Here is a 56,213-nt window from a genome sequence, read left to right on the forward strand (position 1 = left end):
ATGGGAAAACGAATTCAATCTGGTTTTCACGAATGACCTCGGGCGACCTCTGAACCGCAGGACCGTATATAAGCATCTCAAAAAGATACTTGCCAGCATTGGCATGAATGATTGTTATTTCCATACGCTCCGACATACGTTCGCCACCCTCTCCCTGCAAAACGGTGACGATGTTCTGACCGTAAAGGAGAACCTTGGGCATCATTCTGCGGCATTTACACTGAATACCTACGGTCATCTGACACAGGCTATGCGCCGCGACAGCGCAGAGCGCATGGAGAAGTTGATTCAAACCACTGTGATTTCCAAAAATGCGTGATTGTCGTCAGAATCGTCGTCAAAGAAAGCAATAACCTCAACATAATTTCGTTTTCTTTGCGATAATAGCAAAAACCGCACTTTATCTTTCGATAAAGTGCGGTAATCTGGCGGAGAGTCAGGGATTTGAACCCTGGAGACGCTCATCACGCCTACACGATTTCCAATCGTGCGCCTTCGACCACTCAGCCAACTCTCCAGATATTGAATTGTTCCCACAAAGGACAAGAAATATTATACTCGACAAACCACGGTTCGTCAAGGGCTTTTTCAATTTTTCTTTCTTTTTTCTATCAAATTTTTCTCCTTGAAAATACGCCCTGCACCACTGGCGCAGGGCGTATCGCTTTTACTTCTGGAATTGTGACCGCACTTCCATATACTGTATGATTTCCTCAACCACGCCGTCAAAGCCCAGCACACCGCTGTTGAGCGACAGGTCATAGTTGCGCGCATCATACCAATCATGGCCGGTGTGATGCTTATAGTACTTTGCACGGTATTCGTCGATCTCCGCAATCTTGCGAACGACCTCGTCCTTTGGCAGAGAATCTACTTTCATCGCCTGCTCCAGACAGAAGTCCGCATCTGCATGCACAAACACGCGCACCACATCCGGACGGCCTTTGAGCACATAGTCCGCACAGCGTCCAATCAACACGCACGGTCCCTGATCGGCCAGCTGGCGAATGATCTTTGCCTGATAGTCAAACAGCGCGTCATCCCGCAGGTATACCTTGGACGAATCGTTCGGCAGCGGCAGGTTGCCTTTGTAACGGCTCTTCAGTCGGGTAATCAGATCGGGCTTGAGGCGCTCGTCCGTGAACAGTACGGCATTGATGCCGCTGTCCTCGGAGGCCATCGTGATGATCTCGCGGTTGTAAAACGGGATATGCAGCCGGTCGGACAGCATTTTGCCAACCGTCTTTCCGCCCGAGCCATATTGACGGGCGATGGTGATAATATACGGCTTCATATGTTTTCCCCCTTATTCACCCAGATATGCCTTTTTGATTGCATCATCGTTCAGCAGGTCGGACGCTTTGCCCGTTTTGACGATCTTACCAGTCTCCAGTACATAGGCACGGTCGGAAATGGAAAGCGCCTTCTTTGCGTTCTGCTCGACCAGCAGCACGGTCGTGCCCGCTGCCGAAACCTCCTGAATGATCTTGAATACCTCGCCGACAAACAGTGGAGACAGACCCATCGACGGCTCATCCAGCAGTAAAATGCGCGGCTTTGCCATCAGCGCACGGCCCATCGCCAGCATCTGCTGCTCACCGCCGGACAGCGTGCCCGCGGGCTGGTTTTTGCGCTCTTCCAAGCGTGGAAAACGCTTGTAAACCTCTGCCAAAGAGGACTCGACCTCACTTTTCGGACGGGTATAGGCACCCATCTTCAGGTTTTCGCGCACGGTCAGCCCGGAAAATACGCGGCGGCCTTCCGGCACATGACTCATACCCAGACGAACAATCTCATGTCCGGGCTTTTTTGTGATATCCTTGCCCTCAAAGGTCACCGTGCCGCCCTTGGACGGCAGCAGTCCGGTGATCGTGTGCAGCGTTGTGGTCTTACCTGCGCCGTTCGCGCCGATCAGCGCAACGACCTCTCCCTCGTTTACCTCGAAGGAAACGTCGCGCAGCGCGTGAATCAGGCCGTAATATACGTTAATACCCTTGACTTCCAGCATTGCCATTGGTTGGTTTCCTCCTTTCTTATTCGCCGAGGTAGGCCGTAACGACCTCCGGATTGCTCAGCACTTCGCTCGGCGTGCCCTCTGCCAGCAAGCGGCCGAAATTGAGCACATACAGATATTCGCAGATACCCGAAACCAGCTTCATATCGTGCTCAATCAGCAGCACGGTCACGCCGAACTTTTTGCGCACCAGCTCAATCGTCTCCATCAGTTCTTCGGTCTCGTTCGGGTTCATGCCTGCCGCCGGCTCATCGAGCAGCAACAGCTTAGGATCAGTCGCCAGTGCGCGCGCGATCTCCAGCTTGCGCTGCTTGCCGTAAGGCAGATTGGCCGCCTTATAATCCACAACACTTTCCAGACCAAACACTTCCAGCAGTTCCATCGCACGCCCATCCATCGCGCGCTCCTTCTTACGATAGGAGCCAAGGTGCAGCAAACTTTCCGCGAGCGTATAGGTGATCTCATTATGCAAACCGGTCTTGACATTATCCAGCACAGACAGGTTGGAGAACAAGCGGATGTTCTGGAACGTACGCGCCACACCCATTTTGCAAATGTCGTGCGGCTTTTTGCCGATCAGGTTCTGACCGTCCAGACGGACACCGCCGTCAGTCGGACGGTACACACCGGTCAGCATGTTGAACACGGTTGTTTTGCCCGCGCCGTTCGGCCCGATCAAGCCGACCAGACCGCCCTCTTCGATTTTCATGCTCAGTTCATCAACGGCGCGCAGGCCGCCGAAGGAAATGCCCAGCGAGGTAACTTCCAGCATCGCCATGGTTACGCGCCCTCCTTTTCATTTTTCTGCATTTTTTCCATCTGCTTCATACTGCGCTTTTCAAGCAAGCGCGCCTTGAGCGAGGAGTTGTTGAACAGCATCATCGCAATCAGCAGGATCGCGTAAATGAGCATACGGTAGGTGTTCACCGCGCGCAGCAGCTCAGGCAGCAGCGTCAGCAGAGTTGCAGCAATGATCGAGCCCCAGATGTTGCCCAGACCGCCCAGTACAACGAATACCAGAATCAGAATGGAGGTGTTAAAGTCAAACTTTGCCGCCGTGATGGTCGAGTAGTTCATTGCATACAGTGCGCCCGCCATGCCCGCAAATGCCGCGGAGATGACAAACGCCATCAGCTTATAGTGGGTGGTGGAAATACCAATGGAATCGGCTGCGATCTTGTTATCACGCACCGCCATGATCGCGCGGCCCGAACGGCTGTTGATCAGGTTGAGGATAATAAACAGCGTAATCAGGATGAGCACAAAGCCCGAAGTAAAGCTGGACAGCTTGTCAACACCCGACACGCCCATCGGCCCGTTGATGATCATTTCGCCGCCCTCGGACAACTCAAACTTCTGCTCCAAGATGCTGAAATGCAGGCCGGAGGCGTCCTTGCCGACATACAGCACATTGATGATATTCTTGATGATCTCACCAAACGCCAGCGTCACGATCGCCAGATAGTCACCCTTGAGACGCAGCACCGGAACACCGACAATCACGCCCGCAATCGCGGCACAGATCGCGCCGACAATAATGGCAAGGATCAGACGCACGACGCCGGACGGAACCGCATCCGCGAGGCTGGTGGTCACAACGATACCGGAAAACGCGCCGACCGACATAAAGCCGGCATGACCAAGCGACAGCTCGCCCAGAATACCGACCGTCAGGTTGAGCGATACCGCCATGATGATATACGCACAGATCGGCACCAACAGGCCCTTCATCGAGCTGGAAAGGCTGCCCGTAAGCACCAGTGCCTGCACCACAATAAATGCGATAATGACAATGCCGAAAGACAGCAGCGTATCGCGTCCGCTGCGGGAGGCGGCATACTTTTTCAGTTTGTTCATGTTTTCCGCCCCCTTATACCTTTTCACTGACGCGCTTACCGAGCAGGCCGTCCGGCTTGACCAGCAGCACGATAATCAGCACCGCGAACACGATCGCATCCGAAAGCTGCGTCGAGATATATGCCTTGGCGAAAATCTCAATCACGCCCAACAGGATACCGCCCAGCAGTGCGCCCGGAATCGAGCCGATGCCGCCAAATACCGCTGCGGTGAATGCCTTGATACCAGGCATCGAGCCGGTCGTCGGCAGCAGGGTCGGATAAGCCGAGCAGAGCAGCACGCCCGCGATTGCGGCAAGGCCGGAACCGATGGCAAAGGTCAGCGAGATCGTCGTGTTGACGTTAATACCCATCAGCTGCGCCGCACCCTTATCCTCGGACACCGCACGCATCGCTGTGCCCATCTTGGTTTTGCCGGTGAACAGCGTCAGCGCGATCATGATGACAACACATGCCACAATCGTGACGATCGTCACGCGCGTAATGGTCAGCTGTCCGCCAAACAGCTGGATCGGGTCACCGCCGACCACCGAGGTAAAGCTCTTCGTGCTCGAACCCCAGATGAGCAGCGCCGCATTCTGCAAAAAGTAGGAAACGCCGATGGCTGTAATCAGCACCGCCAGCGACGGCGCCATGCGCAGCGGCTTATAGGCCAAGCGCTCGATGACCACACCCAGCGCCGTGCAGACCACAACCGCCAGCAGTACGCCTGCAATCGGCGGCCAGCCCAGATAAGTCGTGGCACAGAAGCACATATAGCCGCCGACCATGATAACATCGCCATGCGCAAAGTTCAGCATTTTAGCAATGCCGTAAACCATCGTGTATCCCAGTGCGATGATTGCGTAAATGCTTCCCAGACTGATGCCGTTGATCAGATGGTTGAGAAAGCTCATGGTTTCATACACCTCAAATCTTTTTCATTTCTCTTATCCGTTTGTGGGATGGGGCGGTGGCTTGGCTGCTTCGGTCAAGCCGTCGCCCCACCCCATAATACCGGTAAACGGGAAAAATAGACAAAGGAGGGCCGTCGCGAAATGCGGCGCCCTCCCTTGCTTCTCACTTGCGTCTTGTGTGCGCCGCGCGCACCAGTTGTGTTTCCGAGTGAAACGGTGTTTCCCTCAGACCTGTTTTACATGCCGACGTATGCGCCGTTTTCAATAACCATGCCCTTCGGGCTCTTGGAAACCGCACCGGTGGAATCCCAAGTCATGTTCTCGCCGGTCAGGCCGTTGAAGGTCATAGAGGTGAACTGCTCGATCATCACGTCGCACAGTTCTTCCGCAGACATGTCGGGCGTAGCGCCGGCAGCCTCAAGTGCCTGTGCATATGCGTAAACGCAGTCATATGCGTCTGCTGCGAACTGGTTCGGTACTTCGCCGTACAGCTCCTTGTACTTCTCTACGAAAGCAACGGTCTTTTCATCGGTCGCGTCCGCGTTGAACGGGGTCAGCAGCATAACGCCTTCCGCCAATGCAAGGTCAAAGTTCTCCACGGTCAGGATACCGTCCATGCCGTCCACGCCGAAGAACTTGGGCGCATAGCCCATTGCATTCGCCTGCGTCAGAATGAGGGATGCCGGGGTGTAGTAAATCGGCAGGAATACCAGATCCGCGCCCTTGCTCTTGGCATCGTTCAGCTGCACCGAGAAATCGGTTGCGGAAGCATCGGTGAAGGTGGTGTCGGAAACAACTTCCAGACCCTTTGTCTTAGCCTCTGCAACGAACTTGTCGTGAATACCGGTGGAATAAACGTCGTCATTCTTCCAGATGATCGCGATCTTCGTGCCGAGCTTCTGATCTGCGATATATTCCGCGGAAGCGGTACCCTGGTTCGGGTCAGCAAAGCACATCTGGAATACGTTGTCCTTGCCCTCGGTGGTCGCCACAGAGGAAGCAGACGGGGTCAGCGCAAAGATACGATCCGCGTTGAGGTCGGTCGAGATCGCCTCGCAGGGCTTGGAGGTAACCGAACCCAGAGACAGCTGCATGCCCCAGTCCTTCAGGGTGTTGTATGCGTTGACAGCCTTCTCGGTGTTGTTCTCGTCATCCTCGAATTTCAGCTCGATCTGGACGCCGCCCTTAGCGTTGATCTCCTCCGCTGCGATCTCCGCACCGCGCTTTACCGCGTTGCCGTAAATCGCTGCGTCACCGGTCAGCGGAGAGGTGCCGCCGATCTTAAATGCATTAGCATCGCTCTGTTCGCCGCTGTCGCTGCCGCCGCCGCAGCCAGCCAGCGTACCAACCAGCATCAAGCCGGCCAGCATCATGCTGAGACTTTTCTTCATGGTAATCTTCTCCTTTACGATATAATCTCCCCCGCCCCGCAGAATTTATTTCTGTAAAGCGTTCAGATTATTTTTTATTATACTACGGTTTCACGAAATCGGCATTGTTTTTTTCCATTTCCGTGCAATTTCAGGAATACTACCGATTATCATTTGAACAAAAATGCAAAATTTGTGCTTTCTTCCGAAAAACATTTGTCCGTCGTGCAAGGAATCATGCAACCGGTTTCAGTGCTGCGCAGGTTTTTATGCATCCGTTATCTACACCGGCACGCTCCCGCCGTACCGCGTGTAAAAAAACAGACCCGGACTGTTCCGGGTCTGCCGATAGCTGCCGTCCGGCAGCGTCTTATTCCGCCCGCTCGAGCAGGCAAACGCAATGCGCCGCAATGCCCTGCTTTGCCCCCGTGAATCCGAGCTTTTCCTCGGTCGTCGCCTTGACCGACACGCGCGACACTTCGCAGCCAAGCGCCCCGGCAATGTTCTCACGCATCTGCATGATGTGCGGCGCGAGCTTAGGCGCCTGCGCGAGCACGGTCGCATCCAGATTGCCCAACCGATACCCCTCTTTTGCAATCAGGTCAGCGACATGCCGCAGCAGCGCCATGCTGTCCGCGCCCTTATAGCGCGGGTCGGTATCCGGAAAATGCTTGCCGATATCCCCCAGCGCCAGTGCACCGAGCAGTGCATCCATCACCGCATGCACCAGCACGTCCGCGTCCGAGTGCCCGTCCAGCCCAGTTTCGTGCGGAATATCCACCCCGCCGATGATACATTTACGGCCTTCTACCAACCGGTGTACGTCATATCCGTGTCCGATGCGCATAGTCAGTCGTCCTCCCTGTTCAAAAACGCCTCAGCAGCCGGAATGTCCTCAGGCGTAGTGATCTTGATGTTTTCGTAGCTGCCATGCGTGGCGCGCACGGTCTGTCCCAGCGCTTCGACCGCCGCACAGTCATCGGTAAACGACTGGTTGTGACGCTGTGCATCGGTCAGTGCGCGCAGCAATACTTCCCGCCGGAACACCTGCGGCGTTTGTACTGCCGACAGCGTGTCGCGCGGCACATCCGCCACGATGCAGCCGTTTTCAATGCGCTTGATGCTGTCCTTAACCGGCACGACCGGTGCCGCCGCGCCGCATTCTGCCGCCGCGTGCACCGCCTCTGTGATGACTGCCTCGCTTACCAGCGGCCGTGCGCCGTCATGCACGGCAACCAGCACGGTATCCTCAGGCGCAGCCGTGATGCCAGCCAGCACGGATGCCGTGCGGCTGTCCCCGCCGCGCGTGACCGTGCGCAGCTTCGTGATGCCGAACGAACGCGCCAAATCGGTATAGGGCATGATATCCTGTTCGCGGCAGACCAGCACAATGTCACGCACGACCGCGCATTTTTCAAACGCATTCAGCGTATGCGCCAGCACGGGCGCACCAGCAAGCGGCAGCAGCAGCTTGTTCTCTCCCCCCATGCGGCGCGACGAACCCGCTGCTACAATCACCGCGCACACCGCCGCGGGTGCGGATTTTTTCTTTCTTCTTTCCTGCATATGCATACTCCTTCGAAAAAAGGCTTTGCTCCGTCGCAAAGCCTTGTAAATTATGTTCCCAAATGCTGATCGATCACCTGTGCGATCTCTTGCGGGCTGCAATCCAACGCAAAGCACAGCTCGGACTCCAGAATCTGCCGCGCCGAAAGCAACATTTTCTTCTCCCCCGTGGATAAGCCGCGTTCCCTGTCGCGTGCAGCAAGGCTCTTGACCACCTGCGCCACCTCGTCCAGATCCCCCGAACGGATGTGCAGCATATTCTCCCGATACCGCTGGTTCCAGCCCTTGTTCTCGCTGCCGGCGATATCGTCCAGCCGCTGCAAAAACGCCTGCGCCTGCGCACGGGAGCAGACCGGACGGACTCCCAGCTTTTCGCACGCATCAATCGGGATGAACAACTGTGTATCGTCCAGCGCAAGCCTAAGGGCATAATACGCCGCGGGCGCACCGTCGATCGTGCGCTCGACAATGTCCGCAATCACACCTGCGCCGTGCAATGGATGAACGACCTGATCGCCGATTTGATACATAATGCCTCCGTTCCAGCAAGCCTCTGTGATCTCCTTTATCTTACATCATATTGACGCTATTGGCAAGGTTTTTCGCGCTTTTCGCCCCGATCAGCGTACCGATCAGCAGCAGCCAGCAGCCGCCGCCCACGCGCAGCAGCCAAAGCCCGCAAAACAGCAGACCCGCAGCGCTGAGCGCAGCAAACGTCATCCTTACGGTTTCCGCACCGCCCGCGCACAAATGCTCCAGCGCCATCCCGCCGTCGAGCGGCGGCATAGGCAGCAGATTAAAAGCACCCAGCAGCACACTCGCGCCCGCGAGCCGGTACCAGCCGCATGCCTGTGCCAGCGCAGTCAGGGCAAAGCTTGCCGCCGGCCCCGCCAGACACACCGCCGCTCGTGCAAAACGCCCTTCCGGCAGCGTGCAGTGCAGCACGGCGCCGCAGCAGGTCAGCGTCAGGCGGTGCAGCCATCCGCCGGACAGGCACAGCACCAGCAGATGCCCTCCCTCGTGCATGGCAGCCGCCAGCAGTACCAGCGGAAGCACGTTTGTCCGGTCTGCGCACCATAGCGCGGCCAGCAGCACAACAAACCCATCCCGTATCTCGATCCTGCCGTGCGTCACGCCAGCTCCAGATAATCCGATGGGTCGAGCGCCATACCATCCTTCCACAGCTCCAAATGCAGGTGCGGGCCGGTCGTGTTGCCCGTCTGCCCGACAAGCGCGATCTCACCGCCGCACTGCACCTGATCGCCCACACCTGCCAGAATGCTGCTGCAATGCGCATATAACGTGGAAAAACCATCCGCATGATCGACGATCAGATACTTTCCATAGTCGGATTCTCCTACCTCACGCACCGTGCCGTCGGCAAACGCTGCAATCGGCGTCCCCTCATCGGCGGCAATATCCAAGCCGTAATGGAAAGCAGGCTCGCCCGTGGTCGGGCTTAGCCGACTGCCAAACCCGGAGGTCAGCGTGCCCTCTGTGGGCAGGACATGCTCAAACGACATGGCATGCACGGTCTCATCCACGGTATCCGGAAACAGGCTCAGTTCGCGGCCAAGAACATCCTCTGCGCCGCCGGACGAAGCCGCATAGCCCCCTTCCTCTCCGGACTGTTCTCCAAACACTGCATCCGCGTCCTCCCCGCCGAATACCGCGAGCATCTGATCCACGCCGGGCGCGCCCGCGAGCACCTGCGCCGCTTTTTCCCGCGCGGCGACTGCAAAAGGCGTATCTGAATATTTGACGATCCCCGCGGCAAGCACCAGCGCCACCACCAGCAGCAAGCCCTTGCCGCTGCCAGCGCGCTTGCGCACCGGACGTTTTCCTGTCATTCCGCCGCCTCCTTTCACTTGGTATAGCGTATGCAGGAACAGGACAGGAATATGCCGCCGCGCTTTGCGCACATGTTATCAGCCGCTCTGTGAGCGGCATCGAAAAGTCGAGCTTTGCCCGACTTTTCGATACAAACAGAAAAAGAGCTTCGGAAAATCCGAAGCTCTTTGTTCTGCAATAGGCATTCCCAGCCATCGGCTGGCGATGCCGTTTCTCATTTGCGGCTGTACGCCGCAAATGAAGTTTTTAGCAAACGCCCTGTGCCAGCATTGCGTCGGCAATCTTCTCGAAGCCGCCGATGTTCGCGCCCATAACCAGATTGTCCTTGTGGCCGTACTTCTCAGCCGCGGTGATGCAGGTCTTGAAGATGTTGACCATGATGTCGTGCAGACGCTGGTCAACCTCCTCAAAGGTCCAGGACAGACGCAGCGAGTTCTGGCTCATCTCGAGGCCGGAGGTAGCAACGCCGCCTGCGTTAGCAGCCTTAGCGGGGCCGAAGAATACGTCGTTTGCCTGGAACGCAGCAACTGCCTCCGGAGTGGACGGCATGTTTGCACCCTCAGCCACGAACTTGCAGCCGTTTGCAATCAGTGCCTTTGCGTCGTTCTCATCCAGCTCGTTCTGGGTTGCGCAGGGCAGCGCGATATCGCACTTGACGCTCCACGGACGCTGACCCTCGGTGTAGGTGCTGCCCGCAACGCGCTCTGCATACTCCTTGATGCGGCCGCGCTTGGCTTCCTTGATGTCCTTGACCACATCGAGGTTGATGCCGTTGGGATCGTAAATGAAGCCGTTGGAGTCGGACAGGGTCACAACCTTTGCGCCCAGCTCGGTCGCCTTCTGGCAAGCATAGATAGCAACGTTGCCCGAACCGGAGATTGCAACCGTCTTACCCTCGAACGAAGTGCCCTTGTATGCGAGCATTTCCTTCATATAGTAGCACAGACCGTAGCCGGTCGCCTCGGTACGCGCCAGAGAGCCGCCGTAGGACAGGCCCTTACCGGTCAGCACGCCGGTGAACTCGTTGCGCAGGCGCTTGTACTGGCCATACATAAAGCCGATCTCACGGCCGCCAACGCCGATATCGCCCGCCGGTACGTCGGTAAACTGACCGATGTGCTTGGAAAGCTCGGTGATGAAAGACTGGCAGAAACGCATAACCTCTGCATCCGACTTGCCCTTCGGGTCGAAGTCCGAGCCGCCCTTGCCGCCGCCCATGGGCAGGCTGGTCAGGCTGTTCTTGAAGCACTGCTCGAAGCCGAGGAACTTGATAACCGAAGCGTTAACAGACGGATGGAAGCGCAGGCCGCCCTTGTAGGGGCCGATCGCGGAGTTGAACTGTACGCGGAAGCCACGGTTGACCTGTACCTTGCCCTCGTCGTCCACCCACGGAACGCGGAACATAATCATGCGCTCCGGCTCAACGATGCGGTCGATGATACCGTTCTTCTCCAGCTCAGGACGAGCCTCCACGACAGGCTCGAAGCTCTCGAGCACCTCGAGAACCGCCTGCTGAAATTCCGGCTCGTTCGGGTTGCGCTTTTGTACGGTTTCATACACGCGCTTGAGGTAAGAGTTGGTAAGTGCCATTTTGTTTGTCCTCCTTACATTTCTGCCGCAGTCTCTTTCCAATTTTCAGGAAAAAGTGCGGAATCGCTTACATACTCACGGTAGTGTGTAACTATTATATAGTATTTCGCAGCAGAGTGCAATACTTTAGCATGTTAAAAATATACATTTTTTCTTGTAGAAAGGGGATAGAAATTGTGACATTTCGCTGATATAATGAAATAGCAAAAGGAGAATCTTGCAAAATGACGGTTTTTGAAAAAATTTATGCCGTGGTGCGACGCATTCCGCGCGGCACGGTGGCAACGTATGGACAGGTGGCTTTCCTGGCGGGCAATCCGCGCTGGGCGCGGGTGGTCGGCTACGCGCTGCACGCAAACCCTGACCCGGACGGCATCCCCTGCTATCGCGTCGTCACGAAGGACGGACGCACCTCGCCCGCCTTTGCCTTCGGCGGGGCGGACGTACAGCGCGCCATGCTGGAAGCCGACGGAATCGAATTTACGTCGGACGGCCGCGTGGATATGCAGAAATATCAATGGGAGGGCTTATCGGATGATTGACATCGCCAAGCTGACAGAACTGGCCATCGCTTATGATGCCGGCGATCCGCGCCGCGTACAGCATTTTATGAAGGTGTATGCGTTCTGCCGCATCATCGGGCAGCGAGAAGGACTGGATGCACAAACACAGAACACCCTCGAAGCCGCCGCCGTCCTTCACGACATCGGTATCCATGAGGCCGAGCACAAGCACGCCTCTTCCGCCGGCAAGTGGCAGGAGGTCGAAGGCCCAGCAGTTGCCGCACCGCTGCTGGAACAGGTGGGCGCAGATCCAGCGACGTGCGAGCGCATCCTATGGCTGATTGCACACCACCATACATATGCCGCATCCGAGGATATTGATTTCCGCATCCTGCTCGAAGCAGATTTTCTGGTGAATGCCTACGAAGACGCGCTGCCGCCAAACGCCTGCCAAACCGCAGGCGACAAGATATTCCGCACCCGCACCGGCCAAACGCTTTTACAGCATTTGTTTCTTGCGTCTCCATACCAGCCGTAAACCTGCACAAAATTCACCCGGATATTGCCTGCCGTATTGTCATGCGGCAGGCTTTTTTTGAACATTCTGTGAAGATGGTTGACATTGCCTTGCAAGTGATTATAATGTGTTAGTAAGCTAATAGTAAGGAGGCTAACAAAGTGTGTGACAAGCGAATCGGCACGGAGCTTGGCATGCTCAATAACCTGATCAAGCGGCAGATGGTCTGTACCACAGGTAAATCAGAAATGGCGAACATCACCGGGATGCAAGCCATGATTCTATGGTTTCTGATGCAGACCACGGAAGAACGCTTTCAGCGGGATATTGAAACACATTTCCGCATCCGGCGTTCCACCGCAACCGGTATCCTGAATCTGATGGAGGAGCACGGTCTGCTGCGGCGCGAGCCAGTGGAGCAGGACCGGCGGCTCAAGCGTCTGGTGCTGACCGACCGCGCCAAAGCGCTGTATGAGCGCATCCATCAGGCAATGGAGCAGACCGAAGCGCTCATGGAAGAGGGCATTGATCCGGAGGAGCTTGCCGTCTGGTTTCGTGTCTGCGAAAAAATCCGTGCCAATTTGGAAAACTATCAACGAAAAGCTTCGGAGGGACAAGGATGATTAAGAGGCTGCTAAAAAGCGTGCGTGAGTTCAAAAAAGAAGCGCTGCTCACGCCGTTTTTCGTTGTGCTGGAGGTTGTGATGGAGGTCGTCATCCCCGCGGTGATGGCACTGCTGATCGACCGCGGCATTGATGCGCAAAATATGGGGGAAGTCTGGAAATATGGCATCATTCTGATCGTCTGCGCCATGCTTGCACTGATTTTCGGCGCAGCAGCAGGCACTTATGCGGCGCGTGCGTCTACAGGCTTCGCCCGCAACCTGCGCCATGATATGTATTATGCTGTGCAGGATTTTTCCTTTTCCAACATTGATAAGTTCTCCACCGGCTCGATCGTCACCCGCTTGACGACCGACGTCACCAACGTGCAGAACTCCTTCCAGATGTGCACGCGTATCGCCGTGCGCTGCCCGGTCATGCTGGTGTTCGCACTGGTCATGGCCTTCCAGATCAACAGCCAGCTTGCGCTGATTTTCCTGTGTGTGCTGCCTGTGCTGGCAATCGGTATGGGGCTTCTTATGAAGCGCGTCGCGCCGGTATTCGAGCGCGTGTTCAAAACCTATGACCGCATGAACACAGTCGTGCAGGAAAACGTGCGCGGTATCCGCGTGGTCAAGGCATATGTGCGCGAGGACTATGAGACCGAGAAGTTCAAAGGCGTATCCGGCCTGCTGTACCGTCAGTTCTCCAAGGCACAAAAGACCTTGGCAGGCGTTATGCCGTTGATGCAGTTCTGTATGTACACCTGCATGCTGTTGATTTCCTGGTTCGGCGCGCGTCTGATCGTTGGCGGCACCATGACAACTGGCGAGCTGACCAGCCTGTTCTCCTATGCCATGCAGATCCTGATGAGCCTGATGATGGTCGCCATGGTATTTGTAATGATTACCATGTCCAAAGCCAGCGCAGAGCGTATCGTCGAGCTGCTGGAGGAAAAATCCGACCTGCACAACCCAGAAAACCCGATCACCGAGGTCAAGAGCGGCGATATAGACTTTGAAAACGTCAACTTCAGCTACAAGGGCGACGCAAACAAACTTGCCCTTCGAGATGTCAACCTGCATATCAAAGCCGGTCAGACCATCGGCATTCTGGGCGGCACCGGTTCGGCCAAGTCCTCGCTCGTGCAGCTGATCCCGCGCCTGTATGACGTGACCACTGGTTCGGTCAAGGTCGGCGGCGTGGATGTGCGCGACTACGATATCGAATCCCTGCGCGAACAGGTTGCCATGGTATTGCAGAAGAACGTGCTGTTCTCGGGCACGATCAAGGAAAACCTACGCTGGGGCGATGAGCACGCCACGGACGAAGAACTCCAGCGCGTCTGCCGTCTGGCGCAGGCCGATGAATTCATCGAGCAGATGCCCGACAAATACGATACCTATATTGAACAGGGCGGCACGAACGTGTCCGGCGGCCAGAAGCAGCGTCTGTGTATTGCCCGCGCGCTGCTGAAAAAGCCCAAGGTGCTGATCCTGGACGACTCGACCAGTGCGGTCGACACCAAGACCGACGCGCTCATCCGCAAAGCATTCGCGGAAGAGATCCCGGATACGACCAAGCTGATTATCGCGCAGCGTATCTCCTCCGTGCAAGATGCCGACCAGATCGTCATTTTGGATGGCGGCGCGATTCAGGCAGTTGGCACGCATGACGAGCTGCTGGCCAACAATACCATCTATCAGGAAATCTACAACCAGCAGATGAAGAAAGGAGGCGAGGAATAATGGCAGGACCCGGAATGAGAGGGCCAATGGGTGGCCCTGGCGGCCCCGGCGGTCCCGGCCGTCACGGTCAGATGGGCGGCGGCAAGCGCAGCAAAAACCCAAGGAAAACCCTCGCGCGTTTGCTTCGTTACTTCAGAGGCGGCTACGCCGTGCAGTTCACTGTGGTACTGGTCTGCATCCTGTTTTCCGCGGTAGCAAACGTCGCAGGCTCGATGTTCCTGCGCGTACTCATCGACGATTATATCGCGCCGCTGCTTTTGCAGGCCTCGCCTGTGTTCACCGGTCTGGTTCATGCGATCTCGCTGATGGCGCTGGTGTATCTGGTAGGTATCATCTCAACCTTCCTGTATAACCGCATCATGGTTTCGATCTCGCAGGGCATTCTCAAGCAGGTGCGCGATGAAATGTTCGAGCGCATGCAGAAGCTGCCCATCCGTTATTTTGATACGCATACGCACGGCGACCTGATGAGCCATTTCACCAATGATACCGACACGCTGCAGCAAATGCTCAGCCAGTCCGTACCGCAGATGTTCTCCTCGCTGATGACCATCATTGCAGTGTTTATCGCCATGCTGGTGACCAACGTCTGGCTGACGCTGTTCGTATTGCTCGGCATCTTCGTGATGCTGGTGGTCGTCAAGCGCATCGGCGGCCAGTCCGCCCGCTTCTTCCTCGAGCAGCAGACCGCACTGGGCAAGGTCAACGGCTGTATCGAAGAAATGATTGGCGGCCAGAAAGTTGTCAAGGTATTCTGCCACGAGGAAAAGTGCAAGGAACAGTTTGACGTACTCAACGACGCGCTGCGTGAAAGCGCCAAGAACGCCAATACTTTTGCCAACATCCTCATGCCGATCATGATGAACATCGGCAACCTGCTGTATGTACTGGTCGCGGTGGTCGGCGGCACGCTGGCACTGTCCGGCGTCGTCGGTAGCAGCATCACGATCGGCGTCATTGCCTCCTTCCTGCAGCTGACCAAGTCGTTCACCCAGCCGGTGACGCAGATCTCGCAGCAGTTCAACTCCATCATCATGGCGCTGGCTGGTGCGGAGCGTATCTTCGTGCTGATGGACGAGGAGCCCGAACAGGACAACGGCTATGTCACGCTGGTCAACGCCAAGTACGACAAGGCAGGCAACCTGACCGAGACCCCGGAAAAGACCAACATCTGGGCGTGGAAGCACCCGCATGAGGACGGTACGATCACCTACGAGCAGGTTCGTGGCGACGTCCGGTTCTATGACGTTGACTTTGGCTACAATCCGGATAAGATCGTGCTGCATAACATTACGCTGTACGCCGAACCCGGCCAGAAGGTCGCTTTCGTCGGCGCGACCGGCGCAGGCAAGACCACGATCACCAACCTCATCAACCGCTTTTACGACATTGCGGACGGCAAAATCCGCTATGATGGCATCAACATCAACAAAATCAAAAAGTCCGATCTGCGCCGTTCGCTCGGCATCGTTTTGCAGGATACCGACCTGTTCACTGGTACGATCCGCGATAACATCCGTTACGGCAATCTGGATGCGACCGATCAGGAGATCGAAGCAGCTGCACAGTTGGCCAATGCCGACGACTTTATCCGCCGCCTGCCGGATGGTTATGACACCATCATTGACGGCGAGGGCGGCAGCCTGTCGCAGGGACAGCGCCAGCTGATTTCGATCGCGCGCGCAGCCGTTGCCGACCCGCCGGTCATGATCCTCGACGAGGCGACGAGCAGCATCGACACACGCACCGAATCCATCGTACAGGCTGGCATGGACAGCCTGATGTACGGCCGCACGGTCTTTGTCATCGCGCACCGTCTATCCACCGTACAGAACGCGGATGTGATTATGGTGCTTGAGCTCGGCCATATCATCGAGCGCGGCAATCACGAGCAGCTGATCGCCGCGCACGGCAAATATTATCAACTGTACACCGGCGCATTCGAGCTCGAGTAAGCGCAATTATAAAACAGGCTCCCGACTGGGAGCCTGTTTTTTTGTTATATGCACTTTACGGCGTTGCTTTTGTTTGTCCCTCCGATACTTTGCACAGTATCTGTCGGAAACGGATGATAAACAGCGTCGTCGTGGTCGCGGCGGCAAGCAAATCTGCCACCGGCTCAGCGAAAAACACCGCAAACAGCTTATCCTCGAAGAAATGCGGCAGGATAAGGATCAGCGGGATCAGCAGAATGATCTTGCGCTCCAGCGCGAGAAACAGTGAGATTTTCGCCTCTCCCAATGCAACGAAGCATTGCTGGAAGGTATTCTGGAACGCTGACACAAAGCCCACGGCAAAATAGATGCGCAACGCCCATGCAGTTTCATCAATCAACGCACTGTCATGCGTGAACAGGCGCGCCAGCGTATGCGGCGCAATCATGGACAATGCCCACACGCCGAACGCAAAGATGCATGCACCCAATAGGTTATACTGCACGGTCTGCTTCATGCGGTCAGGCCGTCCAGCACCATAGTTAAAGCTCAAAATCGGCTGCGCGCCCTGCGTCAAGCCCATCAACGGCATCTGCACCATCTGCGCCACAGAGGTCAGAATGGTCATCGCGCCGACCGCCAAATCGCCGCCGTACTTCTGCAAGGACACATTAAACGTTACAGTCAGCAGGCTTTCGGTCGACTGCATGACGAACGGCGCTGCGCCCAGTGCAATTGCGGGCATGAGCAAACGCCTATCCAGACGGAAAAACGCCTTTTTCAGCCGCAGCGTACTGGTTTTGCCGGTCAGAAACCGTACCACCCACACTGCAGAAACCGCCTGCGAAATGACAGTCGCAATCGCTGCACCGCGCACACCCAGTCCGAACACGAAAATAAACACCGGGTCGAGCACAACATTGAGTACTGCGCCGATCAGCACGGTTTTCATCGCAACGCTGGATTTGCCTTGCGCAGTGATGAAGCCGTTGAGCCCCAGCGCCGTCATCACAAAGATCGTGCCAAGCACATAGATATTCAGATACTGCATCGCATACGGCAGGGTGTCCTGCGATGCGCCGAACAGCACCAGCAGCGGCTCCTGAAACAGCAGGAACAGCACGGTCATCCCGATCGCCAGTCCCCACAGCGCGGCGGTGCAGGTGCCAAGCGTGCGCTCAGCCTTTTCGTGATCCCCTGCCCCCATCGCGATCGAAGCGCGCGGCGTGCCGCCCATACCGATGAGCGCGGCGAAAGCTGAAATCAGTGTAATGACCGGAAAGGTGACGCCCATACCGGTCAGCGCCAGCTTGCCCTCGACCGGAATTTGTCCGATGTAGATGCGGTCCACGATGTTGTATAACAAGTTGACCACCTGCGCGCAAATGGTAGGCAGCGCAAGACGCAGCAACAGTGGGCCGACCGGATCATTTCCGAGATCGACCGCCCGTTTTTGTTTGATTTGCTTTTCCATGTCAGTGCGCTCTATCCTCCCGAATCAGGACGCGCAGCGCTTCCACTGCCGTTCGCACACCGCGTTCCGCAGCGTCGGGCGGGATGTTGGGTGCCTCGTCATTATCCGCGTTCCACAGCACATTGAGCACCGCGCCGCAGCGCACATGCAGCACCTGCGCGACAATGAAAAGTGCTGCTGTCTCCATTTCGCTCGTCAGCGCGCCCGCTGCCTTCCACGCCTTCCACTTTGCAAGCAACTCATCCGCGATCGGCTGCTGCGCCGGACGGATCTCGCCGTAAAAGCTGTCCTTAGACTGAATAACTCCGATATGATGGGTCAACCCCAGCGCTACCGCCGCGTCCCGCAGTGCGCTGACGACCTCGAAATTCGCCGCCGCCGGAAATTCGACCGGCAGATATTCGCGGCTCGTGCCCTCCTGCCGGATGGCTGCGGTCGCAATGACGATATCGCCGCCGCAGACCTCGTCTACAATACCGCCCGAGGTGCCCACACGGATAAAGGTATCCGCGCCGCACTCGACCAGCTCCTCCAGCGCGATCGCGGCCGACGGGCCACCGATACCGGTCGAACACACCGCGACCGGCTCGCCGTCCAGCGTACCGGTCCAGATCGTGTATTCGCGGTTGTGCGCGATCTGCTTGGGGTCATCGAAATAGCGCGCGATCTTTTCACACCGACCGGGGTCGCCCGGCAGGATCACATACCGTCCCACATCGCCCTTGGTAATCTGCAAATGCATCTGTTTTCCGTCAATCAACATACCGATTTTCCCTCCCGTTCGATCACTCGGATGTTCTTTTCCGCCTTCACGCGCGGCAGCATGACCTCATGCCCGCAGCCCATGCATTTGAGCTTGAAATCCATGCCTGTACGCAACACCTTCCACTGCTTAGAGCCGCAGGGATGCGGCTTTTTCATCGTCAGCAGATCGCCGACCTGCACATCCATTTCCATTTCCCCTTTCCAAACCGAATTTTATTCGCCTTCATCATATCACATTTGCAGTGCTAATCCCAGCCATTTTTTCATATAGTATGGCAGACCCCAAAGGAGGCTCTGCTATATTATGAAAACAAGCGAATGCTATCTGCCCGAGGGCAGTTACACCGCGCTGCCTGAGGTGCGGCAGGCGCTCGCGTCCCTCGACGGGCTGCGGCGCGCACAGGACGAAAACAGAATCCTCGAAGCAGTCGCGCAGCGATGCACCCCCGCACACGACCTGCTGTTCGATCTCGGCTGTGCACACGGCATCATGCCGCGCTCCTGCTGTGCGCTGGGTGTAGCCGAGGGCGACACGCGCGAAATCGCCATTCTGTCCCGTGTGGGCAAACCCACCTGCTTTACCATCACTGATATAGATGGAAGCGGAGAGACACCACTCGTCTGGCTGTCCCGCACCATCCCCCAGCAGCGCGCACAGGATCATTTGCTCGAAACCTTGCGTCCGGGCGATGTTATCCCCGCTGCCGTTACCCATCTGGAAAACTTCGGTGCGTTTGTCGATATCGGCTGCGGCGTAGCGTCGCTCATCGGCATTGAAAACCTGTCCGTCTCGCGCATTTTCCACCCGTCCGACCGCCTGCGCGTCGGCCAGCGCATCTGTGCGGTCGTACGCTCGGTCGACCCAGATGCACGCCGCATCTCCCTGACCCACCGCGAGCTGCTCGGCACTTGGGCGCAAAATGCCGCAATGTTTTCACCGGGTGAAACCGTGCGCGGGGTGGTGCGTTCGGTCGAGCCGTACGGTGTGTTTATCGAGCTTGCCCCGAATCTGTCCGGCCTTGCCGAAGCGCGCGATGATCTTGCCCCCGGAATGGTTGTTTCGGTTTACATCAAATCCATCCTGCCGCAGCGCATGAAAATCAAGCTGACCATCATCGACGTGCTTGCCCCGTCAGGCGAACCAGAGCCGCCGCAGTATTTTGTCACGGACGGACATATCGACGAGTGGGTATACACCCCCGCCTGCTGCGACCGAAAATACATTGCGACGGTATTTGAATAGCCCTATTTTGCGCCTTTGATTCGCTCCCAGTAGACTTTTGCGGCCTGTTCGGTCTTGTTCGGGCCATAATCATAGTAATGCGCGTTTTTGATCTCGTCCGGCAGATACTGCTGCCGCACCCAATGATTGGGGAACGCATGCGGATACTGATAGGTCAGCCCACGCCCAAGCTTCTGTGCGCCGCCATAGTGTGCATCCTTGATGTGCGCCGGAATATCCCCCGTGCGCCCGGCGCGCACATCGGCCATCGCCGCGTCGATCGCTGCGGCGGCACTGTTGGACTTGGGGGCGGTCGCCATGAGGATGACCGCCTCCGCGAGCGGAATACGTGCCTCGGGCAAACCAAGCTGGAACGCACTGTCCACGCATGCTTTGACAATTGCCGCGCACTGTGGGTACGCAAGGCCGATATCCTCGCTTGCAATGACCAGCATGCGCCGTGCCGCCGAGATCATATCGCCCGCTTCTAGCAGACGCGCGAGATAGTGCAGCGCGGCGTCCGGGGCAGAGCCGCGGATGGACTTTTGCAGCGCGGACAGGATATCGTAATGGCTGTCGCCGTCGCGGTCGTAGCGCATGTTGGAGCGCTGCGCTGCTTGCTGCGCATCCGCAAGGGTCACGCCCTCTTCCCCCGCGCCCAGCACGAGCAGCTCGACCGCGCCCAGCGCCTTGCGCACGTCTCCACCAACCGCCTGCGCGATGTAAGCCGCGACGCCGTCCTCGACGGACGTGCCCTTGTCGCCGATGGCAAGGGAAAACGCCCGCTCGACCGCGTGCTGCATGTCTTCCACTTCAATCGGCCTGAACTCAAAGACCGTGCTTCGGCTCAAAATCGCGTTGTACACATAAAAATACGGATTTTCGGTTGTGGACGCGATCAGCGTCATCTTGCCCGTCTCGATGAACTCCAACAGGCTTTGCTGCTGCTTTTTGTTGAAATATTGGATCTCGTCCAGATACACCAGTGCGCCGTTCGGCGCAAGGAAGGTGTCCAGTTCGTCGATGATCGCCTTAATGTCCGCAATGCCTGCGGTCGTGGCGTTAAGATGGTACAACTTGCGCTCGGTCTGCTTTGCAATGATGGACGCGACCGTGGTCTTGCCCACACCAGATGGACCATAAAAAATCATATTCGGAATCGTGCCCGATTCGATCACGCGGCGCAGCAGGCCGGTTTTGCCCAGCAGATGCCGCTGACCGACCACATCATCCAAGGTTTTCGGGCGAATCTTATCCGCCAAGGGTTGGTACATACCCTGCACCCTTTCTCTGCTTCTTTTAGATAAAAAATATTATACCACGCTTTTGCAGCATGCACAAACAGGGCTTGACTTTCTCGCTTTACTGTGATAAACTATCCGCAGTTAGTAAAACAAAAAAGGAGAGTTTTCCCGATGGACAAGCCCTTTCTTGCAAAGCTGCGCCGCATTGACCCTTATGTGCCGGGCGAGCAGCCGCAGAGCAACGATATCATTAAGCTAAACGCCAACGAAAACCCGTATCCCCCCGCGCCGGGCGTTGCCGAAGCGCTGCGCACATTTGACGCGTCCCGCCTTGCGCTCTATCCGGACGCAAACGGCCAAGCGCTCAAAATCGCGCTTGCAGGCCGCTTTGGCGTGAAGCCGACGCAGGTGTTCCTCGGCAACGGCTCGGACGACGTGCTCGCGCTTGCGTTCCAGTCGTTCTTCTGCTCGGAGCAGCCGATTCTCTATCCGGATATCACCTATTCGTTCTATCCGGTCTGGTGCGACCTGTTCCGTATCCCATATGAGACCCTGCCGCTGGACGAGGACTTCTGCGTGAATGTCCGTGACTACGACAAGCCGAACGGCGGCATTGTCCTGCCCAACCCGAACGCACCGACCGGGCGCGGTGTATCGCTCGACTTCATCGAGGATTTGCTCCAGCACAACGCGGACTGCGTGGTCATCATCGACGAAGCATACGTTGACTTCGGCGCACAAAGCGCGGTGCCGCTCCTTTCCAAATACGAAAACCTGCTCGTTGTGCAGACGATGAGCAAGTCGCGCTCGCTAGCCGGCCTGCGCATCGGCTACGCGCTCGGCTCGGAAACGCTGATTGCGACGCTTGAAGCGGTCAAGAACTCGTATAACTCCTACACGATGGACGCGATTGCGCTTGCCGCGGGCGAAGCCGCAGTCAAGGACGAAGTGTATTTTCAGGAGACCTGCCGCAAGGTCATCGCCACACGCGATCGCACCGCTGGCGAGCTGCGCAAACTGGGTTTTACCGTTTCCCCCTCGCTGACCAACTTCCTGTTTGTCACCCACCCGACCAAAAAAGCGCCGGAGATTTTCGAATATCTGCGGCAGAAAAACATCTTTATCCGGTATTTCAAACTGCCGCGCATCGACAACTACCTGCGCATCACCGTCGGCACGGACGAGCAGATGGATCGGCTGATCGAGGAGTTGCGCGCTTTCCTGTAAGAATATACTCAATCAAAAAGAGCGGAAGATATCTTCCGCTCTTTTGTTATGCCTTGATGACGATTCCCAGCCGTTTTGCGAGCATGGCTGCCTGCTCCATAGTCACAACTGCGCCGCGCAATTCCGCATTTGTATCCGACACCGCAAGACCGTCCAGCTCGCAATCGGTCAAATCCAGTCCCATCAGCGGCGTATGCAGAAAGCGCGCCGACCGCAGGGCTGTGCGCACCAGTGTCCAGTTTTTCCACTGGCAGTCGCAGAACGACGCACCCATCAGGTCGCAGCCCGAAACCATCACCCGGCGCAGCCGCGCCCGGTCGAACACCGCGTCGGACAAGCGGCAGTCCTGCATGTCCACATCACGCCAGCCAGTTTCGGCAAAATCCGCGCCCACGGCCTTACAGCCGTTCAACTCGACTCGCTCGAAAAATGCATCCCGCCAGCCGCTGCCCGAAAGCTCGCAGCCGTCCAGCACCACGTCCGCAAAATCCGCGCGTTCCCAGCGGCAGCCGGTCAGACGGCAGCCCTCCAGACACACGCCGCGCAGCCGCAAGCCCTCATAGAGCGTACCGGACAGGTCTGCCCCGCGGATGCAAACGTTTTCCACGGTTTCCTCATCACGCGCGGCGCGTGCCAGCAGCATATCCGCGTCTTGCACCGGTTGCAGCGACGCGGGCAAATGCGCGCTCATGCCTTATCGAGCAGTTTGATGATCTCGTCTACCTTGCCCTCGCGAGCCTGCTCGTCGCCCGTTTCAAAGGCATCCTGCACGCAGCCCGCCAGATGCGCGCGCAGCACCTCGCGCTGTGCTTTATGCACCAACGACTCGATCGCCTGCAGCTGCGTGACGATTTCCATACAATAGCGGTCGTCCTCAATCATTTTGAGCACGCCGTCAAGCTGCCCTCGCGCGGTACGCAGCAGCGGCTCAACTTTTTTCCGATCCGCCCTCATTTCAGGCCGACCACCTTGTATCCCGCCTGCTCGACCGCCTCAGTCAACTTGGCGTCATCCGGCAGGGCGCTGCCCGTGACCTTTGCTGTACCGCTTTGCAGGTCTACCTCCACGCGCACGCCCGCAAAGGCCTCGAGCGCCTTTTTCACATGCGCCACACAGTGCTCACACATCATGCCTTCGATTTGAATGACCTTGGTCTGTTCCATTTTCTTTTCTTCCTCCTTCGGCAGTACTACACACTGGCTGCTCTCCTGCTTGGGAGAGGCCTTGAAAAACTTTAAACGCAATGCGTTGGAAACCACACAAACCGAGCTCAGGCTCATTGCGGCGGCGCCAATCATCGGGCTGAGCTTCAGTCCCAGCGGCAGCCACAGCACGCCCGCCGCAATCGGAATACCAATGCAGTTATAGAAGAACGCCCAGAACAGGTTCTGACGGATGTTGCGCATGGTCTGCCGCGACAGACGAATCGCGTCCACCGCGTCCATCAAATCGCTCTTCATCAGCACCACATCCGCCGACGCGATTGCCACATCCGTGCCCGCGCCGATGGCAATGCCCACATCCGCACGCGCCAGCGCGGGCGCGTCATTGATACCGTCGCCGATCATGGCAACTTTACGCCCTTGTTCCTGCTTCTCGCGCACAACACGCTCCTTGTCCTGCGGCAGCACCTCGGCCACCACGTCCTGCACACCCAGCTCGGCAGCAATAGACTGTGCAGTGGCCTTATTGTCGCCGGTCAGCAGCGTGACCTGTACGCCCAGCTTTTGCAATTCATCGACCGCCGCGCAGCTGCTCGGCTTGAGCACATCCGCGACCGCAAAGATGCCAACCACCTGCCGGTTTGCCGCGAAATACAGCGGCGTTTTGCCCGCAGCAGCAAGGTTTTCGCCCATCTGCTGCGCCGAGCGCGACAGCGCAAGACCGTTTGCCAGCAGCATGCGGCGGTTACCCGCCATGCAGCGCACGCCGTCGATTACCGCGCGCACGCCCTGCCCCTCGACCATTTCAAACGAATCGGTTTTGCGCTCCTTGACATGCTTGGCGCGCGCATAGCGCACGATCGCATCCGCCAGCGGATGGTCGCTGTGCACCTCGAGAGATAGCGCCAGCGAAAGCAGGTCTTCCGGCTCCACACCGAACGACTTGACATCGGTAACGACCGGACGGCCCTCGGTGACCGTGCCCGTTTTATCCAGCACAACGCAGTCCACGTTATGCAGATTTTCCAGTGCCTCAGCCGACTGGAACAGCACACCGTTTTTCGCGCCCACACCCGTGCCGACCATGATAGCGACCGGCGTTGCCAGCCCCAACGCACACGGGCAGGAAATGACCAGCACCGCGATCGCGCGGGTCAGCGCAAAGCCGGGCGTTTCGCCGTAAACCAGCCAAACGATTGCGGTCACCAGTGCAATGAGCATGACAACCGGCACAAACACCCCCGCAACCTTGTCGGCAAGCTTGGCGATCGGCGCTTTGGATGCGCCCGCCTCCTCGACCAGCCGAATGATCTGGGAGAGCGTTGTATCATCGCCCACACGGGACGCTTTCATCGCAAAATAGCCGTTTTTCGTCACGGTAGCGCCAATTACCGTGTCGCCCTTATGCTTTTCTACCGGCATGGACTCACCCGTGATGGCGCTTTCATCCAAATAGGCGTGCCCCTCGACGATCTGACCGTCCACCGGCACAGATTGTCCCGCACGCACGATCACATAATCGCCCACGCGCACCTCTTCGATCGGTACGGTGACCTCCTGCTCACCACGGATGACCGACGCGGTCTGTGGACGCAGATCCATGAGCGCAGCAATGGCCTCGCCAGTCTTGCGCTTGGCGCGCGCCTCGAAGAACTTGCCGAGTGTGACCAACGTCAGGATCATACCCGCGGACTCGAAATACAAATCATGCGCATATTCATGCACGCGCGCCATATCGCCCGCAGCGCCCGCGTAACCGATCTGGAACAGCGCATAAATGCCGTACACCACGGACGCACCCGAACCGACCGCGATCAGCGCATCCATCGTCGGCGCGCGGTGCCAGAGCGTGCGGAATCCATTGATAAAATACTTGCGGTTGACGATCAGGATAGGCAGCGTCAGCAGCAGCTGCACCAGCGCAAGCGCAAAGGCGTGCGCCTCGCCGCTGACAAAGCCCGGCAATGGCAGACCGATCATCGGCCCCATAGAAAAATACATCAGGATGATGAGAAACACCGCAGAAATCAGGATGCGGTTTTTCATCTCATGCAGATCATCCTCCGGCGCGCTATCCTTTGCAGATGCCGCCGCGCGCGTGCCGCTGTCCACGGCAGCGGTGTAGCCGCCCTCTTCGACCGCGCGGATGATTTGTGCGTCGCTGCATGCACCCTCGTCATATTCCACCACCATACTGCCCGCGAGCAGATTGACCTGCACCTCGCGCACGCCAGGCACAGCGGAAACGCTCTTTTCCACATGGGCCGAGCACGCCGCGCAGCTCATCCCGCCGACGCGAAATCGTTGTTTCATACTGGGATCTCCTTTTCCTATCTTTCACCCCTCCCCCGGGGAGGGGGTCTGTTGCATGGTCAGTATACGCCAATTCCCGGCCTTTGTCAAGCGGCAGACAGCAAACAGCCGCGCGAAAAGGCGCGGCTGTTTCTTTTCATTCTGTCCAGCTGGTTATTCCTCGATCGTGGTGGAAAAAGACAGGCATTCCTCCTGTCCTGGGCACAGCACCCGCACGCCGACCTTGTTTTCGATCGCATGGTCAAGGTAGCCGCCGTCCGGCAATGTGCTCCATGGCTCCAGACACACATAGGGCACATCGAAATCTTTATAGGCACTCCAAACCGCAAAATACGGAAAATCGGTAAATTCCATGGTCACGGTACGGTCATTGCGCGTACTGCCGATAGTGGCACGGCGCACCGGAAGATCATCGGAAATGATTGCGTCATTGCGGAAGGTCTGGCGCGTAATCGGCAGGCGACCGTCTTGCAGCGGCAAATCTCCATGGTCGCGGCTGAGCATCACATTTTCATCCGTCAGGATCGGATGCAGTACCGCGGTGCCCTCAAATGCCACAAAATAATCCGTAATCGACTCATCCGGCAGCCAGCACAGCGTATACGCATCGTGACCGCCAACCTCATAATACATATCCGTATCGCTGCGGTTAAACACGATGTGCTCCTTTTTCAGGGTAGCACCGGTCAACGTATAACGAACGGTGCAAACAAAGTTCCACGGGTACATTTTTTTGGTAAAGTCATTCGCTTCCAGCACAAACTCCACATAGTTTTCACCCGCAGCACCAACCTGCCATTCCAGATCGCGGCCAAAGCCGTGCTGAGTGATCTCATAGGATGTACCGTTCACGGTATAGGTCTTATCCTTGAGCCGTCCGACAATCGGGAACAGAATCGGCGCATGCCGCTTCCACACCGCGGGATCAGCCTGCCAAACGTATTCCGTGCCCGTCTTTTTGCTCCGAAAGCTGCTCAGTTCTGCTCCAAACGGATTGATCTCCACCCGGAAGAGTTCGTTTTCCAATACCTGCATGGGTATCCGCCTCCCTTTCTCTTTGCTTTCAGCATAGCTTTTTTCGCCCGCAAAGTCAATCCGCCGCCCGTTTTTTAGCATTTCAACCGGATTTCACAGCCTGATTTTGTCAGTTTCGCTAGATTCATGCTGCGCGGCAGTTAACTTTAGAACAAAAAAGCCCTGCCGATGGCAGGGCTTTCTCTTTATCATTTGCGTTACAGCAGATGCATTTTGGAATCCGCTTCGGTGATTTCCCGCAGCGGCCGGCACGGCACGCCGACCGCGAGGTGATTCGCCGGAATGTCCCGCGTCACGACGCTGCCCGCGCCGATGACCGCGCCGTCCCCAATTGTCACGCCGCCGAGCACGACGGCATTCGCCGCGATCCAGACATTATTCCCGATGTGGATGTCCTTGGCAAACTCAGACATGGACACATGCCCATCCGGATAGCGCATACTGGTGCGCTCGGACGCGATGAGCGGATGGTCGGTCGCCATGAGAGACACGTTCGGGCCGAACATCACGTTATCTCCAATGAAAATACGCGCGTCATCCATGACAGTCAGATTGAAATTGCAGAAGAAATTCTCCCCGATGAAGGTATGCGAGCCATAGTTGAACTGAATTGGCCCCTGAAAATAGTATTTTTCCCCGATCTGTCCGATAAACTCGCGCACAATGGGCAGCCGTGCAGGGTCATATTCATCCATCGCGTTGAATTTCTGGCACAGGATATGCGCCTTGTGCTTAATGTCGCGCAGCTCCTTGGTGCGCGCGTCAAACAGCCTGCCCGCAAAGATTTTTTCTTCCTCCGTCATGGTTTGCCGCCTCCCGCAATCTTTCTTGCCGTGCGCTTACGCGAGCGCAGCCTTGAGCTCCTCTACCTTATCGGTGTTCTCCCACTTGACGCCCAGTTCCTCGCGGCCCATGTGACCGTAAGCCGCAAGCTGCTTGTAAATCGGCTTGCGCAGGTCGAGCGTCTCGATGATCGCCGCCGGACGCAGATCAAACACCTTGCGCACCGCTTCCGCCAGCTTGCCCTCGTCCACCGTGCCGGTGCCGAAGGTCTCAACCATGATGGAAACCGGTTCCGCTACGCCGATGGCATAAGCCAGCTGCAGCTCGCAGCGCTTTGCCAGACCCGCTGCAACGATATTCTTTGCCACCCAGCGCGCCGCATATGCTGCCGAGCGGTCCACCTTGGTCGGATCCTTGCCCGAGAACGCGCCGCCGCCGTGACGGCCGATGCCGCCATAGGTATCGACAATGATCTTACGGCCAGTCAGACCGGAGTCACCCTGCGGGCCACCAATGACAAAGCGGCCGGTCGGGTTGATAAAGTACTTTGTGTTCTCATCCAGCAGGTGGGACGGGATCACCGCCTTGACAACCTGCTCGATCATATCCTTACGGATCTGCTGGAGCGAAACCTCCGGGCTGTGCTGAGTGGACAGCACGACTGTATCCACACGCACGGGGAGGTTGTCCTCATCATATTCGATGGTCACTTGGCTCTTGCCGTCCGGGCGCAGATAGTCGAACATGCCGTTCTTGCGCACCTCGGTCAGGCGCTTCGCCAGCTTGTGCGCCAGCGAAATCGGCAGCGGCATCAATTCGGGCGTTTCGTCGCACGCATAACCGAACATCATGCCCTGATCGCCCGCGCCGATGGCCAGGTCGGCGTCGGACGCGCCTTCCTTGCGCTCAAGAGAGTTGTCAACACCCAGCGCAATGTCGGCGGACTGCTCGTCGATCGCAGTCAGCACCGCGCAGGTGTCGCAGTCAAAGCCGTACTTGGCGCGGTCGTAGCCAATTTCCCGAATGGTGTCGCGCACGACTTTCGGGATATCGACATAACAGGTGGTCGAGATCTCGCCCATCACCTGCACCATACCGGTCGTGCAGGTCGTTTCGCACGCAACGCGCGCATACGGATCGTTCGTTAAGATTTCGTTAAGAATTGCATCCGAGATCTGATCGCAGATCTTGTCGGGATGCCCCTCCGTTACGGATTCCGAAGTAAAAAAATGATGTGCCATACTATGTTCCTTCCTTTCTGATGTATGTCGGGACATAACAAAAAACGCTCCCATTCGGGAGCGAAAAAGCCGTTTTGCCCCCTCATCTTTCGTGTTCCTACGCCGGATTTGGCACCTTACGCATGGTTTTGCGCAGGTTGCCGGGTTTCATTGGGCCGTTCCCTCCACCGCTCTGGATAAGGTCGTATATTCACTTACGCGGTCTATTTTATATAAAAACAGGATATTTGTCAAGGGAAAATTTCAGCAAATTCGGATATTGTATGCGGATTGACATTTTCTTTGTACACCGTTATATTAAATAAGTAAGAATGTGCCCTGCCGCCGTTCAGTTCACGCGGCTTTCCGGCATATTCTTATTCGCATTCACCATGCGTCCGATGGACGCATTGTTTTTATCATGGGAGAGAATAAGGATATATGAACGTAAATGTAGGAATCGACATCGGCTCAACGACGGTCAAAATCGTCGTTACGCGTGCCGGAGAGATCATCCACAAGCACTATGAGCGCCACTTTTCCAAGGTACGCGAAAAGGCGGTCGAGCTGGTGCGCAATGCCCGCGCGCTCATCGGCGAAGATACCACGCTGCGCTGCGCGATCACCGGTTCAGCGGGTCTGGGTGTCGCTAAGGCGGCGGACATCGACTTCGTGCAAGAGGTTTTCGCCACGCGCAAGGCGGTCGGCGTTCATGTGCCGCAGGCCGATGTAGTCATCGAACTGGGCGGCGAGGACGCAAAGATCGTATTCCTGTCCGGACAGCTGGAAGAGCGCATGAACGGTTCATGCGCGGGCGGCACCGGCGCTTTCATCGACCAGATGGCCGTGCTGCTGGACGTAACCCCGACCGAACTGGATCAGCTGGCACAGGGCGCGGAGCGTATCTACACCATTGCGTCCCGCTGCGGTGTGTTTGCCAAGTCGGATATCCAGCCGCTCCTCAACGAGGGCGCGCGCAAGGAGGACGTTGCCGCGTCCATCTTCCAGGCGGTCGTCAATCAGACGGTCGCAGGTCTGGCGCAGGGCCGCGAAATCAAGGGCGACGTACTGTTCCTGGGCGGGCCGCTGTTCTTCTTCAAGGGCTTGCAGCACCGTTTTCAGAAAACACTCGGTCTGGACGACGCACACGCCCATTTCCCCGCCCTTGCCCCCTATGCGATCGCGGCGGGCGCAGCAGAGTACGCGGGCGACACTCAGAAAACCTATACTGTCTTATCGCTGCTTGACGCACTGGAGCACGCAGCAGGCGCACCGGTGGTAGCGAACTATCTGCCGCCGCTGTTTGAAAATGAAGCACAGTATGCGGAATTCCAGCGCCGCCACGGCGTGCATGATGTCATGACGCAGAACGTCACCATGTACGAGGGCGATGCCTATCTCGGCATAGACTGCGGCTCGACCACGACCAAGCTGGTGCTGATCGGTGACGATCACCAGATCCTCTACCATCACTACCAGTCCAATAAGGGCAATCCGGCGGATGTTATCCGCGAGCAGCTGACCCAGCTCTATGAGCTGTGCGGCGACCGGGTACATATTGTGTCCAGCGCAGTCACTGGCTACGGCGAAGCGCTTATCCAGAATGCCTTCGGCGTGGACTTCGGTCTGGTCGAAACGGTCGCGCACTTCCGCGCGGCGCGCCACTTCTGCCCTGACGTTGATTTCATTATCGATATCGGCGGACAGGATATCAAGTGCTTCAAGATCCGCAACAAGTGCATCGACAATATTTCGCTGAACGAGGCGTGCTCGTCCGGCTGCGGCTCGTTTATCGAGACCTTTGCCCGTTCGATGGGCTACTCAATCGAGGAATTCTGCAAGCTTGGCCTGTTCGCGGAGCATCCGATCGACCTCGGCTCGCGCTGCACGGTGTTCATGAACTCTTCGGTCAAGCAGGCGCAGAAGGACGGCGCCGGCATCGACGCCATCTCGGCCGGTCTGTCGGTTTCGGTCGTCAAGAACGCGTTGTATAAGGTTATCCGCGCGCACTCGCCGGACGACCTCGGCCAGCACATCGTCGTGCAGGGCGGCACGTTCTTAAACGATGCGATCCTGCGCTCGTTCGAGCAGGAGATCGGTCGCGACGTCACCCGTCCGGCGATTTCCGGCCTGATGGGCGCGTACGGCGCAGCGCTGCACGCCAAGGACAACCGTCCCGAAAAGACCAACCTAATCGGCCCGGACGTGCTCGCGGGTTTTGCACACACCGTGCGCACGACGCGCTGCGGCCTGTGCGAAAACCATTGCAACCTGACCATCAACGACTTTGGCGGCGGCCGCCGCTTTATCTCGGGCAACCGCTGCGAGCGTCCGCTCGGCGGCGTGAAAAAAACCGAGCTGCCCAACCTGTATAAATGGAAGCTGGAGAAGCTCAAAAGCTATGGCGAACCGTCCGGCAATCCCGCGCCGCTCGCCACGATTGGCCTGCCGTTCGGCCTGAATTACTACGAACTGCTGCCATTCTGGACGACTTTCCTACGTTCGCTCGGCTTTGAAACCGTCCTTTCCGATGTATCCACCCGCGACATGTATATGCAGGGTCAGCACTCTATCCCGTCGGACACGGTCTGCTACCCGGCAAAGCTGATGCATGGACACATCGAAAACCTGCTCGAAAAGGGCGTGGACGCGATCTTCTATCCGTGCATGACCTACAATCTGGACGAGGGCCGCGCAACCAACTGCTATAACTGCCCGGTCGTGGCGTACTACCCCGAGCTTTTGAAGGCCAATGTCGCAGCGCTCGCGGACTTCGACTTTATGATGCCGTATTTCGAGCTAGCCGATCCCAAGCGGTTCGGACAGCACGCGGCAAAATATTTCTGCGGCAAATACCCGCAGCTGAAGAAAAAGCAGGTGCTTGCGGCAGCCGACGCTGCCTATCAGGAGCTGGGCAACTACTACGCCGAAGTGCGCGCGGAGGGACAAAAGGCCATTGCTTACGCCGACACGCACGGACTGGATATCGCGGTCATTGCAGGCCGTCCGTACCATGTCGATCCGGAGATCAATCACGGCATCGACCAACTGATCGCCTCGTTCGGACTGGTCATCGTGTCCGAGGATGCGGTCTGGCAGCTGACCGAAGCGCCGCAGGTGCATGTACTCAACCAGTGGACGTATCATTCGCGCATGTACGGCGCAGCCAAATATGTCACCAAGAAGGAAAATGCGCAGCTGATCCAGCTGGTGTCCTTCGGCTGCGGTATCGACGCTATCACCACCGACGAAATGCGCGCCATCTGTGAAAATGGCGGCAAACTCTATACACAGCTCAAGATTGACGAGATCAGCAACCTCGGCGCGGCAAAAATCCGTATCCGCAGTATGCTGGCCGCCGTAGAGGAGGGCAGAAAACTTGCAAAACAACAACGCGACGCCTAAAACCTATGCATACGCGCAGTTCACAGAGGAAATGCGCAAGGATTACACCATTCTGGTGCCCAATATGCTGCCTGTGCAGCTTGGCCTCATGTGCCGCCTGATGAAGAACTTCGGCTATAACATGGAGCTTCTCAACACCTACGGGCCGAATATCGCGGAACAAGGCCTGCGCAACGTGCACAACGACACCTGCTACCCCGCGCTGCTGGTCATCGGCCAACTGCTGGATGCCATTGAGTCCGGCAAGTACGATATCCACAAAATCGCGCTCATCCTGCCGCAGACCGGCGGCGGCTGCCGCGCCTCCAACTACATTCACCTGATGCGCAAGGCGCTGGAAAAGAACGGCTATGGCTTTATTCCGGTCATTTCGCTCAACTTTGCCGGTCTGGAAGAGGACGCCAATCCCGGCTTCAAGCTGACCAAGACCATGCTCATCCAGATCGCTTACGCGCTGCTGATTGGCGATTTGATTATGCTGGTGGCCAACCAGTGCCGCCCGTACGAGGTCGTGCCCGGCTCGACCGACAAGGCCATTGAAATCTGCATGAACGCGGTCACCGCGCGCTTTACGGGCGACCGGATGGTGCGCTACAGCGAAGTCAAGCACCTGTACCAATATGTTCTGACCGCGTTTGGCAAGCTGCGTCTGGACAAGACGCAGAAAAAGAAGATGGTCGGCATCGTAGGCGAGATCTACGTCAAGTTCTCCCCGCTCGGCAACAACCGGCTGGAGGAGTTCCTGCTTTCGGAAGGCTGCGAGCCGGTGCTGCCGGGTCTGGTCGATTTTTGCCTGTATTCTATCTACAACTCGGTCATCGACCACAATCTGTACGGCCGCTCGGCCAAGCGCGCCGCCATTTACAAATTCGTCTATCAGTTCCTGCTCGGCAAGCAGGCGGACATCATCAAGCTGATGAAAAAGGACGGCAACTTCCGTCCCCCGATGCCGTTTGACGAGGTACGCAAAAAGTCGCACGCCATCATCGGCGAGGGCGTCAAGATGGGCGAGGGCTGGCTGCTGCCGGCCGAAATGGTCGAACTCATCAGCGAAGGCGTGACCAACATCGTCTGCACCCAGCCGTTCGGCTGCCTGCCTAACCATATCGCGGGCAAGGGCATGATCCGCAGAATCCGCGAGGTCTACCCGCAGGCAAACATTGTCGCGGTCGATTACGACCCCGGCGCTTCCAAAATCAATCAGGAAAACCGCATCAAACTGATGCTGTCGAGTGCGGAATAACACCAAAACCGGAACCTTCGGGTTCCGGTTTTTCTGTCCGCACCCGCGCCCCCGCCGCCGCATAGGATGCAATGACCGCCTTCCCCGCAGGAAGCGCGGCCGAAATCTCTCAAACCGGGAATGATTACATGAACCACGAAACCTTTTCCCCGCTGTCCGACCTGCCCGAAGGCACACGGGCTCGTGTGCATGCGCTGCACCTGTCGGGCGGCATGCGCCGCCGCCTGCAAGACCTCGGACTGGTGGCAGGCACACGGGTATCCTGCATCCAACGCGCCGCTGCTGGCGACCCAACAGCCTACCGCATCCGCGGCGCGATCATCGCGCTGCGATCGGACGATGCGGCGCAAATCGAAATCGGGGTGGACACCTAATGGCGGCGGATCGGACGCCGGTCATCGCACTGATGGGCAACCCCAATGTCGGCAAATCCACCGTGTTCAATGCGTTGACCGGCGCGCGCCAGCACACCGGCAACTGGAGCGGCAAAACCGTGTCCTGCGCGCGCGGCACCATGAACTGTGACGGGCGGGAAATGACGCTGGTCGACCTGCCGGGCACCTATTCGCTGCATCCCCGCTCAGAAGAAGAGCGAGTGGCGCGGGATTTTCTCACAGCGGGCGAAGCGGATGCTGCCGTTCTGGTTGCGGACGCGACCTGTCTGGAGCGCAACCTCATTCTGATTTTGCAAGTGCTTGAGGTCATCCCTAATGTGGTGGTATGCCTCAATCTGATGGATGAAGCGCGCAAAAAGCGTATTCGCATCAACGTTCCTGCGCTTGAGCGCGAGCTTGGCGTGCCGGTCGTGGCGTGCGCGGCACGGCGCGGGCGCGGTCTGCCCACACTGACACAAACGGTCTGCCGCGTGCTGGATGGAGAAACCATCCCCCATCCCACCGCCATCCGCTATCCCGCCGAAATTGAGAATGCAGTGCGCGCATCTGGTCTTGCACGTGCAGATGCACTGGCTGCGCTCACCGAACGCCCGCCCGAAGGACTGTCCGCGCAGCAGCTGGATGATTTGCTGACCGCTGCGGCAACGCTGCGCGCGGAGGAAATCGCGCTGACCTGCGTGCAGGTCCCTGCGGACGCAGATGCGCGCGACCGGTGCATCGACCGCATCCTGCTCAGCCGCCGGTTCGGACTGCCGCTCATGCTGCTCCTGCTTGCACTCGTGTTTTACATCACCCTGTTCGGCGCCAACGTCCCAAGCGAATGGCTGAGCGAGCATCTGCTCGGCCTGAGCACACCGTTTGCCACCGCCCTTTCCGCGCTCGGACTGCCGCCGTTCGCCGTTTCCCTGCTGGTCGACGGCCTGTGGCGCGTGCTGGCGACAGTCGTTTCGGTCATGCTGCCGCCCATGGCCATCTTTTTTCCGCTGTTTACGCTGCTTGAGGACGCGGGCTACCTGCCGCGCGTCGCCTTTCAGCTCGATCATGCGTTCCGCCGCGCACACGCCTGCGGCAAGCAAAGCCTAACCATGTGCTTGGGTCAAAAACGGATGCGGCATGCCATACATTTCCCGCTTCGTTAAGCCCAATTAAAATGTAGGATAAGCTTTGGCAAGAGTGGTTGAGATGGGGTTTTTCCGGTGCTATACTCGCTTTTGGACACAGGGAAAATCAATTCACACCCTGCAACTACATGCAAAAAGGGAGTAATCACGAATGCAGACAAAAAGAGTATTGGCAGGCATCCTGACCAGCACGCTGCTGCTGGGCGCCTATCCGTGCGCTTCCGCGGCGGACTATAACGATTCCAGCGTCACCGGCGCGGCCGGCTGGCAGGCATGGACCGAAGAGTGGAACACGGTCGCTGCCGACTACACGCAGGTTTCCATGACGCCCGGCGCGGACGAGACCCAGCTGAACTTCGCTTGGTACAGCAAGGACGAGACCGGCAAGAGCGCAACGCCGGTCGTCCACTTCGGCACGGACAAGAATAACCTTGCAGAGTTCACCGGCACCTCTGCCGCCGTGGACACCAGCCTGACCGACGGCACGGCCTATTCCTACAACCATGTCACGGTGACCGGCCTCAAGGCCAACACCACCTACTACTACACAGTGGAAAAGAACGGCGTGCAGACCGAGGTCAAGACCTACCAGACCGGCGACTTTGAAAGCGCGCAAATCCTGTACGTCGGCGACCCGCAGATCGGTGCCTCTAAGGGGCAGACGCAGAACGGCGAAGCGCTGACCGCGGACAGCGGCGCTGCCAACACCGCCGCGCGCAACGACAGCTTTGCATGGGACCGCACGCTGGATATCGCTCTTGAACAAAATCCGGGACTCGACTTTGTGATCTCCGCAGGCGATCAGGTCAACAAGACCGGCAAGCCCAAGGAAGAGGAGTATGCGGGCTATCTTTCCGCCAGCGCGCTCACCAGCCTGCCGGTTGCCACCACGATCGGCAACCATGACTCGCTCAACGCGGACTACCAATACCACTTCTACAACCCGAACCAGACCGGCTACGGTGAAACCGAGGCGGGCGGCGATTACTACTACTCTTATGGTTCCGGCCTGTTCATTGTGCTCAACACCAACAACTACAACGTGGCCGAGCATGAAAAGACCATCCAAGAAGCGGTTGCATCCGACCCGGACGCTAAGTTCCGCATCGTCACCATCCATCAGGACATTTACGGCTCGGGTCTTGACCACTCTGACACCGACGGCATGATCCTGCGCACCCAACTAACCCCGATTTTTGACGAGTACGACATCGACGTTGTCCTGCAGGGTCACGACCACACCTACAGCCGTACCAAGCTGCTCTACGGCGACGGCCAGACGCACGGCACCTATGAGTTCCGCCTGAACGAAGACGGCTCGGACTATGACTGGGACAATGCCTACAACACCCAGACCGACGAGCAGATCCCGCTCTATCCCGAGGATGAAGACGGTCAGGCCAAGCACGACGCATTCCAAGCCGACAACGAGTGCTATACCATCGAGGATGTCGATGGCAACACGGTCACCAACCCGCAGGGCATCCTGTACATGACCGCGAACTCCGCTTCTGGCTCCAAATTCTATGAACTGATCGCTTCCCAGCAGGATTACGTTGCCGAGCGCAGCCAGAACTGGCTGCCGAGCTACTCGGTTATCAATCTGACGGCTGACACCTTCTCGATCGACACCTACCAGATCACCGATGCCGGCAAGGTGGAAAAAATCGACAGCACCTTCACCATCAAAAAGACCGACGAACAGGCTGCTGCGGTCACCGTGGACGACGCTGCCAAGGAGGTTGCGACCGCTTCGGTTGGCGGCGAGACCTATTACCGTCTGCGCGATCTCGCTACCGCGGTGAACGGCACGGCTGCTCAGTTTAACGTTGAGTGGAAGAACGGCGTCATCGTCATCACCGGCGAGCAGTACAACACCGCAGCCCTTGCTCCGGCTGCCGAGACGACCGGTATAAAGGAAACCCTGACCATACAGGTGGACGGCAAGACGGTAACCACGTCCGCCGCCGACGTAAACGGCAACTACTATGTCCCGGCAAGCCTGCTATCCACGCTGGGCATCCAGAGCACGGTATCCGGGGACACACTGGCGATTATCACCAAGTAATTCCGTTTTCTCTCCACCTCTCCTCCCCCGCTCTTTCGGCAGATTCTCCGCGGATGCCAACGCATCTGTGGAGAATTTTCCGGTTTTCCGTTTTTTATCTCCGCTCTGCCGCGCAGGGCATACCCATTTCCGTAAAGCGAGTGATTTGATTTGCATACCGACCCAAAACATCCCATCCGCCGCCTTCTGCTCCGCTGGGCGCCGCCGCTTTTGCTTCTGCTCTTGTTCTGCATATTTGTCGTGCGCATCAATGCGGTGGATAAAATCGAGCTTGTCTCCCGCGAAGGGCAGACCTTCGAGAAAGGCGTCGTCACCGAGATCATACAGGACAATTTGCAGTACGACGGCAGCCGCGTTGGCGAACAGCTGGTGCGCGTGGAAATGAAAACCGGTGCGCGCGCCGGGCAGACGCTTGAAATGACCAGTTCCTCCGGCTATCTGTTCGGCGCAGGCTGCACCGAAGGGATGAAGGTCATCGTCATGCAGAGCGTTTCGGGCGACTCGACCGTTGCGAGCGTCTATGCACAGGACCGCGAAACCGTCATCTACGTGTTTGCAGGACTGTACCTGCTGGTGCTGTGCCTTGTGGGCGGCAAGCAGGGCATAAAGGGTGCGCTCGGTCTGGTGTTCACCTTTTTCTGCATCCTGTTCGTCTATCTGCCGCTTGTCTACCGCGGACATTCCCCGTTCTGGGTGTCGGTATTCATCTGCACGATCACCACAGTCGTCACCATGTACCTGATCGGCGGCCCGACGATGAAAACGCTGGTTGCGACCGGCGGCACGGTCGCGGGCGTGTGCATCGCCGGATTGGCTGCGACTGCGTTCAGCGCAGCTTCGGGCATCACAGGCTGGAATGTCAGCGACATCGAAAGCCTGCTGACACTGTGGAACACAAACGGCATTCAGGTCGGAGGTCTATTGTTTTCCGGCCTGCTTATCTCCAGTCTGGGGGCCACGATGGACGTTGCTATGTCAATCGGCAGCGCCATCAGCGAGATCCACGCCCAGACACCGGATATCTCCCGCCGCGAGCTGTTCCGCGCGGGCATGCGCGTCGGCCGCGACATGATGGGTACGGACTCCAACACACTCATCCTTGCCTTTGCTGGCGGCAGCATCAGCATGCTGGTGCTGGACTATGCCTACGACCTGCCCTATCTGCAAATCATCAACTCCAACAACATCGGCATCGCGATCATGCAGGGGCTGGCCGGCAGCTTCGGCATTGTGCTGAGCGTTCCGGTGACCGTGCTGCTCGCGGTTTTCCTTTATACACTCGGCCGGCAAAAACAATCTGCCTAAACTCCCATCAGCGGCGTCTTTTGAGCAAGGCGCCGCCGATGGCTTTTTGTACACCTTTCCGCAAATTGTATGGAAACCCCTTCCAAGATGCACGAAATGCAGAAAAACGCCAAGATAACCCACCGGATTTCATATAATAAAACTCTTGTATTGCGCGCCGGTTTTGCTTAAAATGGTTGTGTATGATGTGCTGTCTGCGGGCGGCACAAGCCCACACACAGAATGCGGATAAAAGACCGTATGGAGGAGGAAGCATGAGCAAAATCGAACCATATATCACCAGCATCCCGGATTTTCCGGAACGGGGCGTCATCTTCCGGGACATCACCACGGTGATCGGCAACGCGGACGGCTTGCAGCTTTCCGTGGACGAAATGGCGGCGCTGCTGGAGGGGGAAAACTTTGATGTGATCGCGGGACTGGAATCGCGTGGGTTCCTGTTCGGCATGCCCATCGCCTACAAGCTGCACAAAGCCTTTATCCCGATTCGCAAGGCAGGCAAGCTGCCGCGCGAGACCGCTGGCATGTCCTACGAGCTGGAGTACGGCACCGCGTCGATTGAGGTGCACCGCAACGACATCCGTCCGGGCATGCGCGTCGTGCTGATCGACGACCTGATCGCCACCGGCGGCACGCTGGAAGCGGCGGCCAAGCTGCTCGAATCGCTCGGCGCAACCGTGGTCAAGATCGTGTGCCTGCTGGAGCTGAAGGGACTGCACGGCCGCGACCGTTTGCAGAACTACCCGCTCGCCACCGTTGTGTCCTACGACGGCAAATAAGCAAAAAGGGAAAAAGAGAAAACAAAAAGGGGCTGAAACCACACATGTTTGAAAAGATGTTCAAGCTGTCGGATAACCACACCACCGTCCGCACCGAGGTCATGGCAGGTATCACCACCTTCATGACCATGGCATACATTCTCGCGGTCAACCCGAGCATCCTCGGCTCGACCGGCATGGACCCGACCGCCGTCCTGCTGGCGACCGCGCTGGCCTCCTGTCTGGGCACGGTCTGCATGGCGTTCATGGCAAACCTGCCGTTTGCACTGTCCGCCGGCATGGGTCTGAATGCATTCATGGCGTACACCGTCGTCGCCGGTTACGGCTACAGCTGGCAGGTCGCGCTGCTCGCGGTCTTTATCGAAGGCCTGGTCTTTATCGTGCTGTCGCTGACCAACGTACGCGAAGCCATCTTCAACGCCATCCCGCTGACGCTCAAAAAGGGCGTTTCGGTCGGCATCGGCCTGTTTATCGCATTTATCGGCCTGCAAAACGCGGGCCTCTCGGTCGACTCATCCACACTCGTCACCATCACCAGCTTTACGGATAATTTCCACACCGCGGGCATCTGCGCACTGCTTGCGCTGGTCGGCCTATTCATCACGGCGGTGCTGTATATCCACCACGTCAAGGGTGCGATCCTGTTCGGCATTCTGGCGACCTGGATCATCGGTATGCTCTGCCAGCTGACCGGCCTGTATGTGCCGGACGTGGAGGCGGGCTTCTACACCCTGTTCCCGACCTTCGGCATGACCGACTTTACCAAGTTCGGCCTGACTTTCGGCCAGTGCTTCAACGTCGATTTCGGCACGGTCGGCATCATCAACTTCATCGTTGTCATTTTCTCGTTCCTGTTCGTCGATATTTTTGACACGCTCGGCACGCTGATCGGCGTTGCCACCAAGGCAAAAATGCTCGACAAGGACGGCAAGCTGCCGCGCATCAAGCCCGCGCTGCTGTCCGACGCGATTGCGACCTCGGCGGGCGCTATCCTCGGCACCTCGACCACCACGACCTTTGTCGAGTCCGCCTCCGGCGTGGCTGTCGGCGGCCGCACCGGCCTGACCGCACTGGTCACCGGCGTGCTGTTCCTGATTTCGACGCTGTTTGCGCCGATCTTCACCGCAATCCCCTCGTTTGCCACCGCTCCGGCGCTGATTATGGTAGGCTTCCTGATGGTCGGCACGGTTTCCGAAATTCGCTTCGATCTGGACAACCTGACCGAAGCCATCCCGGCTTACCTCGCCATCATCTCCATGCCGCTGTTTTACAGCATTTCCGAAGGCATCTCGATGGGTGTTATCTCCTATGTGCTGCTCAACCTCGCCGCAGGCAAGGGCAAAAAGGTCACTCCGCTCATGTATGTGCTGGCGGTGCTGTTCATCCTCAAGTATATCTTCCTGTAAGCGCAAACGCGCATGGGCCGCTGTCCTCCGTGACAGCGGCTTTTTTTGCATTCTGCAATGATTGACGGCGCGCACGAAAACAGTTACAATGTGGATATCTCATATCCCACGTTTTCCCCGAAAAGGAGACTATTATGAAAAAAAGACTCACCTCCCTGCTATTGATGCTCGCCCTGCTTGTTTCCTGCCTGCCGCTTGCCGCCGCAGCTGAGGAAACGCCCGTTGCCGCGAGCGCAAACACCAAACTGATCGCATTCACCTTTGACGACGGCCCCTCGACCTACACCGCCACCCTGCTGGACGGTCTGAAAGCCCGCGGTGCCAAGGCTACCTTCTTTATGAACGGTACAAACGGCTCACACGGCATTGTCAATCATAAAGACCTGCTCACCCGTATGCGGGAGGAAGGCCATCAGCTCGCAAACCATACCTACCAGCACCTCATCCCGTTTGACAGCTACGGCGCAAGCACGATCTCGAGCGAGGTCAGCCGCGTAGAAAGCCTGCTGTTTGACCGTATGGGCGGCTCGTACACCGACATGGTGCGCACGCCCGGCGGCGCTGTGGGCGGCGCGGTCAAGAGCACGGTTGCCGCGCCTATCATCCTGTGGAGCGTCGACACCCTCGACTGGAAGTACCGCAACGCAAACACGGTCTACAACAACATCATCAAGGGCGCGCGCGACGGTTCGATCGTGCTGATGCACGATATCTACCAGACCAGCGTACAGGGCGCACTGCGTGCCATCGACACGCTGAAAGCGCAAGGCTATGAGTTTGTGACCGTTTCCGAGCTGCTGCGCCGCCGCGGCATCACCCCGCAAAACGGCAAGGTCTACACCAGCGCGCCGAACACCGGCACCAATCTGCCCGCTTATTCCGCGCCGACCATCAGCTCCACAACGGGCGACAACGGTGTTTCGGTCACGTTTTCCACTGCGGACAAGGGGCTGACGCTGTACTATACGACCAGCAGCATGACCCCGCACCTCGGCAGCCAGAAATACACCGGACCGATCACGATCACCAAGGACACGACATTCACGGTTGTGGGCATCGACCAGTACGGCACGCGCACGCCTGTCACCACCAAAAAGGTTGCGGGCGTACCGCCCACGGCTGCACCGACCGTTTCGTACGAAAACGGTATGCTGACACTTTCGTGCGCTACCGCGGGCGCGTCTATTTATTACACGACTGACGGCTCCACGCCGACCGCGCAAAGCACGCTTTATACCGGTGCGTTCGCGCCGGAAACCAACACGATCAAGTGCATCGCCATCCTGTCCGGTCATCTGGACAGCCCAGTCGTCACCTGCACGCTGACCGAATACGGCCGCTTGTTTACCGATGTACCGGCGGACAGCTGGTATTATGACAGCGTGGGTGAGATTGTCGAGCAGGGGCTGATGAACGGTACGGACGCGTATACCTTCTCGCCTGACACGGCGATGACCCGCGCCATGCTGACCACGGTACTCTATAACCTCGCGGACAAGCCTGAGGTGGGCGACAACCTCGGCTATCCCTATGCGGACGTGGACGCGAATGCCTATTATGCTACGCCTGTCTACTGGGCACAGGCGAACGGCCTTGTGACCGGCTACACCGACGAAACCTTCGCGCCGAACGACACGGTCACCCGTGAACAAGCCGCCGTGCTGCTCTACCGACTGGCAAATTACCTTGGCATGGACACCAGTGCACGCGCCGACCTGTCTGCTTATACGGATGCGGCACAAATCAGTGCCTACGCGCAGGAAGCCATGCAGTGGGCGGTCGCGTCTGGACTGCTGAACGGCCGCACCGCAACCACGCTTGCCCCGCAAGGCAGCGCGACCCGCGCGGAGGGCGCAAAAATCCTGACGAGCTTTACCGCGCTGACCTAATTCCATAAAGGACACAACGAAACGGGACGCACTCTCTAACCGGTGCGTCCCGTTTATTCGATCCAATCTATTTTGCAAGGTTCCGGCAAAAAGCGGAAATGAATGATCACTTTCTGCCGCTTCTTCTTGCCTTGTTCCGTTTTTTCGTATGTACCCTGTCCGACCTCGATCCGCTCGATCAGTTCAAACAGCAGGGACGGTGTCAGTTCCTCCACATCCGTATAGCGGCGAATGATCGTCCGCAAGCGTTCCTGTAGCCGCTGTAAGCTTTGCGCCCCACCATCCGGCTGCACCGTGTCCATCTGCTGCTGGAGCGCAGCCGTCTTGCACTCATACCGTTCGAGCAGCGGATAAAAGTTTGTGTCCCCGATTTTGCCTGCCGCGCGATCCTCATAAAGCTGCGCGACCAAACGCTGGACTCGCTCCAACTCCTGTGTCAGCCGTTCCCGCTCGCGGCTTGCTTCTCGACCCCGCTCATCCAGACGCAGACGATGCTGCAACCGCTCAAATAAGGTATCGCAGTCCTGTTCGGACAGGCAGACATATTGGCGCACCGCCTCCAGTACACAGCGATAGAGCGATTCATAGGAAATAAAATGGTTGGAGCAAGCAGCTGTGCCCCGCAGCTTATACGCGCTGCAGGCCAGATTGGCTGCCGAACCTTTTCGGCGTGTGCCGACTGTAGACATTGCCTTACCGCAGTCCAGACAGAAAGCAAGCCCGGAAAACAGATTGGAAAATGCTGCTTTCCGGTCGCAGCGACGGGCTGACCGCTGGTGCTGCACCGCGTCAAAGGTCTGCCGAGAAACCAGCGGCGCATGACAATCGCGAACGATAATCCACTCGTCTGTCCGTTTTTCGCGAATCTTTTTGCTTTTGAAGCTGACCTTGTCGGTCTTTCCCTGCGCAATATGGCCCAGATACACCATATCTTGCAGCATACGGCTGACCCCCACCGAGGTCCACGCCTTGCGTTTGGAGTAATGATCCGGATTCAGTTCCGGATGCACCAAAGTGCGATAGACAGCCGGCGGCGGCTCGCCGCGCTCGTTCAACATCCGCGCGATCTCTGCCGGGCGCTTGCCCGCAGCTGCCCATGCAAAGATCTGCCGCACGGTCGCGGCAGCTCGCTCGTCTGGAATCAGGTGGTTTTTGTCTTGGGGATCTTTTTGATACCCATACGGCGCAAAATTCCCGATAAACTTGCCTGCCTGCATTTTGGTATGCAACGCGCCGCGAATCTTGCGGCTGGTATCACGGGCGTACATTTCGTTGATGACATTGCGGAACGGCGCAAGGTCGGTATCAGACCGCGCTGTGTCGATACCGTCTCCTACCGCAATCAGCCGCACGCCATGCTCGGGGAACACCAGCTCTAAATAGCGGCCGGTCTGGATATAATCACGCCCAAGCCGCGACAAATCCTTGACCAACACGACTTCGAACCGGTGCTGCTCCATATCACGAAGCATATCCTGAAAGCGCGGGCGGTCAAAACGCGTGCCCGACCACCCATCGTCCGCATACTCTCCTACAATGGGAAACCCTTCCCGCTCTGCATATGCCTGCAATAAGCTGCGCTGATTCTGGATGCTCTCGCTTTCGCCTGGATTGTCGTCGTCGCGGCTGAGCCGCAGGTACAGAACCGCCCTGCAAGCGACAGGAGATTTTTGCATCGGTATCACACCTTCCTACTGCTGCTTGCAAGCGCTTCGATCACCTATACCGATGCAGCAGATGTTTCTTCCTCGAACTGCGCCGCGATGACGTTCTCAAGCAGCTCGAGCAAAACTTGACGCTGCTGTGCTGAACGCTCGTTTGTCTGCGTCCTGTTCACGGGTTGACCTCCTCTCCGCCTTGGTTGTATTCTATGCTGCTTCGCATTTTGAATTGCCTAACCTATGCCTTTCGTACGCATCCACTTTTCACCCAAGCATGTGCATGGGCTTCGGATGCAACGCCTGTGGTGTGACCGGCTGCCGTATCATCGACTCGCCCCGCGAACGGCTGATCGCCATTCTGACCAACACCTTCGCGCCTTGCAACGGGCGGTTTCCGCTGCTGATTTTCCTCTGCTCGGTGTTTTTCGCGGGCAATTCCATCGGCGGCGCGCTGCTGCTCACCGCCGTGATCGCGGGCAGCGTCGTGCAGACCCTCGCCGCCTCGCACCTGCTGTCCGCGACCGTGCTGAAAGGCGTGCCATCCTCGTTTACGCTCGAACTGCCGCCTTACCGCGCTCCGCAACTAGGGCAAGTCATCGTGCGCAGCGTACTCGACCGGACGCTGTTTGTGCTCGGCCGCGCGGCAGCGGTAGCTGCACCTGCGGGCGCGCTGATCTGGCTGCTGGCCAATCTTGACATTGGGGGCATATCGGTGTTCTCCCACCTGACTGCCTTTCTCGACCCTGCGGGTCGCCTGTTCGGACTGGACGGCGTGATCCTGCTCGCTTTCGTCCTTGCCTTTCCGGCAAACGAGCTGGTGATGCCGCTGATCGTCATGGGCTATCTTGCCACCGGCACGATCGCAGATGTTTCCGATTTCGCGGCCTTCCGCACGCTGCTTGTGGCAAATGGCTGGACAGTCTGCACCGCGCTGTGCACGCTGGTATTCACCGTTGCGCACTGGCCCTGCTCGACCACATGCCTGACCATCTGGAAGGAAACACACAGCGTGCGCTGGACGCTTGCCGCCGTCGCGCTGCCGACCGCGTTCGGCCTCACGCTCTGCCTTGCCGTGCACGGTGCATGCACACTCGTCGGTCTTGCCTGAAAAAAGCCGCCCCACCGGGCGGCTTTTTTATGCGCGCGAAACACAGGAACATTTGTTTTCTTTCTTGGTTTATGCTATACTGGTTTCGTATCTTCAAAATGAAACGAGGAACCCCATGGAACCGACCAAATTTGACATAAAATATGCCGCCGTACGGCGCGCGATCATCGAACAATCCTTTGCGCACTTAAACGACCGCCAGCGCGAAGCGGTGTTCACCACCGAAGGCCCGCTGCTCATCCTTGCGGGTGCAGGCAGCGGCAAAACTACCGTGCTTATCAACCGCATCGTCAATATCCTTCGCTTTGGACAAGGTTTGACGAGCGAATTCGCCCCCGAGGGCGCGACCGAGGAGGACTTGCTGTTCCTCACCGAATACCTGACCGCCCCCAAGCCGGAAAACCGCGCCCGCGCTGAAAGGCTGTGCGCGGTCGATGCCGCGCGCCCGTGGCAGGTCATTGCCATCACCTTTACCAACAAAGCCGCGCGCGAGCTGCGCGACCGTCTGCTGGCAGCGCTGCCTGACGCACAGGCCGCAAGCGACGTTTGGGCCTACACCTTCCACACTGCCTGTCTGCGCATTTTGCGGCGCTATAACGAGCTGCTCGGCTTTGACAGTCCGTTCACCATCTACGACGAGGACGACAAAAAGCGTGTAGTCACGAACTTGCTCAAGCAGTTAAACCTCGACCCGAAAGCCTTTGACCCGCGCACGGTTATCAGTATGATTAGCCGCGCCAAGGACAAGCTGATGACGCCAAAGCAGTTTGCCGCGGACGCCGCAGGCGACTACTTCCGCGAAAAGGTGGCGGATGTCTACAAGCTGTACGAAAAGGAGATGCGCAAGGCGTGCGCGCTCGACTTTGACGACATCATCATGAAAACCGTTCTGCTGCTGCAAAGCAATCCGGATGTACTGGAATTGTACCAGCGGCAGTTCCGCTATGTTCTGGTGGACGAATATCAGGATACCAACTATGCCCAGTATGTGCTGACCAGCCTGCTCGCGGGACACTATCAGAACATCTGCGTGGTCGGTGATGATGACCAGAGTATCTACAAATTCCGCGGTGCAACGATTGCCAACATTCTGGAATTCGAAAAGCAGTTCAAAAACGCTAAAACCATCCGTCTGGAACAAAATTACCGTTCCACCGGCAACATCTTGAGCGCCGCCAACGAGGTCATCCGCAACAACGTCGGCCGCAAGGGCAAGGAACTTTGGACCGATCAGGCGGGCGGCTCGAAAATCCATCTGCACCGCTCGGACAGTCAGGAGGGCGAAGCCGCCTACATTGCGGACACCATCCGTGAGGGCGTGGAATCCGGCCGCCGGTGGAGTGATTTTGCCATCCTGTACCGCAACAACGTCCTTTCGGATAACATCGCCGCCGCGTTCATCCGCGCGGGCATCCCCTATCGCGTCTATAAAGGCCGCGACTTCTTCTCGCGCGCCGAGGTGCGCGATATGTTCGCCTATCTGTGGGTGCTGGAAAACCCGGCGGACGAGCTGCGTCTGCGCCGTATCATCAATGTTCCTGCGCGCAAGATCGGAGACAAATCGGTGGAAACCGCGTCGCAGATCGCGCTGGAAAACGGCATGCTGCTGTATGATGTGGTGCGAAACGCTTCGCAGTTTGCGCCGCTCTCGCGCAGCGCAGCAGCCATGGAGAAGTTCGGCACGATGATGGAGAACTTGCGCCAGCAGCGCGAATTTCTCTCGCTCTCCGAGCTATATGATGAACTGCTCAATCAAAGCGGCTATCTGCGCGCGCTTATGGAAAAGGGCGGTGCGGAGGAGCAAGGACGCATCGAGCATATCGAAGAGCTCAAATCCTACCTCGTTGACTATGAGGAAAAGAACGAAACACCCACGCTAGGCGGCTTCCTCGAGGATATGGCTCTCTACACCGACGCCGACCAAACCGAAGAGGACGAGGACGCGGTGCTGATGATGACCATGCACTCGGCCAAGGGTCTGGAATTTCCAGTCGTGTTCCTCGCCGGCATGGAGGACGGCCTGTTCCCCGGCTTCCGTGCGATGGAACGCGACGAAGATATGGAGGAGGAGCGTCGGCTGTGTTATGTTGCGGTCACACGCGCGCGGGAGCAGCTTTATCTCACCTGCGCCGAGCGCCGTTTGCTGTACGGCCGCACGCAGTACGCGCATCCCTCACGTTTCATTGACGAAATGCCGCGCGACCTGCTGGACAGCAACATCGTCGAAAGCCGTATGTTCGGTTCCGCCACCCAGCCCGACCCCGATCTGCCCCGTGCGCAAATTACCCGCGCGCGTTCGTTCTCGGCTGCGTCCTCGGTTGCCGCTGTTCCCAAGGCCGCGGGCGCGCCGCTGCCCGACTTTCCGGCGGGCTGCCGTGTGCATCACAAAGCGTTTGGCGACGGCATGATCGTCTCGGTCAAACCGATGGGCAACGATGCGCTGCTCGAAATCGCCTTCGACCAGAAGGGCACCAAGCGGCTCATGGCCAAGGCGGCGGCAAATTTCATGCAGAAAATCTAAAAGACGCCAGAAGAAAGGCGGCTGCCGGTTGGCAGCCGCCTTTTTCAGTTCTTTTCTCACACTTTATCCGACCCACGCACCGGAAATGCCGCGCGAAACCACAGAAAACCCAAAATCAGTGCTGCAATATCCAGTACAACCACAGCAGAAAACCACAGGTCACGCCGCATGACATACCAGCCCTCGCCGCCAAGCTGAAACAGCAGCATCACCGCCATCAGGCCCAGAAGCCCCAGCGTAACCACCAATACCGCGCCGTTGATAACCGCGAGCAGATACTTTGCCCAATGCTGTCCCACGCCATACAGCACCGCAGGTAGCAGATAGAGCACCGCAGCGAGCGCCGCAGCCAGCCACATCGTGCGGCTACCGAAGCCTCCAAAATATGGGACGCTGCCTTGCATCGTAGGGGAAAGCGAGATGGCAAGCACGATCATCACCCAAACCACAGCCAGACCAACCGCCCAGCCAACCACCGATTTCCGTACTGTTTTCGGCATCGTTTCCACCCCTTTCCGGTATCTGCTTTCAGTTTAACCCAGCGCACGCGGCCTGTCAATGTCAATCTGCACATGCAAAAGCGGGCTGCTCCGAACGGACAGCCCGCTTATTCCATCAGTTTTTTCCTGAGTGCTGCGATCGCGCGCTTTTCGATGCGCGAGACCTGTACCTGTGAGACCCCAATGATTTTGGACACCTGCTGCTGGGTCAGATCACGTGAAAACCGCAGTGCAAGCACCTGCTGCTCACGCTCGGGCAGTGCCCGCATCGCCTCGCCCAGAGACAAATACAGGCAGGTGCGCTCCTCCATGCCCTCGTCGCCCACCAGATCGCCCAGCCGCCCGCCGCCGGACAGCTCACGCTCGAACGAGTCCACCGTCACGTCCGCCTGCTCGCAGGCAGCGACCTCTTCCACCGTCAGCCCGGCTGCCGCCGCGACCTCGGTCACCGTTGGGGAGCGGCCGGTTCGCCCCTCCAATTCCGCCTGAATGCGCCGTACGCGCACCGAACGCTCCTTCACCGCGCGTCCAACCTTGACCGCGCCATCGTCCCGCAAAAAGCGCCGGATCTCACCCGCGATTTTGGGAACCGCATAAGTAGAAAATTCGTTGCCGAGCGCCGCATCAAAGCCACGCACCGCCTTGATAAAGCCCACGCAGGCCAGCTGATACAGGTCGTCCGGCTCCACGCCACGCCCGTAATATCGCCGTGCAATCGACCAGATCAGCCCACTGTTTTCCTCGATCAACTGCGCTTCCGCGTCGCGGTCGCCCGCTGCCGCCCGCTCGAGCAGACCGCGCATCGTACCGGTCACGCGCTGCGCTCCCGTAACAGCTTGATCATGGTCACCATCGTTCCCTTACCGGGCGTGGAGCGCACGCGCAGCTTGTCCGTGAACGATTCCATAATGGTAAAGCCCATACCGCTGCGGGCGTCATCCCCGGTGGTGAACATGGGCTGGCGCGCCTGCTCGACGTTCTCAATGCCGCGTCCGGTATCCTTGACCTTGATTTCCAGAATACGCCCCTCCAGCAGCCGCACCGTGACCGTGATAAACCCGGTTTTATCCGCATAACCATGCACGATCGCATTCGTAACCGCCTCGGACACGATGGTTTTGATGTCGCCCAGCTCCTCCATCGTTGGATCGAGCTGCGCCACGAACGCACCGACCGCCTGCCGCGCGAACGCCTCATTGACCGACCGACTTTCAAATTTCAGGCTCATTTTGTTGATGACCGCGCGCAACTTACTCCCCCCTCTCGAAAATCATGACTTGCGGCAACCCCGCCGCCTCGAACACACGCATGGGCTGCTGCGGCGTGCCGCGCACCACAAAATCGCAGCCGCTGCGCGCACAGGTGCGGTGCAGGTGCAGCACGACCGCAAGACCCGAGCTGTCCATAAACGTCAGCCCACCCAAATTTAAAACCAGCTTTTCGCAGGGGTAGAGCGCCATCAAATCCTCGCTTTGCTCAATGGCTTCGCGCGCGGCGTGGTGATCCAGCTCGCCCGACAGCGAAACCGTCAGCACGCCGTCGCTCTCCGCCTGTGTGATATGCAGCATATCTGTTTTCACCTCATTTTTTCTGACAAACAAAAAAGGCTTGTACCTTTCCGGTACAAGCCTTACTTTACCATTTTTTACCTATTTATTCTGCCGTTTTCTGTCGTGTGCGCAGGATTTTTTCCGCCTCGCCGATCAAATACAACGACCCGCAGACCAGCACGCAATCGCGCGGCGCGGCCTTTTCCAGCGCCTGCCCCAGCGCGCGCTCCACCGTGTGGCAATCGTACACCTCGGCGCAGTGCTGCTCGGCAATGGCGGCGGCTGTCTGTGCGGGCAGAGCGCGCGCATCCGCCTCAGGCGAGCAGGCAAAGAACACGTCCGCGCGGCGCGCCATTTCATAGATGCATTCCGCGTATTCCTTGTCCTTTACCATCCCCATCACAACCAGCAGGCGGCGCATTTTGAGCATTTCGTCCACCGTTCGGGTCAGTGCCGCCACACCGGCGGCATTGTGCGCCCCATCGAGCAGTACCAGCGGCTGGTCAGACATACGCTCGAGCCGTCCCGGCATGCGCGCCCGCGCCAGTCCGCGCACCTCAGCCTCAGTCGGGATGTTCCAGCCGCGCTCCCGCAGCGCGGCAAGCGTGCGCAGCGCGGTCTGTGCGTTTTGCAGCTGGTGGCGGCCGGGCATCGGGATAGTGTAGCCCTGTCCCCCGCGCACAAACGCCGAACCCATGATATCACACCGCAGCAACTGCATGTCCTGCATGCCGTCATACCAGACCGCGCCCGCTGCGTCGCACGCGCGCCGGATGACCGGCAACGTCTCGTCCGGCTGTCCGTCCGCGCAGACCACCGCGCAAGCCGGCTTGATGATCGCTGCCTTTTCTGCCGCGATTTTGGCAACCGTGTCACCGAGTACGGCCATATGGTCGCGCGAAATCGGAGTAATCACACACGCTTCGGCTGCACGGATGACATTGGTCGCGTCATACCGGCCGCCCAGACCGGTTTCCAGCACGACAATATCGCACCGCTGCTCGGCAAAATACAAAAATCCCAGCGCAGTAGTGAACTCAAACTCCCCGATCTGCTCACCCTCGGGCAGTGTCAACTCCTTGCACGCCTGCTCCACGCGCGCGGACAAGCGCGTCAGATCTGCGTCCGAAATCATGGTGCCATCCACACGGATACGCTCATGGAACTGCACGAGGTAAGGCGAGGTGTACAGCCCAACATGATATCCTGCCGCACGCAGCACGGAATCCAACATGCACGCGGTCGAGCCTTTGCCGTTCGTGCCCGCCAAATGCACGAATTTCAGCCCGTCCTGCGGATCACCCAGCGCCGCGCACAAGGCACGAATGCGGTGCAGGCCGGGCTTGCCGGAAAAACGCCCGAGCGAATGAATATAATCAACAGCAGTTTTTGGAATTGCGGTATCCATAATAAACCCTTTCCTGAAAAACGATATGCATCATTATACCATGCTCTGCCAAAAAGAAAAAGGAGAAACCATCGTTTCCCCTTTTCTCTGCTTGCGCTTTTTCACAGCGCGATCTCCGGCCCCAGTTCGACCGTACCGCCCGCCGCGTCCCCTGCGCCGCCCATATCTCCCGCGGAAACCGAGGGCAGCGGACAGGCAGGTACCGCTGCTGCCGCAAATTGGTCATAACCGGGATGCTTTCCGCGCTTGTGCTGCGTTGGCGTCTGTACAATACCGCCGTTGGCCGTTGTCACATCCGCCCGCATTCGCTTGGAGCGCTGCTCCTTCTGCGCGCGGCGCAGCCGATTGGCCTCTTCCTGCTTTTGCTCGCGCTCGGCACGTTTTTTCTTCGCACTGAGCAGCTGCTCGGCTTGCAGACGGCTGATTTTGCGCGTCGCCCGCTGCAGAAGCGTGCGCAGTGACCGAATGGCACGCCGTGCTTTGGCGGCGTTCTCGCCCGAGGTCATGGCCTCGCCTTGCAAATTGTTGATGGCACTGTTGATATCCGAAATAAGCATGTTGACCTGCCCCACGCTCGCCGCACGCGCCAAACGGTGGTATTTCCCTTTGGTCGAATAGTTGCGCGGATTGGTAACGATGATTGTCTTTTTCTGCTCCTTTGGCTTATTCATCTCCGCAAACCAGTGCAGCAGCTGCTTTGCTTTTTCCATCTGTTCGGCTGCCGGAGATTTCTCAAAATACGTCCAAGTCTGCGCCTTCTCCTCATTCACATACACGCCCGAGATATCCGTAGCGTTCAGCGTGCGCAGCAGTCGCAGCAGCGTGTCGCAGCCCTCCTGAAATTCTTCCGGCCCTTGCGCCATTTTATCCAGAAAGGATTGGTCGATCACCAGATGCTTACCACCGCCCAGTCCGATGGCGAGTTTTTTCAGTTCTTCCCCATCCTTTGCGCTGCCGGTCACGATCTCGATGCCGGGAAAGCTGTCGCGCAGGCTTTCCAGCACCTCATTGACCGCACGTGTCCAATCGGTTCCCTGCCAATTGCCATCCAGCGTTACCTTATCCTGCGGTTCCGTCTGTCCCGCAGCGTAGCGTGTATCCATACCGGTGTTCTGGCTTTGCTGCCCTGCCGCCCGGTAAAGCGCGCGTATCCGTTCGATCCGCTCCACCATCGTCTGTCCCTCCATCCTTTGCTGTGGTTTGATCCCCTTATATGTAAATATCCGACCAAAACAGCATAAAAAGTAATGGACATTTTCAACAATCTTTCAATCTTTGTTTCGTATTAGGTTTCGTAGAAACACGTAAAAAAACGCGCCGCAGGCGGTTTTGCCTGCGGCGCATATCTTTTTACTTGTATGAAACTCAATCAGCCGAGAGCCGCGATGGATTCCTCCAGCTTTGCGAGGTGCTCGCGCAGCTTTTCGGCCTTCTCGCGCTCGACCGCGACAACCTTCTCGGGCGCCTTGTCAACAAACTTCGGGTTGTTGAGCTTCTTCATGACGAACTCTATGTCATCCTCGACCTTGGCCTTCTCCTTTTCGAGACGCGCGCGCTCGGCAGCAAAGTCGATGAGGTCGCCCATCGGCATATACAGCTGCGCGTCGCCCGTGACAACGGACGCCATCTTGGCCGCATCCGCAGGCACTGCGTCGATCAGCTCAATGCCGGAAGCGTAAGCCAGCTTCGGGAAGAAGCCCTCACCAGCTGCAAAGGTGTCCTTCTTCTCGGTCAGGATGAGCACCTTGGCCTTCTTGGACGGCGGGACGTTCATCTCGCTGCGGCGGTTGCGGATGGCGCGCACTGCGTCCATCAGCGTTTCCATCTGCGCCTCTTCCGCGGCAAAGTGCAGCTTTTCGTCGTACTCCGGCCACTTGGAAACCATGACCGACGGGCCTTCGTGCGGCAGCGCCTGCCAAATGGTCTCGGTGATGAACGGCATGAACGGGTGCAGCAGCTGCATCGCGCCGGACAGCACATAGCACAGCACCTTCTGCACATTCTCGTCGCCTGCCTGCAAACGAGTCTTGGCGATCTCGATATACCAGTCGCAGAAGTTGTCCCAGATAAAGTCGTTGAGCTTGGCAGCCGCCAGACCCAGCTCGTACTGGTCGATGTTGCGGGTGACCTCGGCAACCAGCGTGTTGAACTTGGACACGATCCACTTGTCCTCGAGCGTCAGCGTCTCGGGCAGCTGGGCGGCCTTGTCCTTGCCGATGGTCAGGTTCATCTGAATGAAACGCGATGCATTCCAGATCTTGTTGCAGAAGTTACGCGACGCCTGCACGCGCTCGTCCGAGAAACGCATGTCGTTTCCGGGGCTGTTGCCGGTCGCAAGCGTAAAGCGCAGCGCGTCCGCGCCGTACTGGTCGATGATCTCCAGCGGGTCGATGCCGTTGCCAAGCGACTTGGACATCTTGCGGCCCTGCGCGTCGCGTACCAGGCCGTGAATATACACGGTATCAAACGGCGTCTGACCCATGTGCTCGACGCCCGAGAAAATCATGCGCGCGACCCAGAAGAAGATGATATCGTAGCCGGTAACCAGCGTGGAAGTCGGGTAGAAATACTCCAGCTCCTTGGTCTTTTCCGGCCAGCCGAGCGTAGAGAACGGCCACAGCGCGGAGGAGAACCAGGTATCCAGCACGTCCTCTTCCTGACGGACGTTCTTGGAGCCGCACTTCGGGCAAACATGGATATCTTCCTTGGAAACGGTCATCTCGCCGCAGTCATCACAGTAGAACGCCGGGATGCGGTGGCCCCACCACAGCTGACGCGAAATGCACCAGTCATGGACGTTTTCCATCCAGCGCAGGTAGGTCTTGGAGAAACGGTCAGGCACGAACTTGGTCTTGCCCTCGGTGACAACGTCCATCGCGGGCTTGGCCAGCGGCGCCATCTTGACAAACCACTGCGCCGAGGTCATCGGCTCAACCGTCGTGCCGCAGCGGTAGCAGGTACCGACGTTATGCTCGTGATCCTCGATCTTAACGAGGTAGCCGCCCTCTTCGAGGTCCTTGATGACTGCCTTGCGGCACTCGTAGCGATCCATGCCCTCGTACTTGCCGCCGTTTTCGTTGACGGTTGCATCCTCGTTGAACACAAGAATCTGCTCGAGGTTGTGGCGCTGACCCATCTCGAAGTCGTTCGGGTCGTGGCAGGGCGTGACCTTAACACAGCCCGTACCGAATTCCATATCGACGTATTCATCACCGAAAATCGGGATTTCGCGGTTCATGATCGGCAGGATGCAGGTCTTGCCAATCAGGTGCTTGTAGCGCTCATCGTTCGGGTTGACGGCAACGCCGGTATCGCCCATGAAGGTCTCCGGACGGGTGGTCGCGACAACCAACTCGCCCGAACCGTCCGCGAGCGGATAGCGGATGTGCCACAGCTTGCCCGGCTGGGTCTCGTACTCAACCTCCGCATCGGAAAGCGCGGTCGTGCAGTGCGGGCACCAGTTAATGATGCGGTGGCCCTTGTAAATCAGGCCCTTGTTATAGAGGTTTACAAACACCTCGCGGACTGCCTTGGAACAGCCCTCGTCCATCGTGAAGCGCTCGCGCTCCCAGTCGCAGGACGAACCGAGCTTTTTCAGCTGGCTGATGATGCGGTTGCCGTACTGGTGTTTCCAGTCCCAGACGCGCTCGAGGAACTTCTCGCGGCCAAGGTCATAACGGGTCAAGCCCTCTTCCTTGCGCAGGTTCTCCTCTACCTTGATCTGGGTAGCGATGCCTGCATGGTCGGTGCCGGGCATCCACAGCGCTTCATAACCCTGCATGCGCTTGGTACGGATGAGAATATCCTGCAAGGTCTCGTCGAACGCATGACCCATGTGCAGCTGACCGGTTACGTTCGGGGGCGGAATAACGATGGTATAAGGTTTCTTGTCCGGGTTGACCTCGGCATGGAAGAAGCCGGAGTCATTCCAGAAGCTGTACAGCTTGTCCTCGACCGCTTTTGGGTCGTAGGTCTTGGGCAGTTCGCTCATTGGCTCTATCTCCTTTTCGGTTTTTGATAACTAAAAAAGCACGCCGTCCGTATAGGACGAAGCGTGCTCCGTGGTACCACCTAAATTCGCAGCAAAACTGCCGCGCACTCGTTGACCCGTAACGTGGGCGGGACGGGAGGGCCTACTGTTTTCAGCCATCCTGCTCCAAAGCGACCTTCTTCCTACCCGCCGAAGGGCTTGCACCGAACCGCCCTCTCTCTTGACGCGCGGGGACAGGAATACTCCTCTTTGTCATTGCATTTTGCGTATTAACTTAATCAGTATATCCACAAAAGCGGGGTTTGTCAAGGTTTTTGCGCGTCAGAAAGGTCGATTTTGCCGTTTTTCTCTTCATAGTCGCGAATACAGCCATAAATCAGGTGCATGACCTGTCCATTGATCGACCTGCCCTCGTATTTAGCAATATACCGCAGCTTGAGACGGGTTTCATCCTCCAGCCGCAGGGATAGATGTTTTTTCTTTTCCACACATAGCACCCATTTCGCATTTATTATGGGTTCATTTTAAGTGTATTATGTGTTAGAATGAGATTAAGAACCCATAGTGGGTTCTTAATAATTCTTATATGGAGGTCACTGCTATGGACGAACTCAACTACAAAGACGCTTACCTATATCTAGTGCGCGCGGTCGATGACCTTGTCCGCTACATGGAGCTGTCGGACGAAACCGCCGACCGCCAAACCGTGCTTTCCGGGCTGCGGCAAGCGCTTTCGGGCGCGGAGGAACGTGCCATTGAGTAAGCCCACCCTTTCCGATAAAAACTCCCAACTTTCCCCTTGCATTTGCCGCAAAACTGTGTTTTAATAGTACTGTTATCTGCGATGAACAGGGAAAGTAACGTCATTCCCCTCTTTTCAGAGAAAACGGCCTTTGGCTGCGAGCCGTTCAAAGAGACCTGACGCGAAGTTCCCCTGCGAGCACCGGCGCTGAACGGCTTTTCCAGTAGG

51 protein-coding genes, 1 tRNA gene, 1 riboswitch and 1 other annotated feature are annotated in these 56,213 nt (G+C 57.7%); of the genes, 20 read left to right on the forward strand and 32 right to left on the reverse strand.

Annotated elements, in window-relative coordinates:
- Nucleotides 1-319: tyrosine-type recombinase/integrase (locus ABGT74_RS02770; protein WP_346704373.1), on the forward strand; the 319-nt coding region annotated here is incomplete at its 5' end.
- A 107-nt stretch (nt 320-426) separates the two neighbouring features.
- On the opposite strand, the gene ABGT74_RS02775 is transcribed toward ABGT74_RS02770, so the two are convergent.
- The 13 genes from ABGT74_RS02775 to gdhA all read right to left on the reverse strand — a co-directional run bounded on the left by ABGT74_RS02775 (nt 427) and on the right by gdhA (nt 11,143).
- Nucleotides 427-517: transfer RNA gene (locus ABGT74_RS02775), tRNA-Ser, on the reverse strand.
- A 150-nt stretch (nt 518-667) separates the two neighbouring features.
- Nucleotides 668-1,294: a cytidylate kinase-like family protein gene (locus ABGT74_RS02780; RefSeq protein ID WP_346704374.1), complete on the reverse strand. Its 627-nt coding sequence runs from the start codon at nt 1,292-1,294 to the stop codon at nt 668-670.
- A 12-nt stretch (nt 1,295-1,306) separates the two neighbouring features.
- Entirely contained in the window at nt 1,307-2,014 is a 708-nt protein-coding gene (locus tag ABGT74_RS02785) for an ABC transporter ATP-binding protein (protein WP_297284455.1), read from the reverse strand.
- A 19-nt stretch (nt 2,015-2,033) separates the two neighbouring features.
- On the reverse strand, nt 2,034-2,792 hold the full coding sequence (locus ABGT74_RS02790) for an ABC transporter ATP-binding protein (RefSeq protein WP_346704375.1): 759 nt from the start codon (nt 2,790-2,792) through the stop codon (nt 2,034-2,036).
- A gap of 2 nt (nt 2,793-2,794) precedes the next feature.
- A complete protein-coding gene (locus tag ABGT74_RS02795) occupies nt 2,795-3,871 on the reverse strand; it encodes a branched-chain amino acid ABC transporter permease (RefSeq protein WP_346704376.1) in 1,077 nt (358 codons plus the stop codon).
- A 13-nt stretch (nt 3,872-3,884) separates the two neighbouring features.
- A complete protein-coding gene (locus tag ABGT74_RS02800; protein WP_297284452.1) occupies nt 3,885-4,766 on the reverse strand; it encodes a branched-chain amino acid ABC transporter permease in 882 nt (293 codons plus the stop codon).
- Between the two features lie 236 nt (nt 4,767-5,002).
- Nucleotides 5,003-6,157, reverse strand: a complete 1,155-nt coding sequence (locus ABGT74_RS02805; protein ID WP_346704377.1) for an ABC transporter substrate-binding protein — start codon at nt 6,155-6,157, stop codon at nt 5,003-5,005.
- Between the two features lie 349 nt (nt 6,158-6,506).
- On the reverse strand, nt 6,507-6,983 hold the full coding sequence (gene ispF, locus ABGT74_RS02810) for a 2-C-methyl-D-erythritol 2,4-cyclodiphosphate synthase (protein WP_346704378.1): 477 nt from the start codon (nt 6,981-6,983) through the stop codon (nt 6,507-6,509).
- A gap of 2 nt (nt 6,984-6,985) precedes the next feature.
- Nucleotides 6,986-7,702 carry a 2-C-methyl-D-erythritol 4-phosphate cytidylyltransferase gene (gene ispD / locus ABGT74_RS02815; RefSeq protein WP_346704379.1) on the reverse strand — a complete coding sequence of 239 codons (717 nt, stop codon included), beginning with the start codon at nt 7,700-7,702 and terminating at the stop codon, nt 6,986-6,988.
- Between the two features lie 50 nt (nt 7,703-7,752).
- Complete coding sequence (locus ABGT74_RS02820; RefSeq protein ID WP_297284484.1) at nt 7,753-8,232, reverse strand: CarD family transcriptional regulator; 480 nt, start codon at nt 8,230-8,232, stop codon at nt 7,753-7,755.
- 40 nt (nt 8,233-8,272) lie between these two features.
- Nucleotides 8,273-8,836: a hypothetical protein gene (locus tag ABGT74_RS02825; RefSeq protein ID WP_346704380.1), complete on the reverse strand. Its 564-nt coding sequence runs from the start codon at nt 8,834-8,836 to the stop codon at nt 8,273-8,275.
- Nucleotides 8,833-9,552 (reverse strand): M23 family metallopeptidase, encoded by a 720-nt coding sequence (locus ABGT74_RS02830; protein ID WP_346704381.1) that lies wholly within the window; start codon nt 9,550-9,552, stop codon nt 8,833-8,835. The genes ABGT74_RS02825 and ABGT74_RS02830 overlap by 4 nt, the downstream gene beginning before the upstream one ends.
- Before the next feature lie 247 nt (nt 9,553-9,799).
- Nucleotides 9,800-11,143 (reverse strand): NADP-specific glutamate dehydrogenase, encoded by a 1,344-nt coding sequence (gene gdhA / locus ABGT74_RS02835; RefSeq protein WP_346704382.1) that lies wholly within the window; start codon nt 11,141-11,143, stop codon nt 9,800-9,802.
- Nucleotides 11,144-11,367: 224 nt separating this feature from the next.
- On the opposite strand from gdhA, the gene ABGT74_RS02840 reads away from it, so the two are divergent.
- The 5 genes from ABGT74_RS02840 (at nt 11,368) to ABGT74_RS02860 (ending at nt 16,468) form a co-directional block, all read left to right on the forward strand.
- Nucleotides 11,368-11,685 carry an MGMT family protein gene (locus ABGT74_RS02840; protein WP_297284271.1) on the forward strand — a complete coding sequence of 106 codons (318 nt, stop codon included), beginning with the start codon at nt 11,368-11,370 and terminating at the stop codon, nt 11,683-11,685.
- Nucleotides 11,678-12,184, forward strand: coding sequence for an HD domain-containing protein (locus ABGT74_RS02845; RefSeq protein WP_346704383.1), 507 nt, complete (start codon nt 11,678-11,680; stop codon nt 12,182-12,184). The genes ABGT74_RS02840 and ABGT74_RS02845 overlap by 8 nt, the downstream gene beginning before the upstream one ends.
- Before the next feature lie 140 nt (nt 12,185-12,324).
- Nucleotides 12,325-12,786 carry a MarR family transcriptional regulator gene (locus ABGT74_RS02850; RefSeq protein ID WP_346704384.1) on the forward strand — a complete coding sequence of 154 codons (462 nt, stop codon included), beginning with the start codon at nt 12,325-12,327 and terminating at the stop codon, nt 12,784-12,786.
- The gene (locus ABGT74_RS02855; RefSeq protein WP_346704385.1) at nt 12,783-14,513 is read left to right on the forward strand and encodes an ABC transporter ATP-binding protein; all 1,731 of its coding nucleotides are present in this window, start codon (nt 12,783-12,785) and stop codon (nt 14,511-14,513) included. Before ABGT74_RS02850 ends, ABGT74_RS02855 begins: the two co-directional genes overlap by 4 nt.
- 71 nt (nt 14,514-14,584) lie before the next feature.
- Nucleotides 14,585-16,468, forward strand: a complete 1,884-nt coding sequence (locus ABGT74_RS02860) for an ABC transporter ATP-binding protein (RefSeq protein WP_346704406.1) — start codon at nt 14,585-14,587, stop codon at nt 16,466-16,468.
- Nucleotides 16,469-16,523: 55 nt separating this feature from the next.
- On the opposite strand, the gene ABGT74_RS02865 is transcribed toward ABGT74_RS02860, so the two are convergent.
- Genes ABGT74_RS02865 through ABGT74_RS02875 form a run of 3 tightly spaced genes read right to left on the reverse strand, consistent with a single transcriptional unit; the run spans nt 16,524 to nt 18,872 of the window.
- Complete coding sequence (locus tag ABGT74_RS02865) at nt 16,524-17,921, reverse strand: MATE family efflux transporter (RefSeq protein ID WP_346704386.1); 1,398 nt, start codon at nt 17,919-17,921, stop codon at nt 16,524-16,526.
- Nucleotide 17,922: 1 nt separating this feature from the next.
- Nucleotides 17,923-18,684, reverse strand: a complete 762-nt coding sequence (udp, locus tag ABGT74_RS02870; RefSeq protein ID WP_346704387.1) for a uridine phosphorylase — start codon at nt 18,682-18,684, stop codon at nt 17,923-17,925.
- A complete protein-coding gene (locus tag ABGT74_RS02875) occupies nt 18,678-18,872 on the reverse strand; it encodes a DUF951 domain-containing protein (protein ID WP_346704388.1) in 195 nt (64 codons plus the stop codon). Before ABGT74_RS02875 ends, udp begins: the two co-directional genes overlap by 7 nt.
- 118 nt (nt 18,873-18,990) lie before the next feature.
- Between ABGT74_RS02875 and ABGT74_RS02880 the strand changes: the two genes are divergently transcribed.
- A complete protein-coding gene (locus tag ABGT74_RS02880; RefSeq protein WP_346704389.1) occupies nt 18,991-19,929 on the forward strand; it encodes a S1 RNA-binding domain-containing protein in 939 nt (312 codons plus the stop codon).
- 2 nt (nt 19,930-19,931) lie between these two features.
- Here ABGT74_RS02880 and ABGT74_RS02885 read toward each other — a convergent pair whose 3' ends face one another.
- The gene (locus tag ABGT74_RS02885) at nt 19,932-21,182 is read right to left on the reverse strand and encodes a replication-associated recombination protein A (RefSeq protein WP_346704390.1); all 1,251 of its coding nucleotides are present in this window, start codon (nt 21,180-21,182) and stop codon (nt 19,932-19,934) included.
- A 141-nt stretch (nt 21,183-21,323) separates the two neighbouring features.
- Between ABGT74_RS02885 and hisC the strand changes: the two genes are divergently transcribed.
- Entirely contained in the window at nt 21,324-22,379 is a 1,056-nt protein-coding gene (gene hisC / locus ABGT74_RS02890; protein WP_346704391.1) for a histidinol-phosphate transaminase, read from the forward strand.
- A gap of 46 nt (nt 22,380-22,425) precedes the next feature.
- Here hisC and ABGT74_RS02895 read toward each other — a convergent pair whose 3' ends face one another.
- The 6 genes from ABGT74_RS02895 to metK form a co-directional block, all read right to left on the reverse strand.
- Nucleotides 22,426-23,070, reverse strand: coding sequence for a pentapeptide repeat-containing protein (locus ABGT74_RS02895; protein ID WP_346704392.1), 645 nt, complete (start codon nt 23,068-23,070; stop codon nt 22,426-22,428).
- A complete protein-coding gene (locus ABGT74_RS02900) occupies nt 23,067-23,333 on the reverse strand; it encodes a metal-sensing transcriptional repressor (RefSeq protein WP_297283933.1) in 267 nt (88 codons plus the stop codon). The genes ABGT74_RS02895 and ABGT74_RS02900 overlap by 4 nt, the downstream gene beginning before the upstream one ends.
- On the reverse strand, nt 23,330-25,855 hold the full coding sequence (locus ABGT74_RS02905; protein ID WP_346704393.1) for a heavy metal translocating P-type ATPase: 2,526 nt from the start codon (nt 25,853-25,855) through the stop codon (nt 23,330-23,332). Before ABGT74_RS02905 ends, ABGT74_RS02900 begins: the two co-directional genes overlap by 4 nt.
- 153 nt (nt 25,856-26,008) lie before the next feature.
- Entirely contained in the window at nt 26,009-26,890 is an 882-nt protein-coding gene (locus tag ABGT74_RS02910) for an aldose 1-epimerase family protein (RefSeq protein WP_346704394.1), read from the reverse strand.
- Between the two features lie 197 nt (nt 26,891-27,087).
- Nucleotides 27,088-27,693: a sugar O-acetyltransferase gene (locus tag ABGT74_RS02915; protein WP_297283936.1), complete on the reverse strand. Its 606-nt coding sequence runs from the start codon at nt 27,691-27,693 to the stop codon at nt 27,088-27,090.
- Nucleotides 27,694-27,729: 36 nt separating this feature from the next.
- Nucleotides 27,730-28,914: a methionine adenosyltransferase gene (gene metK / locus ABGT74_RS02920; RefSeq protein WP_297283937.1), complete on the reverse strand. Its 1,185-nt coding sequence runs from the start codon at nt 28,912-28,914 to the stop codon at nt 27,730-27,732.
- 79 nt (nt 28,915-28,993) lie between these two features.
- A riboswitch (SAM riboswitch) is annotated at nt 28,994-29,097 on the reverse strand.
- A 237-nt stretch (nt 29,098-29,334) separates the two neighbouring features.
- Here metK and ABGT74_RS02925 point away from each other — a divergent pair.
- From ABGT74_RS02925 to ABGT74_RS02965, 9 genes are all read left to right on the forward strand, one after another.
- The gene (locus ABGT74_RS02925; RefSeq protein WP_297283938.1) at nt 29,335-32,298 is read left to right on the forward strand and encodes an acyl-CoA dehydratase activase; all 2,964 of its coding nucleotides are present in this window, start codon (nt 29,335-29,337) and stop codon (nt 32,296-32,298) included.
- Entirely contained in the window at nt 32,273-33,541 is a 1,269-nt protein-coding gene (locus ABGT74_RS02930) for a 2-hydroxyglutaryl-CoA dehydratase (protein ID WP_330651671.1), read from the forward strand. Before ABGT74_RS02925 ends, ABGT74_RS02930 begins: the two co-directional genes overlap by 26 nt.
- Before the next feature lie 128 nt (nt 33,542-33,669).
- Nucleotides 33,670-33,915, forward strand: a complete 246-nt coding sequence (locus ABGT74_RS02935; RefSeq protein WP_297283939.1) for a FeoA family protein — start codon at nt 33,670-33,672, stop codon at nt 33,913-33,915.
- Nucleotides 33,915-35,075: a FeoB small GTPase domain-containing protein gene (locus ABGT74_RS02940; RefSeq protein WP_346704395.1), complete on the forward strand. Its 1,161-nt coding sequence runs from the start codon at nt 33,915-33,917 to the stop codon at nt 35,073-35,075. The genes ABGT74_RS02935 and ABGT74_RS02940 overlap by 1 nt, the downstream gene beginning before the upstream one ends.
- A gap of 133 nt (nt 35,076-35,208) precedes the next feature.
- On the forward strand, nt 35,209-37,125 hold the full coding sequence (locus ABGT74_RS02945) for a metallophosphoesterase family protein (RefSeq protein WP_346704396.1): 1,917 nt from the start codon (nt 35,209-35,211) through the stop codon (nt 37,123-37,125).
- Nucleotides 37,126-37,335: 210 nt separating this feature from the next.
- Entirely contained in the window at nt 37,336-38,430 is a 1,095-nt protein-coding gene (locus ABGT74_RS02950) for a YibE/F family protein (RefSeq protein ID WP_297283942.1), read from the forward strand.
- 254 nt (nt 38,431-38,684) lie between these two features.
- Nucleotides 38,685-39,209 carry an adenine phosphoribosyltransferase gene (locus tag ABGT74_RS02955; RefSeq protein ID WP_297283943.1) on the forward strand — a complete coding sequence of 175 codons (525 nt, stop codon included), beginning with the start codon at nt 38,685-38,687 and terminating at the stop codon, nt 39,207-39,209.
- 44 nt (nt 39,210-39,253) lie between these two features.
- On the forward strand, nt 39,254-40,615 hold the full coding sequence (locus tag ABGT74_RS02960; RefSeq protein ID WP_346704397.1) for an NCS2 family permease: 1,362 nt from the start codon (nt 39,254-39,256) through the stop codon (nt 40,613-40,615).
- Between the two features lie 134 nt (nt 40,616-40,749).
- Complete coding sequence (locus ABGT74_RS02965) at nt 40,750-42,504, forward strand: S-layer homology domain-containing protein (protein WP_346704398.1); 1,755 nt, start codon at nt 40,750-40,752, stop codon at nt 42,502-42,504.
- A 53-nt stretch (nt 42,505-42,557) separates the two neighbouring features.
- Here the strand turns inward: ABGT74_RS02965 and ABGT74_RS02970 are convergent, their stop codons facing one another.
- Nucleotides 42,558-44,180 carry a recombinase family protein gene (locus ABGT74_RS02970; RefSeq protein ID WP_346704399.1) on the reverse strand — a complete coding sequence of 541 codons (1,623 nt, stop codon included), beginning with the start codon at nt 44,178-44,180 and terminating at the stop codon, nt 42,558-42,560.
- A gap of 265 nt (nt 44,181-44,445) precedes the next feature.
- Between ABGT74_RS02970 and ABGT74_RS02975 the strand changes: the two genes are divergently transcribed.
- Entirely contained in the window at nt 44,446-45,273 is an 828-nt protein-coding gene (locus ABGT74_RS02975; protein WP_346704400.1) for a nucleoside recognition domain-containing protein, read from the forward strand.
- Between the two features lie 115 nt (nt 45,274-45,388).
- Complete coding sequence (locus ABGT74_RS02980; RefSeq protein ID WP_346704401.1) at nt 45,389-47,794, forward strand: UvrD-helicase domain-containing protein; 2,406 nt, start codon at nt 45,389-45,391, stop codon at nt 47,792-47,794.
- A 56-nt stretch (nt 47,795-47,850) separates the two neighbouring features.
- Here the strand turns inward: ABGT74_RS02980 and ABGT74_RS02985 are convergent, their stop codons facing one another.
- The 8 genes from ABGT74_RS02985 to ABGT74_RS03020 all read right to left on the reverse strand — a co-directional run bounded on the left by ABGT74_RS02985 (nt 47,851) and on the right by ABGT74_RS03020 (nt 55,731).
- Complete coding sequence (locus ABGT74_RS02985) at nt 47,851-48,294, reverse strand: DUF5391 family protein (RefSeq protein ID WP_297284255.1); 444 nt, start codon at nt 48,292-48,294, stop codon at nt 47,851-47,853.
- A gap of 107 nt (nt 48,295-48,401) precedes the next feature.
- Complete coding sequence (locus ABGT74_RS02990; protein WP_297284254.1) at nt 48,402-49,109, reverse strand: sigma-70 family RNA polymerase sigma factor; 708 nt, start codon at nt 49,107-49,109, stop codon at nt 48,402-48,404.
- Nucleotides 49,106-49,522 carry an anti-sigma F factor gene (gene spoIIAB / locus ABGT74_RS02995; protein ID WP_297284258.1) on the reverse strand — a complete coding sequence of 139 codons (417 nt, stop codon included), beginning with the start codon at nt 49,520-49,522 and terminating at the stop codon, nt 49,106-49,108. Before spoIIAB ends, ABGT74_RS02990 begins: the two co-directional genes overlap by 4 nt.
- 22 nt (nt 49,523-49,544) lie before the next feature.
- On the reverse strand, nt 49,545-49,862 hold the full coding sequence (locus ABGT74_RS03000) for an anti-sigma factor antagonist (protein ID WP_297284253.1): 318 nt from the start codon (nt 49,860-49,862) through the stop codon (nt 49,545-49,547).
- 85 nt (nt 49,863-49,947) lie between these two features.
- Nucleotides 49,948-51,252 carry a folylpolyglutamate synthase/dihydrofolate synthase family protein gene (locus ABGT74_RS03005; protein ID WP_346704402.1) on the reverse strand — a complete coding sequence of 435 codons (1,305 nt, stop codon included), beginning with the start codon at nt 51,250-51,252 and terminating at the stop codon, nt 49,948-49,950.
- 101 nt (nt 51,253-51,353) lie between these two features.
- Nucleotides 51,354-52,424 (reverse strand): hypothetical protein, encoded by a 1,071-nt coding sequence (locus ABGT74_RS03010; RefSeq protein WP_346704403.1) that lies wholly within the window; start codon nt 52,422-52,424, stop codon nt 51,354-51,356.
- Nucleotides 52,425-52,621: 197 nt separating this feature from the next.
- Complete coding sequence (locus tag ABGT74_RS03015) at nt 52,622-55,243, reverse strand: valine--tRNA ligase (RefSeq protein WP_346704404.1); 2,622 nt, start codon at nt 55,241-55,243, stop codon at nt 52,622-52,624.
- Nucleotides 55,244-55,292: 49 nt separating this feature from the next.
- Nucleotides 55,293-55,508, reverse strand: a binding site (T-box leader).
- A 40-nt stretch (nt 55,509-55,548) separates the two neighbouring features.
- Nucleotides 55,549-55,731 carry a hypothetical protein gene (locus tag ABGT74_RS03020; protein ID WP_346704405.1) on the reverse strand — a complete coding sequence of 61 codons (183 nt, stop codon included), beginning with the start codon at nt 55,729-55,731 and terminating at the stop codon, nt 55,549-55,551.
- A gap of 113 nt (nt 55,732-55,844) precedes the next feature.
- On the opposite strand from ABGT74_RS03020, the gene ABGT74_RS03025 reads away from it, so the two are divergent.
- On the forward strand, nt 55,845-56,006 hold the full coding sequence (locus ABGT74_RS03025) for a hypothetical protein (RefSeq protein WP_297284248.1): 162 nt from the start codon (nt 55,845-55,847) through the stop codon (nt 56,004-56,006).
- The last annotated feature ends 207 nt before the right edge of the window (nt 56,007-56,213 follow it).

The sequence above is a fragment of the uncultured Agathobaculum sp. genome (assembly GCF_963927765.1).
GTDB lineage: Bacteria > Bacillota > Clostridia > Oscillospirales > Butyricicoccaceae > Agathobaculum.

What these genes read in the sequence shown, in the direction of transcription:
- ABGT74_RS02925 (WP_297283938.1), top strand. Translation starts at nt 29,335, where the DNA reads ATGAACGTAAATGTAGGAATCGACATCGGCTCAACGACGGTCAAAATC.
- ABGT74_RS02840 (WP_297284271.1), top strand. Translation starts at nt 11,368, where the DNA reads ATGACGGTTTTTGAAAAAATTTATGCCGTGGTGCGACGCATTCCGCGC.
- ispD (WP_346704379.1), bottom strand. Translation starts at nt 7,702, where the DNA reads ATGCAGGAAAGAAGAAAGAAAAAATCCGCACCCGCGGCGGTGTGCGCG.
- ABGT74_RS02970 (WP_346704399.1), bottom strand. Translation starts at nt 44,180, where the DNA reads ATGCAAAAATCTCCTGTCGCTTGCAGGGCGGTTCTGTACCTGCGGCTC.
- ABGT74_RS02880 (WP_346704389.1), top strand. Translation starts at nt 18,991, where the DNA reads ATGAAAACAAGCGAATGCTATCTGCCCGAGGGCAGTTACACCGCGCTG.
- ABGT74_RS02865 (WP_346704386.1), bottom strand. Translation starts at nt 17,921, where the DNA reads ATGGAAAAGCAAATCAAACAAAAACGGGCGGTCGATCTCGGAAATGAT.
- ABGT74_RS02935 (WP_297283939.1), top strand. Translation starts at nt 33,670, where the DNA reads ATGAACCACGAAACCTTTTCCCCGCTGTCCGACCTGCCCGAAGGCACA.
- ABGT74_RS02895 (WP_346704392.1), bottom strand. Translation starts at nt 23,070, where the DNA reads ATGAGCGCGCATTTGCCCGCGTCGCTGCAACCGGTGCAAGACGCGGAT.
- ABGT74_RS02795 (WP_346704376.1), bottom strand. Translation starts at nt 3,871, where the DNA reads ATGAACAAACTGAAAAAGTATGCCGCCTCCCGCAGCGGACGCGATACG.
- ABGT74_RS02945 (WP_346704396.1), top strand. Translation starts at nt 35,209, where the DNA reads ATGCAGACAAAAAGAGTATTGGCAGGCATCCTGACCAGCACGCTGCTG.
- ABGT74_RS02875 (WP_346704388.1), bottom strand. Translation starts at nt 18,872, where the DNA reads ATGGATGTGCAGGTCGGCGATCTGCTGACGATGAAAAAGCCGCATCCC.
- ABGT74_RS02785 (WP_297284455.1), bottom strand. Translation starts at nt 2,014, where the DNA reads ATGGCAATGCTGGAAGTCAAGGGTATTAACGTATATTACGGCCTGATT.
- ABGT74_RS02910 (WP_346704394.1), bottom strand. Translation starts at nt 26,890, where the DNA reads ATGCAGGTATTGGAAAACGAACTCTTCCGGGTGGAGATCAATCCGTTT.
- ABGT74_RS02980 (WP_346704401.1), top strand. Translation starts at nt 45,389, where the DNA reads ATGGAACCGACCAAATTTGACATAAAATATGCCGCCGTACGGCGCGCG.
- udp (WP_346704387.1), bottom strand. Translation starts at nt 18,684, where the DNA reads ATGTTGATTGACGGAAAACAGATGCATTTGCAGATTACCAAGGGCGAT.
- ABGT74_RS02905 (WP_346704393.1), bottom strand. Translation starts at nt 25,855, where the DNA reads ATGAAACAACGATTTCGCGTCGGCGGGATGAGCTGCGCGGCGTGCTCG.
- ABGT74_RS03015 (WP_346704404.1), bottom strand. Translation starts at nt 55,243, where the DNA reads ATGAGCGAACTGCCCAAGACCTACGACCCAAAAGCGGTCGAGGACAAG.
- ABGT74_RS03010 (WP_346704403.1), bottom strand. Translation starts at nt 52,424, where the DNA reads ATGGTGGAGCGGATCGAACGGATACGCGCGCTTTACCGGGCGGCAGGG.
- ABGT74_RS02830 (WP_346704381.1), bottom strand. Translation starts at nt 9,552, where the DNA reads ATGACAGGAAAACGTCCGGTGCGCAAGCGCGCTGGCAGCGGCAAGGGC.
- ABGT74_RS02915 (WP_297283936.1), bottom strand. Translation starts at nt 27,693, where the DNA reads ATGACGGAGGAAGAAAAAATCTTTGCGGGCAGGCTGTTTGACGCGCGC.
- ABGT74_RS03025 (WP_297284248.1), top strand. Translation starts at nt 55,845, where the DNA reads ATGGACGAACTCAACTACAAAGACGCTTACCTATATCTAGTGCGCGCG.
- ABGT74_RS02860 (WP_346704406.1), top strand. Translation starts at nt 14,585, where the DNA reads ATGGGCGGCGGCAAGCGCAGCAAAAACCCAAGGAAAACCCTCGCGCGT.
- metK (WP_297283937.1), bottom strand. Translation starts at nt 28,914, where the DNA reads ATGGCACATCATTTTTTTACTTCGGAATCCGTAACGGAGGGGCATCCC.
- ABGT74_RS02780 (WP_346704374.1), bottom strand. Translation starts at nt 1,294, where the DNA reads ATGAAGCCGTATATTATCACCATCGCCCGTCAATATGGCTCGGGCGGA.
- ABGT74_RS02885 (WP_346704390.1), bottom strand. Translation starts at nt 21,182, where the DNA reads ATGTACCAACCCTTGGCGGATAAGATTCGCCCGAAAACCTTGGATGAT.
- ABGT74_RS02805 (WP_346704377.1), bottom strand. Translation starts at nt 6,157, where the DNA reads ATGAAGAAAAGTCTCAGCATGATGCTGGCCGGCTTGATGCTGGTTGGT.
- spoIIAB (WP_297284258.1), bottom strand. Translation starts at nt 49,522, where the DNA reads ATGAGCCTGAAATTTGAAAGTCGGTCGGTCAATGAGGCGTTCGCGCGG.
- hisC (WP_346704391.1), top strand. Translation starts at nt 21,324, where the DNA reads ATGGACAAGCCCTTTCTTGCAAAGCTGCGCCGCATTGACCCTTATGTG.
- ABGT74_RS02855 (WP_346704385.1), top strand. Translation starts at nt 12,783, where the DNA reads ATGATTAAGAGGCTGCTAAAAAGCGTGCGTGAGTTCAAAAAAGAAGCG.
- ABGT74_RS03005 (WP_346704402.1), bottom strand. Translation starts at nt 51,252, where the DNA reads ATGGATACCGCAATTCCAAAAACTGCTGTTGATTATATTCATTCGCTC.
- ABGT74_RS02965 (WP_346704398.1), top strand. Translation starts at nt 40,750, where the DNA reads ATGAAAAAAAGACTCACCTCCCTGCTATTGATGCTCGCCCTGCTTGTT.
- ABGT74_RS02790 (WP_346704375.1), bottom strand. Translation starts at nt 2,792, where the DNA reads ATGGCGATGCTGGAAGTTACCTCGCTGGGCATTTCCTTCGGCGGCCTG.
- ABGT74_RS02960 (WP_346704397.1), top strand. Translation starts at nt 39,254, where the DNA reads ATGTTTGAAAAGATGTTCAAGCTGTCGGATAACCACACCACCGTCCGC.
- ABGT74_RS02845 (WP_346704383.1), top strand. Translation starts at nt 11,678, where the DNA reads ATGATTGACATCGCCAAGCTGACAGAACTGGCCATCGCTTATGATGCC.
- ABGT74_RS03000 (WP_297284253.1), bottom strand. Translation starts at nt 49,862, where the DNA reads ATGCTGCATATCACACAGGCGGAGAGCGACGGCGTGCTGACGGTTTCG.
- ABGT74_RS02900 (WP_297283933.1), bottom strand. Translation starts at nt 23,333, where the DNA reads ATGAGGGCGGATCGGAAAAAAGTTGAGCCGCTGCTGCGTACCGCGCGA.
- ispF (WP_346704378.1), bottom strand. Translation starts at nt 6,983, where the DNA reads ATGCGCATCGGACACGGATATGACGTACACCGGTTGGTAGAAGGCCGT.
- ABGT74_RS02985 (WP_297284255.1), bottom strand. Translation starts at nt 48,294, where the DNA reads ATGCCGAAAACAGTACGGAAATCGGTGGTTGGCTGGGCGGTTGGTCTG.
- ABGT74_RS02955 (WP_297283943.1), top strand. Translation starts at nt 38,685, where the DNA reads ATGAGCAAAATCGAACCATATATCACCAGCATCCCGGATTTTCCGGAA.
- ABGT74_RS02940 (WP_346704395.1), top strand. Translation starts at nt 33,915, where the DNA reads ATGGCGGCGGATCGGACGCCGGTCATCGCACTGATGGGCAACCCCAAT.
- ABGT74_RS02975 (WP_346704400.1), top strand. Translation starts at nt 44,446, where the DNA reads ATGGGCTTCGGATGCAACGCCTGTGGTGTGACCGGCTGCCGTATCATC.
- gdhA (WP_346704382.1), bottom strand. Translation starts at nt 11,143, where the DNA reads ATGGCACTTACCAACTCTTACCTCAAGCGCGTGTATGAAACCGTACAA.
- ABGT74_RS02820 (WP_297284484.1), bottom strand. Translation starts at nt 8,232, where the DNA reads ATGTATCAAATCGGCGATCAGGTCGTTCATCCATTGCACGGCGCAGGT.
- ABGT74_RS02800 (WP_297284452.1), bottom strand. Translation starts at nt 4,766, where the DNA reads ATGAGCTTTCTCAACCATCTGATCAACGGCATCAGTCTGGGAAGCATT.